Consider the following 56,349-nt stretch of genomic DNA (forward strand, 5'->3'; position numbering starts at 1 on the left):
CCAGCTCTACGCCGTGTACTCAGCCGCCGCGTCGGCGATCCCCCTCGGCGACGGGTGTTAGGCACCCGACGACTGCGCGATACGGAGCGACTGCCGCGCCCCTCGTCGTATCCGGGTCACGCGGCCGGGAGGCCGACGGCGTGGGCGAGTTGGGCGGCGGCGTGGGCGAAGAAGGTGTCGCGGTCCTCGACGACGCGGTTGAACTGCCCGAACAGCTCGAACGAGACCAGGCCGATCAGCTGGGCCCAGGCGGCGACCAGAGCGGCCGTGACCTCCGGTGGCAGGCCCTCGGCGAAGTCCGCGGTCATCCGGGCCGCTTCGGGGCGCAGGGTGGCGGGCAGCGGCGGCAGGGCCAGGCCGTGGCCGGCGTGGGCGGCGCGGACGATGCCGATGAAGGTGTTGCCGACGCGGGAGGCGGGGGCGACGGTGTCCACCGGAGCGCTGTATCCGGGGACCGGGGAGCCGTAGATGAGGGCGTACTCGTGCGGGTGCTCCAGCGCCCAGACGCGGACCGCCCGGGCGACCGCGATCCACCGCTCGCGGGACGGGGAGCCGGCGGCGACGGCCTCGGCGTCGGCCTCCTCCGCCGCCGCACCGATGCTGTCGTACGCGTCGACGATCAGCGCGGTGAGCAGGTCGTCCCGGCTCGGGAAGTAGCGGTAGAGGGCCGAGGAGACCATGCCCAGCTCGCGGGCGACGGCGCGCAGCGACAGCTTGGCCGCGCCCTCGGCCGCGAGCATGCGGCGCGCCTCGTCCTTGATGGCTGCGGTGACCTCGGTACGGGCCCGCTCCCGGGCCCCGCGCACGGTACTCATGGCGCCAGTCTGCCATGCGGGTAGAGCAGTGCACAAAAAGCAGATCAGCGATTCGAATCGAGAGCACTGCTCTTGAAATGGTGCAGCGATCCGTGCACACTGATCTCAAGCGAGAGCACCGCTCTCACAATCGCCTCGGAGGCAGTCATGACCGCGCCCGCCACCCCGTACTACGTCCAGGCCGGCACGTTCGCCACCCGCTTCAACGCCTTCTTCGGGAAGCTGGCGCGCCTCGGGATCAGCCTCGCCGGTACCGCCGAACTGTCGGTGCGCGGCCGCACCTCGGGCAAGCTGCAGCGGATCCCGGTCAACCCGCACTCCTTCCGCGGCGAGCAGTACCTCGTCTCGGCACGCGGCCACTCCCAGTGGGTCCGCAACATGCGGGTGGCGGGCGGCGGTGAACTGCGCGTCGGGCGCAAGGTGCGCACCTTCACGGCCACCGAGCTCAGCGACCCGGCCGAGAAGGCCGCGGTGCTGCGCACCTACCTGGAGCGGTGGGGCTGGGAGGTCAACCGGTTCTTCCAGGGCGTCACCGCCACGTCCTCCGACGCCGAGCTCCAGGCGGCCTCGGCCGACCACCCGGTCTTCCGCATCACCGTCTCCGGCTGAACGCCACCGAGGACCGTAAGCCGTGAACCGTGAACCGTTGAACCGCGCAGGAGAACAACGCAAGCGGCGGCCCCGCCCGGAACTCCGGGCAGGACCGCCACTCCCCTGAACCTGCTCTGCCGCAGACCGCAGCTACGGCCTCAGACCTCGCCCGGGCCGCCCGCCGCCGCCTTCGCGCCCGCCCGCGCCTGCCTGTCGTCCAGGAGGTGCAGTGCCTTGCGGGCCAGCGGGTACGTGTTCACCAGCTCGGCCAGGGTCGTCGCCCCCCGCGTGATCCGCGCGAACGACCGCCACGCCGGGCGGAAGCCGGTGAGCGCCGCGTGCAACAGACCGGGCCGGGCCTCGAAGAGGGTCAGCATCCGCTTGCCGACGCTCATCTCGACGCCGAGGCCCGCCTTGATCGCGAAGGCGTAGTTGAGCGCCTGGCGCCGCGCGTCGACCGCGTCCTGCGCCTCGGACAGCTTCACGGCCCACTCGCCGGCCAGCCGGCCCGAGCGCAGCGCGAAGGAGATGCCCTCGCGGGTCCACGGCTCCAGCAGTCCGGCCGCGTCGCCCGCCACCAGCACCCGGCCCCGCGACAGCGGCGAGTCCGGCTTGCGGCAGCGCGTCAGGTGGCCGGAGGAGACGGCGGGCTCGAAGCCGGCCAGCCCCAGCCGGGCGATGAAGTCCTCCAGGTACTGCTTGGTCGCCGCGCCCTCGCCCTTGGCCGAGATGACCCCGACCGTCAGGGTGTCGTCCTTGGGGAAGACCCAGCCGTAACTGCCGGGCAGCGGGCCCCAGTCGATGAGCACGCGCCCCTTCCAGTCCTCGGCCACCGTCGGCGGGACCGGGATCTCCGCCTCCAGGCCGAGGTCCACCTGGTCCATCTCGACCCCGACGTGGGCGCCGATCCGGCTCGCGCTGCCGTCCGCGCCGACGACCGCCCGCGCCAGCACGGTCTCGCCGTCGGCCAGCACCACGGCGACCGTGCGCCGGTCCGGCACCGCCGCCCCGTGCTGCTCGACCCGGGCGACCGCCGTGCCCGTGCGCACCGTCGCGCCCGCCTTCTCCGCCTCCGCGACCAGCCCGGCGTCGAACTCGGGCCGGTTGATGAGCCCGAACAGCATGTGCTTCGAGCGGCGGGTGCGGGTCAGCTTCCCGTTCAGCGTGAAGGTGACCGCGTGGATGCGGTCCTTCAGCGGGAGCGTGAAGCCGGGCGGCAGCGCGTCGCGCGACGGGCCGATGATGCCGCCGCCGCACGTCTTGTACCGGGGCAGCTCCGCCTTCTCCAGCAGCAGGACCCGCGCCCCGGCCACCGCGGCGGCATGCGCCGCCGAGGCCCCGGCCGGGCCGGCCCCGACCACGACCACGTCCCACACCTCGCCGGTCCCCCCGGCCACTTCGTCCCCCGCCCCGGCGGCCCGCCCTGCTGCGTCGGCTCCGTCGACGGTGCTTTCGTCGCTGCTCACGATGTGCTGCTGCTCCTGATCATGCGTTGCTCCGATGCCGGGGAAATCCTACGGCGCGCCTGCGGCCCGTCCTGCTGTGCGAGGATCGGACTGACCTGCGCCCCATCCCGACATAAGCCCACCACGCGGATGCGGGAGGCGTACACAGACGACAACGTCGCACCCAAGAGGAGCGTGCCCATGTCCCAGAATCCGATCGCCGAGACCATCGCCTCGCTGATGCCCCGCGCCAAGCAGGAGCTGACCGAGCTGGTGGCCTTCCAGTCGGTGGCGGACTGGGCGCAGTTCCCCAAGAGCGAGAGCGAGGGCGCGGCGACCTGGGTGGCGGACGCGCTGCGCGCCGAGGGCTTCCAGGACGTGGCCCTGCTCGACACCCCGGACGGGACCCAGTCGGTGTACGGCTTCCTGCCCGGCCCGGAGGGCGCGCCGACCGTGCTGCTGTACGCGCACTACGACGTGCAGCCGCCGCTGGACGACGCCGCCTGGATCTCCCCGGCCTTCGAGCTGACCGAGCGCGACGGCCGCTGGTACGGGCGCGGCGCCGCGGACTGCAAGGGCGGGTTCATCATGCACCTGCTGGCGCTGCGCGCGCTGAAGGCCAACGGCGGGGTGCCGGTGAGCGTGAAGGTGATCGTCGAGGGCTCGGAGGAGCAGGGCACCGGCGGTCTCCAGCAGTACGCCGAGGCGCACCCGGAGCTGCTGGCCGCCGACACGATCGTCATCGGCGACGCGGGCAACTTCCGCCTCGGCCTGCCGACGGTGACGGCCACCCTGCGCGGCATGTGCCTGCTGAAGGTGAAGATCGACACGCTGGGCGGCAACCTGCACTCGGGCATGTTCGGCGGTGTCGCCCCGGACGCGCTGGCGGCCCTGATCCGGCTGCTGGACTCGCTGCGCGCGGCGGACGGCTCGACCACGGTGGACGGGCTCGCGGCGGACGCGGTGTGGGAGGGCCTGCAGTACCCGGAGGAGGACTTCCGGTCCGACGCGAAGGTGCTGGACGGCGTGGAGCTGATCGGCGAGGGCACGATCGCGGACCGGCTGTGGGCCCGCCCGGCCGTCACGGTCCTCGGCATCGACTGCCCGCCGGTGGTGGGCGCGACCCCGTCGGTGCACGCGAGCGCGTCCGCGCTGATCAGCCTGCGGGTGCCGCCGGGCGTGGACACGGCCGAGGCGATCAAGCTGCTGGAGGCGCACCTGGTGGCGCACACGCCGTGGAAGGCTCGCCTGGACGTGGAGGTCGTCGGCCAGGGCCAGCCGTTCCGGGCGGACACCACCAGCCCGGCGTACGCCTCGATGGCGGCCGCCCTGGAGCTCGCGTACCCCGGCCAGGAGATGCAGGTCAGCGGCATGGGCGGATCGATTCCGCTGTGCAACACGCTGACCTCGCTGTACCCGCAGGCGGAGATGCTGCTGATCGGTCTGAGCGAGCCGGAGGCGCAGATCCACGCGGTGAACGAGAGCGTCTCCCCGGAGGAGCTGGAGCGCCTGTCGGTGGCCGAGGCCCACTTCCTCGTCAACTACGCGGCGTCCAAGGGCGCCTGAGGCGGCAGGGCCCAGCGAGCCCCGCACGCCGCGCCGCCCGTGACGACGGGCGGCGCGGCGTCGGCGGCTACGGCGTGGGCCGTCCGCCCTCCAGGTACAGCGGGCGCCCGCGTTCGCGCGCCCGCAGCGCCCACCGCAGCCTCTCGTAGCGCACGGGCGGCAGCAGCTCGGCGGCCTCCGCCTCGGTGGCGAACCGCCAGGCCCGCAGCTCCGGTCCCGGCAGCCGGAGCCGGGCCGCCGCCCCGGCGGACAGCCGGCCCCCGTCGAAGAGCAGCCGCAGGCCTCCGTACGCGGGGCGCGCGGGCGGCTCCCAGTCCACGACGAGCAGCCCGGGTACGCGGCCGAGGTCGATGCCGAGTTCCTCCGCGACCTCCCGCACGCCGGCGCGGGCGGGCGCCTCCCCCGCTTCGACGACGCCGCCCGGGAACTCCCAGCCCGGCTTGTACGTCGGATCCACCAGGAGCACCCGGTCCTCGTCGTCGAAGAGCAGCACCCCCGCCGCCACCGTCTCCCGGGTCGGCTCCGGGGTCTGCACGATGTCGCAGATCCCGGCGGCCTCGGTGCGCACGGCCTCGGCTATCAGCTCCGCCGTCTGCCGCACGCTGAGAGCGCCGTTGTCGATGACGTGGGCGTCGGCCGTCAGCCAGCCGAGGGCCTGCCGGTAGGCGGGGATGTGGTCGTACGCCCACTGCCGGACGCGGAGGTCCACCTCCTCGGGGCTGCCCGGCTCCCGGCGGGTCGCGATGCGGTGGCGCAGGATCGTTTCCGCCGGGGCGAGCAGCACATGGCGCACCGGGATCCGGCGCGCCGCCAACCCGCCGAAGATCTCGTCCCGGTACTCCTGGCGCAGCAGCGTCATCGGTACCACCAGCACCCCGCCCAGCTCCGCGAGCATCGCCGCGGCCGTGTCCACGACCAGGCGCCGCCAGCTCGGCAGGTCCTGGTAGTCGCTCACCTCCGCGAGGCGCTTGCGCGGCAGGAGCCGGCGCAGTGCGTCGCCGACGAGCTCCGGGTCGTACAGGGTGCTGTCCGGGAGGATCCTGGTCAGTTCCCGGGCCGTGCTGGTCTTCCCGGCGCTGAATGTGCCGTTGATCCAGACAATCACGTCTACCCCTCTCCCCACGGCTCGTCAAAAGCCCCCAGTGGCTTGCCCGCATCACCCTGCCATGGAAACCCGCGTACGGCCCGCGTGCTTATCCTCAAGACCGCAGCCGTGCCCGCCCGTCGTGTCCCGGAGGTTTCCGTCCCGTGCCGCAGACCCGCCGCCCGTCGTCCGATCCCCGCTACGGCACCCGGCCGACCATGAAGGACGTCGCGACCCGCGCGGGGGTCGGACTGAAGACGGTGTCACGGGTGGTCAACGGCGAGGCGGGGGTCACCCCCGACACGGTCCGGCGGGTCCAGGAGGCCATCGAGGCGCTCGGCTTCCGCCGCAACGACAGCGCGCGGGTGCTCCGCAAGGGCCGTACCGCCACCGTCGGGCTGATCCTGGAGGACCTCGCCGACCCGTTCTACGGGCCGCTGAACCGGGCCGTGGAGGAGGTGGCCCGCGCGCACGGGGCGCTGCTGATCAACGGGTCCAGCGCCGAGGACCCGGACCGGGAGCGGGAGTTGGCCCTGGCTCTGTGCGCACGGCGGGTGGACGGGCTGGTCGTGATCCCGGCGGGCGACGACCACCGCTACCTGGAGCCGGAGATGAAGGCCGGGGTGGCCACGGTGTTCGTGGACCGCCCGGCAGGCCGGATCGAGGCGGACGTGGTGCTGTCGGACAACCGCGGCGGTGCCCGCGAGGGCGTCGCGCACCTGATCGCGGGCGGCCACCGGCGGATCGGGTTCATCGGCGACCAGCCCCGCATCCACACGGCGACGGAGCGGCTGGGCGGCTACCGCGCGGCCATGGCGGACGCGGGCCTTGAGGTGGCGGAGTCCTGGGTGTCGCTGGGGCCGACGACGCCGGAGCGGGTCACGGCCGCGGCCCGCGCCATGCTCGCGGGCCCGGAGCCGGTCACCGCGCTGTTCGCCGGCAACAACCGGGTGACGGTGACCGTGGTGCGGGTCCTGGCCGGGCACCCGCGGCCGGTGGCGCTGGTCGGCTTCGACGACTTCGAGCTGGCCGACCTGCTGCGGCCCGGCGTCACCGTGGTCGCCCAGGACCCGGCGGCCCTGGGCCGGGTCGCCACGGACCGCCTGTTCCAGCGCCTCGGCGGATCGGCCCTCCCGCCGACCCGCATCGAACTGCCGACGCGCCTGATCCCCCGCGGCTCGGGCGAACTCCCCCCGCCGGCCTGACCGCTCACCGGATGAGCCCCCGCAGGACGGGCACGGCCCCGCCCCCCGCGGTGAGCCCGGCGAGCACGGCCAGAGCGGGGTGCACCCCGCCTGCGCGGCTCAACCCGCCGACGACGAGGCCGATGATCAGGGCACCGATCAGCACCACGGCGGTGTGCAGGGACAGGAACGGCTGCTCGGTGCCGTGCGGGTTCCGGTGTGTGGTCATGCGGCGATTGCACCGGAGGGCCCGGCCGGTTCCCGCACCGGCCGAACGGATCCGCCGTCCGGCGATCACCGTCGAACCACGGCCGCGGACCGCCCCACTGTTCGGTGGCGTTCCGTCAAGTCCGGGACCGTTCGGCCGGTCTGTGCATAGCCTGGCTGCGTGGACGCACCGCACGCCGTCGGGTTCGACGAGGAACTGGCCCGCTTCGCCGCCGACTTGCGCCGGCTCCGGATCGAGCGCGGCAACCCCTCGTACCGGGAGCTGGAGGCGCGGGCGGCGAAGTCCCGGATCGGGGGCCGGCTGCCCGTCGCCACGCAGAGCGACGCCTTCCGTGGCAAGCGGCTGCCCGGACTGGACACGCTGATGACGCTGGTGCGGACGCTGTACGCGTACGACGAGGACGGCCGGCCCATCGCCGTCCCGTCGCACGCCGCGCCCGAGTTGGGCCCGTGGCGGCTGCGCTGGCGCGCCCTGGCGTCCCTCCAGCCGACCGCCCCGGACCGGGCCCGCAGGCCCCCGCCGGCTCCAGAGCCGCCTGCGGTTGCACAGGAGGCCACAGGCCGCATCCCGGTGGCCGCAACGGTCGGGGACGGGAACGGCTTCGCCCTGGCCCACCGGTTCAGCACGCCGGAGCGCCACCCGTGGGGGGTTGCGTTCTCTCCCGTCGGCAGGATCCTGGCCGTCGGCACAGACGGCGTGGTGCAGCTCTGGGACCCTGTACGGGGCCGGGCCCTGGGTGAGATCAAGACCGGGCAGCCCGGCATGTGCATGGCGTTCTCGCCGCACGGTGGTGCACTGGCGATCGGCAGGAACGACGGCTCGGCGCAGCTGTGGGACGTGCACACGCTGGCTCCCGTGGGCCCGCTCCTGGAGGGGCACGAGGAACCCGTCAAAGCGCTTGCCTTCTCCCCCGACGGACGCGTCTTGGCCACCGCTTCCGACGACGAGACCGTCCGCCGATGGGACACGGCGTCGGGAAAACCTGCGGGCCCACCCCTGGTCGGGCACTTCGGCGAGGTAGGGGCCCTTGCGTTCTTCCCCGGCAGCCGCCTGTTGGCCGCGCTCAAGGGGAGGCACGGGGTACAGCTGTGGGACCTGCTGGCGGGCAAGGCCATCGGAAAGCCCCTCACCGGCTATCTCGGCGAGCTCATCGGCATGGCGTTCTCACCGGACGGACAGCTGCTGGCCACCGCCGGCGACAGCGGAACGCAGCTCTGGGACACCGCCACCGGCAGTGCCCTCGGCTGGCTGTTGCACGGCCCCGATGCCCTGACGTGGGGGGCCGTCTTCTCACCCGACGGCCGGATGCTGGCCACCGCCTGCGACGACGGGACGGTGCGGCTGTGGGACCGGAACCGGGGTGTTCCCGTTGGCCCTCCTCTGACCGGATACGAACGACCGCTCCACCACGTCGCGTTCTCTCCCGACGGCCGTTGCCTCGCCGCATGCGGTGAGGCCTACGAGGTGGTGGTCTACCACCACGTCCCGGACGGGGATGCGCGCCGCCTGGAGTCGCTGGCGGTCCGGGCGGTGACCGCCGCCTTGCGGGAAGGCCACGCCGTCGCCCTGCCGGCGATGTCCTCGTACAGCGGGATCCCGCTCCGCCGGCTCGCCTTTTCGCCGAATGGCGAACGACTGCTGGTCCGCACCGCGGACCGGCGGATCCTGACCTGGTATCCCGCGACGCGGGTGGCGCTGCCCGAGGGACTGGTGCTCCCGGACAGGGGTCCCTGGGGACTGGACTTCCCCCAGGACCGCGAGCCGGCGGAACTGTGGACCCAGGGCATGCCCTCGCACGACCCGCTGCGCCACCCGGTCTCACTGCATCCGCACCTGGCGTTCACGCCCGACGGCCGATACGTCGCCTGGATCGACGCGGACGGCCACCTGCGCATGTGGGACGTGGCCGAGGACGCGGCAGTGGCGATCCGCTCGCCCGAAGGGGTGTCGGACGTGTCCGCGGTCGCCTACTCCCCCGACGGTCGCATGCTGGCCGCTGCCGGGCACGCACGGACGGTGCTGTGGGACCCGATGACCGGCGAGCCGACCGCTCTCGTGCTGGAGCCGCACGGGGACGACATCCGCGCCCTGGCTTTTTCGCCGGACGGCCGCCTGTTGGCCACCGGCGACGCCGACGGCACCATCCGGGTCTGGGACACGGCCACCGGCGTTCCGGCGGTGGGCGCGGGGTTCCGCGGCCACACCGGTCAGGTGCAGGACCTCGCGTTCTCGCCCGACGGCCGGGTGCTCGCCAGCGCGAGCTCCGACGGCACCGTGCAACTGTGGAACCCCGCCGTGCAGCTGCCCGTGGCCGAGCTCCCGCTGACCGGCCACACCGGCGAGGTGCGCGGCATCGCCTTCTCCCCCGACGGGAGCCTGCTGGCGTCCGCGGGGGACGACGGTACCGTCCGGTTCTGGATGCTGCCGGGCGTCGGTGGGAGACAGGCCCGGCCCCGGTGATCGCAGTCCGGGGCCGGGCGGTATCGGGGCCGCTCGGTCAGGCCGTGGCGGTCAGGCCGTGGCGGTCAGGGTGGCCGAGCGGCGCGGGATGGCGAAGGCGTCGAGTTCGGCGCGGGTCAGGCCGGTCAGGGCGGTGACCTCCTCGGTGCCGACGGCGCCGCAGTCGAGGCCGCGTACCAGGTAGCCGGCGAGCGCCTTCGCGGTGGCGGGCTCGTCCATCACGTCGCCCTCGATCTTCGCGACGTACGCCTTGAGGCGGGCCGCGGCGGCCTCAAGGCCCTCGCGGTAGAAGGTGAAGACGGCCGCGTAGCGGGTCGGCAGGTGGCCCGGGTGCATGTCCCAGCCCTGGTAGTAGGCGCGGGCCAGGGCGCGGCGGGTCAGGCCGTAGTGCAGCTTCCAGGCTTCGTGGACCTTCTCGGTGGTGCCGATGGGCAGGACGTTCGTCGAGCCGTCGGAGACGCGTACGCCGGTGCCGGCGGCGGCAACCTGCATGATCGCCTTGGCGTGGTCGGCGGCCGGGTGGTCGCTGGCCTGGTAGGCGGCGGAGACGCCGACGCAGGCGCTGTAGTCGAAGGTGCCGTAGTGCAGGCCGGTGGCGCGGCCCTTGCTGGCCTCGATCATGCGGGCCACGGTGGCGGTGCCGTCGGAGGCGAGGATCGACTGGCTGGTCTCGATCTGGATCTCGAAGCCGATCCGGCCCGGGCGCAGGCCGCGGGTGGTCTCGAAGGCCTCCAGCAGCTTGACGAAGGCGCTGACCTGCTCGGCGTAGGTGACCTTGGGGAGGGTGAGGACGAGGCCCTCGGGCAGGCCGCCGTGCTCCAGGAGCCCGGACAGGAAGATGTCGGTGGTGCGGATGCCGCGGTCTCGGACGTTGGACTCCATGCACTTCATGCGGATGCCCATGTACGGGGCGTTGGTGCCGTTGGAGAAGGCTTCGGAGACGAGGCGGGCGGCGCGGGCGGCGGCCTGGTCCTCCTCCTCGTCGGAGCGGACGCCGAAGCCGTCCTCGAAGTCGATGCGGAGGTCCTCGATGGGCTCGCGCTGCAGCTTGGCGCGGACGCGGTCGTAGACGGGGACGGCGAGTTCGTCGCTGATGCCCAGCACCTTGGCGAAGGTGGCGGCGTCCGGGGCGTGCTCGTCGAGGGCGGCGAGGGCCTGGTCGCCCCAGGAGCGGATGGTCTCGGCGGTGAAGACGTCGCCGGGGACGTAGACGGTGTGGATGGGCTGGCGGGTGCCGGGGTCACCCGGGTAGTGGCGCGCGAGCTCCGCGTCCACCGGGGCGAGGGAGGCGCTGATGCCCTCGCTGACCGCGCCTGCGAGGCTCGTCGCCACCTTCTCCTGCTGACCCATCGTGCACTCTCCTCTTTTCCGCTTCACGGAAGCTTGGCTCCGCATGGCAGAATTTAGTCACGGGGTTCCGCTCCGTCAATGGTCCCTCCGGCCTGCCGGGCATACGACTCGGGGCCGTGCGGTGAGAATCACCACACGGCCCCGTGACGGAGTAGTTGCGCAGGTCAGCCCTTGCGCGCCTTGATCTCCTCGGTCAGCTGCGGGACGACCTCGAAGAGGTCGCCGACCACGCCGTAGTCGACCAGCTCGAAGATCGGGGCCTCGGCGTCCTTGTTGATGGCCACGATGGTCTTCGAGGTCTGCATGCCGGCCCGGTGCTGGATCGCGCCGGAGATGCCGGAGGCGATGTACAGCTGCGGGGAGACCGACTTGCCGGTCTGGCCGACCTGGTTGGAGTGCGGGTACCAGCCGGCGTCGACGGCGGCGCGCGAGGCGCCGACGGCCGCACCGAGGGAGTCGGCCAGGGCCTCGATGAGGCCGAAGTTCTCGGCGCCGTTGACGCCGCGGCCGCCGGAGACCACGATCGCGGCCTCGGTCAGCTCGGGACGGCCGGTCGACTCGCGCGGGGTGCGCGAGGTGACCTTGGTGCCGGTGGCCAGGGCGCCGAAGGTGACGGCGAGCGCCTCGACGGTGCCGGCGGCCGGGGCGGCCTCGACCGGGGCCGAGTTCGGCTTGACGGTGATGACCGGGGTGCCCTTGGACACGCGGGACTTGGTGGTGAAGGACGCGGCGAACGCGGACTGCGTCGCGACCGGACCCTCGTCACCGGCCTCCAGGTCCACGGCGTCGGTGATGATGCCGGAGCCGATGCGGACGGCGAGGCGGGCGGCGATCTCCTTGCCCTCGGCGGAGGACGGGACCAGCACGGCGGCCGGGGACACAGCCTCGTACGCGGCCTGGAGCGCGTCCACCTTCGGTACGACGAGGTACTCGGCGAACTCGGGGGCGTCGGCGGTGAGGACCTTGACCGCACCGTGCTCGGCGAGCGCGGCGGCGGTGTTCTCGGCACCGGCGCCGAGGGCGACGGCGACGGGCTCGCCGATGCGGCGGGCCAGGGTCAGCAGCTCGAGGGTGGGCTTGCGGACGGCGCCGTCCACGTGGTCGACGTAGACGAGGACTTCAGCCATGGAATGCTCCTGCGGAATGCGAAGTAGTCAGGGGGGTCGAGAGGGTGCTGGCTGAAGCTCTTAGATGAACTTCTGGCCGGCCAGGAACTCGGCCAGCTGCTTGCCGCCCTCGCCCTCGTCCTTGACGATCGTGCCGGCGGTGCGGGCCGGACGCTGCGCCGCGGAGTCCACCGCGGTCCAGGCGCCTTCGAGGCCGACCTCTTCCGCCTCGACCTCGAGGTCGGACAGGTCCCAGGACTCCACCGGCTTCTTCTTGGCGGCCATGATGCCCTTGAAGGACGGGTAGCGGGCCTCGCCGGACTGGTCGGTCACGGAGACGACCGCCGGGAGGGAGGCCTCGAGCTGCTCGCTCGCGGAGTCGCCGTCGCGGCGGCCGGTGACGGTGCCGTCCTCGACCTTGACCTCGGAGAGCAGGGTGACCTGCGGGACGCCCAGGCGCTCGGCCAGGATCGCCGGGAGGACACCCATGGTGCCGTCGGTCGAGGCCATGCCGGTGATGACCAGGTCGTAGCCGGCCTTCTCGAGGGCCTTGGCCAGCACCAGCGAGGTGCCCATGACGTCGGTGCCGTGCAGGTCGTCGTCCTCGACGTGGATGGCCTTGTCGGCACCCATGGACAGCGCCTTGCGCAGGGCGTCCTTGGCGTCCTCGGGGCCCACCGTCAGGACGGTGATCTCGGCGTCGTCGGCGTCTTCGGCGATCTGCAGCGCCTGCTCGACGGCGTACTCGTCGAGCTCCGACAGCAGACCGTCGACGTCGTCGCGGTCGACCGTCAGGTCATCGGCGAAGTGCCGGTCGCCGGTGGCGTCGGGCACGTACTTCACACAGACAACGATCCTCAGGCTCACGCCGGCTCTCCTACCGCATCGTCTTGTTACTGATACCGCCTTGTGCAGGCAGCATAGGCGCCTTTTTCGGGCTGATCCCGGTCGGGGCGGCCCGCGCTCCGAAGGGAATGTTACTCGTCAGTACACCGTGGGTCCGCTCCGGAGGCAAGGCCGGTGAACTGTGATCTGTCCAACGCCACCCGAACCCGCCCCAGCAGGGACGATTCAGTCGCGCAGCGCGTTGAAGCGCCCCTGGTGGTACAGCAGCGGGCGGCCCTCGCCGGCCGGGTCCCCGACGACCGCCTCCGCAATGATCACCCGGTGCGCGCCGGCCGGGACCCGCGCCACCACGCGGCACACCAGCCAGGCCAGCACGCCGTCCAGCAGCGGCACCTCGTGCGGACCCGGAGCCCAGCCGGTGGCCGGGCCGAAGCGGTCGGCGCCGCTGCGGGCGAACAGGCCGGCCAGCTCCTGCTGGTGCTCGCCGAGTATGTGGACGCCGAGGTGGTCGCTGTCGCGTATCGCGGGCCAGCTGGAGGAGCCGGTCGAGATGGTGAAGGACAGCAGCGGCGGGTCGGCGGAGACCGAGTTGAGCGAGGTGGCGGTGAACCCGACCGGCCGGCCGCCGGCCTCGGCGGTGATCACGGCGACGCCCGCGGCATGCTGCCGGAAGACGGAGCGGAGCAGCTCGGGCGAGCCGGGCAGGGCGGAGCCGAAGGGTGCGGTGTGGGCGGACTGGGCCGGGGTGGCGGTCGGGGCCGTCATGGAAGGGCTTCCTTCTGCCGCGGACGCGGCGGGCGAGGGCGCGGGGGGATCGGGTCGGGGGCCGGGGGCGTTCAGCGGACCCGACAGCGCGCACTCGCATGGCGGACCAGGTCCACGTGGACGCGTCCGTACAGCAGGAGTTCGTACCGCATGCCGCCAGCCTGGCGATCTCTCGTGTACACAGTCAAGCGACGGCGGTCAGATGCGAGGCGCGTCACGCTGTGTACGGGCGCGCGTACCGGCGCCGGCGCCGGCGGGCGTACCGCGCCGGCGGTCATACGGCGGCGCCCAGCGCGGCGATCACGTCGGCCTTGCGCGGCATCCCGGCCGCGCGGCGCACAATCCGGCCGGCCGCGTCCAGGACGAGCACGGTCGGGGTCTTCTCGATGCCGAGCGTGCGGACGAGGTCCAGGTTGCGCTCGGCGTCGATCTCGATGTGGGCGACCCCGTCGACCATGTCCGCCACCTCGGCGAGGATGCGGCGGGTGGCCCGGCAGGGCTGGCAGAAGGCGCTGGAGAACTGCACCAGGCTGGCCCGCTCCCCGGGCTGCGCGCCCAGCTGGGCCGCGCCCAGCGGTCCGCGGCCGTCCTCGTCCCCGTGCACGCGCTCTCCCGTAACCGCCACCGCTGCCGTCCCCGTCACCGTCACCGTCACCGTCAACCCCGCCGCCCCCGCCCGCCGTCACTGCCGGACGTCCCGTCCCGCATCATTGAAGTACGTTCGTACGCCGATCCGAGCGCCCGGGGCGCACGCCGCATTCCCGGCGTGACGAGAATCTCCCCGGGCGGCAGCATCTGGGCTGGCCAGCAGCCCTCGGATGCGGCACGATCCCCAAGGGCCGCGTACCTACGCTGCCGTAACTTCCGGCCGGGAGAACCTCCCCAGGCAGAAAGCGGGGTCTCCCCACCATGGCTGAGCTCGTCTACCCCCCGGTGATCGGTGCCGCGCACACCCTCTTCCGGGCCTTGGACATCCGTATCGACATGAAGGGCACCGAGCACATCCCGCGCAAGGGCGGGGCGGTACTGGTGTCGAACCACATCGGCTACCTCGACTTCATCTTCGCCGGGCTGACGGCGCGGCCGCAGAAGCGGCTGGTGCGCTTCATGGCGAAGGAGTCGGTGTTCCGGCACAAGGTGTCCGGCCCGCTGATGCGCGCGATGAAGCACATCCCGGTGGACCGCAAGCAGGGCGAGACGGCGTACCAGCACGCCCTGGACTCGCTGCGCTCCGGCGAGATCATCGGCGTGTTCCCGGAGGCGACGATCTCCCAGTCGTTCACCCTGAAGAGCTTCAAGTCGGGTGCGGCGCGCATGGCGCAGGAGGCCGGGGTCCCGCTGATCCCGGTGGCCCTGTGGGGCACGCAGCGGCTGTGGACCAAGGGCCGCCCGAAGGACCTCAAGCGCAGCCACATCCCGGTGACGCTGCGGGTCGGCGAGCCGATCGAGGCGCCGAAGGACCAGTACGCCGGTGCGATCACGCGGCGGCTGCGCGAGCGCGTCCAGGAGCTGCTGGACGCGGCGCAGCGCGCCTACCCGGCCCAGCCGAAGGACGCCACGGACTCGTGGTGGCTGCCGGCGCACATGGGGGGCAGCGCCCCGACGGCGGCGCAGGTCAAGGAAGCGGGCTGATCCCGCACCACCGGGACGAGTGAATCTGCGGCCCGCGCGGTCCGCCGACGGCGGACCGCGCGGGCCTTCGCATGCGGGCGCCCCCGCTGCGCGGAGCCATCCCCCGCCCCGCCCCTTCCCGAAGAACCGGGGGCTCCGCCCCCGGCCCCCGCGCCTCAAACGCCGACGGGGCTGAATTTTGCCGCTGCGCGGCAAATCCAGCCCGCGCCGCGTTTGAGCGCACCGGGCGCGGAGCGCCCGGAATCGGGTCCTCAGCGGGCGGGGCCGGCCGGCCGCGGATGCTCGGCGGCTGCGGCGGCCTCGGCCCGCTTGCGGCGGCGGTGCGCGGCGACCCGTTCACGGGTGGCGCACGTGGGCGAGCAGTAGCGGCGGGGGCTGCCGGGGCCGCCGGCGAGGAAGAGCCGTCCGCAGCCGGCGGCGGCGCAGGCGCCCCAGGCGATGCGGCCCTGCTCGGTGAGCAGTTGGGCGAGGGCCAGGGCGCCGGAGGCCAGGAACCACTCGCCCCAGCCGGCCTCGTCGCCCCGGTCGACGTGCAGGTGCCAGGGGTGGCCGTCGTGGCGGGTCAGTCGGGGACGGGTGGCGTACTGCGCGAAGAGCGCGTTGAGGGCCTGCGCGGCGCGGTCCTCGTCGGTCTCGGCGAGGACCTCCGCCATCCGCCGCGCGGCAGCGCGCAGCCGGTCCGCGTCCGCTTCCGTGAAGGCCTCGGGCGCGAGGTCGGCCGGGTGCTCCCCGTGCCGGACGAGCAGCGCCGCGAGATCGGCGCGCGGGAGGCCGGGAGCGGCGCGGACCGCCTCGGCGAGCTCGATCAGCCGCCGGGCCGCAGAGAACCCCTGGGCGGAGCCGGTCATCCCGGAAACCTTTCGCCGTACGCCCCCACGGCGTAACTTCTTGTACCACTATCACGTTACACGATCGGGGGGTGGATCCGGGATGCCCGTATTCGGGCGGTACCTGGCAGCGGCGGTCGCGGCGCGGACAGCCTCGGAGGGGATGGGCCTCGCGGTGATGCTGCTGGCCCTGGAGCGGACCGGGAGCGCGGCGCACGGCGCCTACGTGCTGACCGCATGGCTGGCTCCGCACGTCCTGGCGGCCCCGCTCGCCGGGGCGGCCGCGTCCCGGGCCCGTCGGCCCCGGCTCTTCCACGTGGGGGCGCTGGTCGGGTTCACGGCCGCGGCGGCGGCGCTGGCCCTGCTGCTGGGCCGGGCCCCGGCTGCGGTGGTGCTCGCGGTGGCGCTGCTCGGCGGCAGCTGCGGGCCGATGGTGACGGGCGGGATGTCCAGCCTCGTGGCCGGGCTGGTCCCGGCGGGGCCCCAGCGGGACCGGGCGTACGCGTGGGACGCGGCGACCTACAACGCCGCGTCCGTGGTGGCCCCGGCGGCGGTGGGCCTGGTCGCTGCACTCGGTTCGGCCGCGCCCGCGATGGCGGGGCTGGCCGCGGCCTGCGCGCTCGCAGCGGTCCTGGCGGCGACGCTCCCGTACGGGCGCCCCGTCGGAGCGCCGATGGAGGCCGCGCCCCGGACGGGGCTGAAGGCGGGGCTCGCGGCCGGCCTGGCGGCCCTGTGGCGGATCCGGGAGCTGCGGGCGATCACCGCGGCCACGGGCCTGGCCTTCGCCGGGCTGGGCTCGCTCAGCGCCACTTCGGTCCTGCTGGCAGCCCGGCTCGGCAGCCCGGGCGCCGGGGGTGTGCTGATGACGGCCTTCGCGGCAGGAGCCCTGACGGGCTCGCTGACGCTCGGGCGGATCACGGGAACGGACCCGGGCCGGCTGGCGCGCCGGGCGATGGCGGGGACCGGGGCGGCCCTCGCCGCGGCGGCCTTCTCCCCCTCGGTCGCGGTCGCGGCGGCCCTGTTCGCCATTGCCGGGGTGTGCGACGGGCCCCTCCTGACGGCGACGCTCCGGATCCGTGCGCAGTTCGCCCCGGAGGAGGTGCGGACCCAGGTGTTCACCCTGGGCGCGGGTCTCAAGGTGACCGCGGCGTCCGCCGGCGCCGCGGTCGTCGGCTTCGCGGCCGGGGCGCCGCCACAGGCGCTGCTGTCCGGGCTCGCCGCACTGATCCTGGCCTCGGCCCTGCTGCATGCACGGCTGGCACCGCACGGCACGAGCGCAGCGGCCGCCGCGGCTACAGCTCTACCGGCAGGTTCTGCCACAGCCGGGACCGGTCGGCGGACTCCCGGAGCACCTTGAGCACGACCGGGTGGGGGGTGGCGTACAGCTCGGGGTAGTCGATCTCGCCGAGCTCGGGCCGTACGGGGAAGGCGAGCCGTTCGGCGTCCAGGGAGAACCGGGCGTCCACGCCGGACTTGTTGCCGCGCGGGTCCTGGCGGTACCACCGGCTGCTGCAGGGCATCCGGAGGGCGACCAGGCCGTGGACGGCGGGCCGGGAGCCGTCGTCCTCGGTGAGCCGCTGGTAGCACAGGCCGGCGGGTATGTCCTTGGCCCGGAGCAGGGCCACCAGGGCGTGGGCCTTGGCGTGGCAGATGCCGTTGCGGGTGCTGAGCACCTCGGAGGCGCGCCAGACGACTCGCGGGTCGCCGGAGTCGGCCGAGTGCGGAATGGTGTCACGGACGAAATCGAACACTGCCTCGGCGTATGAGTATGCAGTGCCGGTGGCGAACCAGAAGGTGTCGGCGATCTCCTGAACCACGGGGTGGCCGTGGTCGATCACTTCGTCAGCAGCCAGATAGTCGTGGATGTCGAGTTTCTGCTGGATCAGCTCCATGACTCCGAGGATAGGCACACCAAGGACCGCAAATCAATGAATTTGCGGTCCTTGGTATAAATATTCAGAAGATTCGAAGGGCCGGCCGGCTGTCGGCTAGCGGGACATCTCTTCCTTCAGTGCCTGGAGGAAGCCGTCGACGTCCTCCTCCGCGGTGTCGTAGCCGCACATCCAGCGCACGTGGCCGGCGGCCTCGTCCCAGAAGTAGAAGCGGTAGCGCTGCTGCAGCCGCCGCGACACCTCGTGCGGCAGCTTCGCGAACACCGCGTTGGCCTGCACCGGGTAGAGGATCTCCACCCCGTCGGTCTCGCGGACGCCCGCCGCCAGCCGCTGCGCCATCTCGTTGGCGTGCCGGGCGTTGCGCAGCCACAGGTCCTTGGCGAGCAGCGCCTCGAGCTGCACGGACACGAACCGCATCTTGGACGCGAGCTGCATCGACATCTTGCGGATGTGCTTCATCTGCCGCACCGCGTCCGGGTTGACCACGACCACGGCCTCGCCGAACATCATGCCGTTCTTGGTGCCGCCGTAGGACAGCACGTCGACGCCCACCGCATTGGTGAACGTGCGCATCGGCACGTCGAGGGAGGCCGCGGCGTTGGCTATGCGGGCCCCGTCGAGGTGGACCTTCATGCCGAGCGCGTGCGCGTGCTCGCAGATCGCCCGGATCTCGTCCGGGGTGTAGACCGTGCCCAGCTCGGTGTTCTGGGTGATCGACACGACCTGCGGCATCGCCCGGTGCTCGTCCTCGAAGCCCCAGGCCTCCTGGTCGATGAGCTCGGGGGTGAGCTTGCCGTCGGGAGTGGGGACGGCCAGCAGCTTCAGGCCCGCCATCCGCTCGGGCGCGCCGCCCTCGTCCACGTTGATGTGGGCGGTCTTGGCGCAGATCACCGCACCCCAGCGGTCGGTCATGGCCTGGAGGGCCGTGACGTTCGCGCCGGTGCCGTTGAAGACCGGGAAGGCCTCCGCGTAGGGACCGAAGTGGCTGCGGATGATCTTCTGCAGGTGCTCGGTGTACTCGTCCTCGCCGTAGGCGACCTGGTGGCCGCCGTTGGCCAGGGCAATGGCCTCCAGGATCTCCGGATGGACCCCTGCATAGTTGTCGCTCGCGAAACCGCGTACCGCCGGATCGTGGTGGCGGCGGGCATCGGTCTTCACGGTTGCGGAGTGAGCCACAGACGCTGTCCGTTCACATCGGTGGCGGGCTGCTCCCACACGCCGGCGATGGCCTCGGCCAGCTCCTTGACGTCGGTGAAGCCCGCGAACTTCGCATTGGGGCGCTCGGCGCGCATCGCGTCGTGCACCAGTGCCTTGATCACCAGGATCGCAGCCGCGGCGCCCGGGCCCTCCTCGCCGCCCGCCTTGCGGAAGGAATCGGCCATGGCCAGCGTCCACGCCTCGGCCGCCGCCTTGCCGGCGTTGTACGCGGCGTTGTTGGCGACGGGCTTGTGCGCGCCGGACTGGCTGACCAGGACGTAGCGGCCCCGGTCGCTGCGCAGCAGCGCGTCGTGGAAGGCCATCGAGGTGTGCTGGACGGTGCGGATCAGGAGCTTCTCCAGGAAGTCCCAGTCCGCGAGGTCGGTCTCGGTGAAGGAGGTGCTGCCGCGCCAGCCGCCGACGAGGTGGACGACTCCGTCCACGCGGCCGAACTCCTTCTCGGTGCGGTCGGCCCAGGCCTTGGTGGCCTCCAGGTCGAGCAGGTCCACCGTGTCGCCCGTGACGGTGGCACCGCCGTGGGCGTAGCGGGCCGCGTCCACGGCCTCGGCGAGCCGCGCCGGGTCGGCGTCGGACGCGACGACCACCGCGCCGGCCTCGGCGAGGCGCAGCAGCGCCGCCCGGCCGGCAGGACCGCCGGCACCGGCGACCGCCACGACGGCGCCCTTCAGCGGGCCGTTCGCGTTGTTCCCCGTGTTCATCTGTGCAGCCTCCTGTGGGCGAGTGCTCACGCGGCGGCCCGCTCGGCCGACTCGGCGTTCAGTGCGGTGATGCCTTTCGCGGAGGCGATCACGCCCTTGAGCTTCTTCGCGAGCGCCTCATAGAACATGCTGAGCGGAAACTCGTCCGGAAGCACGTCGTCCACGAGCTTGCGCGGCGGCTGCGTCAGGTCGAGGGCGTCGGGGCCCTTGGCCCACTTGGAACCGGGGTGCGGGGCGAGGTAGGTGGAGACGAGCTCGTACGCCTTGAACCAGTGCACGAGCTTCGGGCGGTCGATGCCGGCCCGGTAGAGGTCCTCGATCTCGCCGCAGAGCTGGTTGGTGACCTGCGGGGCGCGCATCCAGTCGATCTTCAGCTTGTTGTCCGTCCAGCGCACGACGTCGTGCTTGTGGAGGTACGCGAAGAGCAGCTGGCCGCCGAGGCCGTCGTAGTTGCGGTTGCGGTCGCCCGAGACCGGGAAGCGGAACATCCGGTCGAAGAGGACGGCGTACTGCACGTCGCGGCCGTGCTCGTTGCCCTCGGACTCGAGCTTCACGGCCTCCTTGAAGGCGGTGAGGTCGCAGCGCAGCTCCTCCAGGCCGTACATCCAGAACGGCTGGCGCTGCTTGATCATGAAGGGGTCGAACGGCAGGTCGCCGTGGCTGTGGGTGCGGTCGTGGACCATGTCCCACAGGACGAAGGCCTTCTCGCAGCGCTCCTGGTCCTCGACCATGCGCGCGATGTCCTCGGGCAGCTCGATGCCCAGGATGTCGACGGCGGCCTCGGTGACCTTGCGGTAGCGGGCGGCCTCGCGGTCGCAGAAGATGCCGCCCCAGGTGAAGCGCTCGGGGGCCTCGCGGACGGCGATGGTCTCCGGGAACAGCACGGCGGAGTGGGTGTCGTAGCCCGGGGTGAAGTCCTCGAAGGTGATGCCCAGGAACAGCGGGTTGTCGTACCGGGTGCGCTCCAGCTCGGAGAGCCAGTCGGGCCACACCATCTTCAGGACGACGGCCTCGAAGTTGCGGTCCGGGTTGCCGTTCTGCGTGTACATGGGGAAGACGACCAGGTGCTGGAGGCCGTCGGCGCGCTGGGAGGCGGGCTGGAAGGCCAGCAGGGAGTCCAGGAAGTCCGGGACGCCGAAGCCCTCGGCGACCCACTTGCGCAGGTCGGCGACGAGCGCCTTGTGGTACGCGGCGGCGTGCGGCAGCAGCGGCGACAGCGTCTCGACGGCGCTGACCGCGCGCTCGACGGCAGCCTCGACGTCGGCGCGGGCGGGGGCGTCCGCGGCCTCGAAGTCGATCGAACCGTCCTTGGCCTGCCAGGGGCGGATCTCCTCCACGGCGGCCTTGAGCTCGGGCCACGCAGGGTGGTCCACCACCCGCGCGCCGGCGGCTATCACCGCGCCGCCAGTTGCCGGCACAAGAGTTTCCGTCATGTCACTTCCTCCACAGGAGAACCTCACGTCAGCACAGCGTATGCACGGGACGCTCTCCTGCTCAAGAGGTCGATCAGGAAATTATTCGGTGGTACCCCTATCGTTACCGCAATTCTTCCCGCCACCCGCCGTCCGGGCGACGGCTTCGCCCTTCCGTCAAGGTCGGGGAGGCGCGCCCACGCGCGGGTGACGTGGCACGGGCCGGGGCGGCCCGCCGACGACCCCCGGCGGGTGTACGGCCCTGGCGGGAACCGGTCGTCAGCGCAGTCCGGAGCTCTGCACGGGCGGTCCCAACGCGGGCGGGGGCCACTAGCATGCGCCTCACCGCGCGCGGCCGGACCTGGGACGGAGCGACCGCGCCGGGAGCCGCCGTCGACGGAAGCGAGAGAACCTTGACTTTCCTCACCATCGGTCACCGCGGGGTCATGGGTGTCGAGCCGGAGAACACCCTGCGGTCGTTCGTCCGCGCGGAGCGTGCCGGCATGGACGCCATCGCGCTGGGTGTGCAGCTGAGCAAGGACGGCGTCCTCGTCGTCCTGCACGACGCCGAGGTGGACCGGACCACCGACGGCACGGGCGCCGTCGCCGATCTGACCCTGGCCGAGCTGCGCGAGCTCGACGCCGGGCAGGGCGAACGGGTGCCGGTCTTCGAGGAGGTCCTGGACGCCGTCCGGGTCCCGCTCCAGGTGTCGGTACGGGACCGGGCCGCCGCCGCGGCGCTCGCGGAGCTGGTGGTGCGCCGCGACGCGGTCGCGCGCGTGGAGGTGGCCTCGTTCCGGGACGCGGTGCTGGCCGAAGCGGCCCGGCTGGTGCCGGGCGCCCGGACCGTCCTGCACTCGGACCTCGCCGGGGACGAGGCCGAGGACGTCGTGGACCGGGCCTTGGCCGCGGGGGCGCAGAGCCTCGCCCTGAACCTGCGGCGGCTCACCCTGGAGACGGTGGGGTCGGCGCACCGGGCCGGGCTGCGCGTGACCGGCTGGACGGTGAACTCGCTGGAGCACCTGCGCCTCGCGCGGGCGCTCGAACTGGACGGCGCGGCCACCGACTTCCCGGAGATCCGCAGCACGGGCCGGTTCACGGCCTGACGGGCGGGGCCGGCGCGGCCCCGTCCGCTAGAGCGACTTGACCAGCAGCTCGAAGGCCAGGTCGTCGCGGAGCGGGACGCCGAAGCGCTGGTCGCCGTACGGGAAGGGGCTGAACTCGCCGGTGCGCAGGTAGCCGCGGCGCACGTAGTAGGCGATGAGCTCCTCCCGTACGTTCACCACCGTCATCCGCATCTCCTTGGCGCCCCACGCCTCGCGGGCGCGGCGCTCCGCCTCGGCGAGGATCTCCTTGCCGAGGCCGGCGCCCTGGAGCCCGGGGCGGACCGCGAACATCCCGAAGTAGGCGTGGTCGCCGCGGTGTTCGAGCTGGCAGCAGGCGACGAGCTCACCGGAGCGCTCGACGACGAGCAGGACGCTGTCGGGGGTGTTGATGACGGCCCGGACCCCGTCCGGGTCGGTGCGCTGCCCCTCCAGGTAGTCCGCCTCGGTCGTCCACCCGGCCCGGCTGGCGTCCCCCCGGTACGCCGACTCGACGAGCGTCACGAGCTCCGGGACGTCCGCCTCCACGGCGGTGCGGAACTCCAGTGCGCCGGTCTGGGCTGTCGACATGGACGTGGCTCCGTTCTGCTCTGTGCCGTGCTGCGCTGCTGAGTGGCATATGACGTGCCTGGTGCTGCACGGACAGCCTAACCCCGTGCGGCGTGCGGGCCTGCGGGCGCGGGCATCTGTTCCGTGACGCCGACGAACCGGGGGGTTCCGCCGTGCACGGTCCCGCGCTGTCCTCTTCCGCCTCCCTCCCCGCCTGGCTGCTGGTGCTGTTGTGCGCGGTGAGCGGCGCGTACTGCCTGGGCCGCGTGCGCAGAGCGGGCCGAGCGGCGGACGGTGCGGCGGCGGGCGAGGGGCTGATGGGCCTGGGGATGGCGGCGATGGCCGCGCCGTCGGGGATCGGGCCGTGGGGGCCGCAGATCCTGCTGGGAGTCTTCTGCGGGGCGGCGGTGCACGCACTGTGGCTGCTGCGCGGCGGGCTGCACCACGCGCACCACCTGGTCGGCTCGTTGGCGATGGCCTACATGGCCCTTGCCGGGGTCGGGGCGGGGGCCGGCGCCGGCGGCCACGGGCACGGCGGGGCGCCGCCGCTCGTCACCGGCGCCCTGCTCCTCTACTACGCCGGGTACGTCCTGCTCGGCGGGGCCCGCCTGGTGCCGGTCGCGGGCACGGCGCCGCTCCCGGTCCCGGCGGGCCCGGCCGAGCTCGCCCGGGCGTGCCGACTGGCCATGGGAATGGGGATGTTGGCGATGCTGCTCACCCTGTGAAGGGGGCGGAAACGTGTCCTGCGTCACCAATCTCCGGGGACCGTACCCGCAGGGGTCCGCCGCTCATAGGCTGGCGGCCATGATGGTCCCCGCCGCTCTCCTCCTGCTCGGCGCCATGACCGCGGTGCTCGCCCCGCGCCTGCTGGCCAGGGCCCGGTGGCCCGAGCGGGAACCCGTCGTCGCCCTGTGGGTGTGGCAGTGCGTGGTGGGCGCGGTGCTCCTGTCCTTCGCGCTGTCGATGCTGCTGAGCGCGGCCGCCGCCTGGCTGGCGGTACGGGGCCGGCTCTTCGCCGCCGCCCCGCACGGGGTGGTCGACGCCTACGCCCTGGGCCCGACGGGCGGCCCCTGGGCCGCGGGAACCGCCCTGGCCCTGGCCGGCGGCGGGCTGTGGACCGGGCTCCGGCTGACCCGGGAGGTGCTGCGGGCCCGGGCGGGGCGGCTGGCGCGGGGCGCCGAGCTGCGGGTGCGGGCCCCGCTGCTGCCCGGGGAGGACCCGGCCGGCGGAGCGCGGCTCGTCGTCCTGGAGGGGCCGCGGCCCGACGCGTGGTGGCTGCCCGGCCCCGCGCCGCAGCTGGTGGTGACCACGGCCGCGCTCGGGCGGCTGAAGGGCAGTCAGCTCGATGCCGTGCTGGCGCACGAGCAGGGGCATGCGGCCGCACGCCACGACTGGCTGCTGCACTGCTCGCGGGCGCTGGCCGGCGGGTTCCCGCAGGTGCCGGTGTTCGCCGCCTTCGAGGCGGAGATGCACCGGCTCGTCGAACTGGCCGCCGACGACGTGGCCTCGCGCCGGTTCGGGCGGCTCACCGTCGCGCTCGCGCTCGTCGGCCTGAACGAGGACCGCGGGGTCTTCGGCCCCTCGCCCGCCCCGGAGCCCCATGTTCCGGAGCGGGTGCGCCGGTTGCTGTCGGCGCCGCCGCGGCTGTCGGCCGGCCGCAGGCTGCGACTGACCGCCCTGGCCACGCTGCTCCCCGCCGTCCCGCTGGCCGTGGCGCTCGTGCCGGGCCTGGCCGCGCTCGCCTGAGTGCCCGCGCACACCGGCGGCGCGACGCGGCCGCGCCCCCACGCATCGCCCCCGCTCGGCCCCGGCGGTGCAAGGATCTCCGCCATGCACCGCAGGCACCTCCTCCGGGCCGGGATCGGCTGTGCGCTGCTCGCGGTCGTGGTGACCGCCCTGGTCGTCGTCCGCTGGGCGCCCCTCCTCGCGTACGACGGCACGGTCGCGCGGGGTCTGCACGCGGACGCCGTGGCCCATCCGGCGGTCACCTCGGTGGCGCGGGTCCTCACCGACTGGGTCTGGGACCCCTGGACGATGCGCGCCCTGGCCGCCCTCGCCTGCCTGTGGCTGTGGTGGCGCGGGGACCGGCGGCGCGCCCTGCTGATCGCGGGGGCTGCGGCGGCCGCCGTACTGCTGTCGCAGGGGATGAAGGCACTGGTGGGACGGCACCGCCCGTTCTGGCCGGATCCGATCGTGTCGGCGGACTACGCGGCCTACCCGTCCGGCCACGCCCTGACGGCGGCGGTGGTCTGCCCGCTGCTGCTGTGGCTGCTGCCCCCGTCGGTCCCGAAACAGTGGCGGCTGGCCGCGTGGACCCTGGCTCTGGCCTCGGTGTTCGGGGTGGGCCTGACCCGGATCTTCCTGGGCGTCCACTGGCTGTCGGACGTGGTGGGCGGCTGGCTGCTGGGCGCCACCCTGGCCGCTCTCGCCGTCACCCTCGCAGAGCCCCGGAATCGACCGAAAGACACCCGCTGACCCAGGGCGTGGAAGGCCCGCTCTGCGCGATCCCCCGCGTCGCGCAGAGCAGGCGCCCGTGCGCTGAGTATATTGGCTGGCAGCCAGTCAACGCAGGAGTCAAGCATGTCCCCGCGCAGCGCCTCGGTCAATGAAGAATTGCGCAGACGTTCCCGCGAGCGGCTGCTCCAGGCCACCGTCGAACTCGTGGCCGAGCGCGGCTACGAGGCCACGACGCTCGGCGACATCGCCGACCGTGCGGGCGCCGCCCGCGGCCTGGTCTCGTACTACTTCCCGGGCAAGCGGCAACTGCTCCAGTCGGCCGTGCACCGGCTGATGCACCTCACCCTGGAAGCGGCCCTCGAACGCGAGCCGCGCACCGACGACGGCCGCGAGCGGCTCGCCCGGGCCATCGACGCCATCCTCGGCCTGGCCCTGGACCAGCCGCTGCTGATGCGGACCCACATGGCCGGCATCCTCCAGGCCGAGGGCTTCGTCCAGTGCCCGGAACAGCAGCGCCTGGCGGCGCTGCTGCGCGACACCGTGACCCGCTACGGCTCGGCGGACCCCGACGCCGACTACCCCCTCCTGCGCGCCCTCCTGATGGGGGCGGTGGTGGCGGTCCTCCTGCCGGGCGCCCCTATGCCTGCAGCCCGCCTGCGCGCGGAGCTCTTCCAGCGCTACGCCCTCGACTGGACGCTGGGCACACCCCCCTCGGCCACCCCGCCCGAGGGAAGGTTCCCTTCAGCCGAATGCGCCCCACGGGGCTGACGCCCGCGCGCCCCGGTGCCATCCTGGAAATCCCTGCGGGAGGAGTTCCGCCGTGCTTCGTGTCGCCGTCGTCGGTTCGGGCCCCAGCGGGGTCTACGCCGCCCAGACCCTGGTCCAGCAGCGCGAGGTGCCCGGCGTCCACGTCGACGTACTGGACCGCCTGCCGGCCCCGTACGGCCTGGTGCGCTACGGGGTGGCCCCCGACCACGAAAAGATCAAGTCGCTCCAGAACAACCTGCGCACGGTCCTGGAGGACACGAGGATCCGCTTCCTCGGCAACCTCGAGGTGGGCGGCCCGAACCTGTCCACCACCCGCCTGCTCGACCTGTACCACGCGGTGGTCTACTGCGTGGGCGCCGCACGCGACCGCACCCTGGGCATCCCGGGCGAGGACCTCGCGGGCGTCCACTCGGCGACCGCCTTCGTGGCCTGGTACAGCGGCCACCCGGACGCCGCCGCAGAAACCTTCGACCTCCCGAACACCACCTCGGCGGTCGTCATCGGCGCAGGTAACGTCGCCGTCGACGTGACCCGCATGCTGGCCCGCGGAGAACCCGAGCTCGCCCCCACCGACATGCCCCACCCGGCCCTGGGCGCCCTCGCCGACAGCGGCGTCCGCTCGGTCTCGATGGTCGCCCGCCGCGGCCCCTCACAGGCCAAGTTCACCACCAAGGAACTCCGCGAACTCGGCACCCTCCCCCACGTCGCCACCCACGTGGACCCCGCCGAACTCACCCTCGACCCGGCCTTCACCGACGACTCCGCCCTCCCCGCCGTAGCCCGCCGCAACCTGGACGTCCTACGCACCTGGGCCTCGGCAGCACCCACCACGGACCGCACCATCACGCTCCGCTTCTACCTCCGCCCGGTGGAACTGCTCGGCGGCCCGGACGGCCACGTCACGGCCGTCCGCTTCGAACGGACCGCCCCCGACCACCACGGCGGCGTCGTCGGCACCGGCGTCCACGAGGACATCGAAGCCCAGCTGGTCCTCCGCTCGGTCGGCTACCAGGGCGTCCCCCTGCCCGGCCTCCCCTTCGACCCCGCCACCGCCACCGTCCCCCACGCCGCAGGCCGCGTCCTGCGCGACGGCCGCGCCTCGGTCGGCGAATACGTTGCGGGCTGGATCAAACGCGGCCCCACCGGCGTGATCGGCACCAACCGCCCCTGCGCAAAGGAAACCGCCTCCTCCCTCCTCCAGGACGCCCCCGCCCTGGCCCGCCGCAACCTCCCGGACGACCCCCTCGACGCCCTGCGCTCCGCAGGCCTCCACCCGGTCGAATGGCCGGGCTGGCTGGCCATCGAGACCGCAGAGGCCGCCCTCGGCCGCTCCCTGGGCCGCCGCTCGGTCAAGATCCCCGACTGGCCGGGCCTGCTGACCGCATCGGGCGCCACCGACCACACCCCCTGAACACCAGCCCCAAACAAACAACAACCCGCCAACCCACAGGCACCACGTAGCGATCAGCCGCGCGCGAAGCCACGGCAGGACCTCCGCATCGGGCAACAGGGCATCCGGCGCCGGGACCACGGCCCGCCGCCCCTCCACGATGCCCGCCGGGGAACCCCTCCCCCCGGCCCGTCCCTCCGGGGCTTCCCGGCAGTCTGTTGGCATTCCGGGGCGTGCCGGGCGGTCAAGGGTGGCCGAAGGCCATCGCGAAGCGACGCGACGAAGGAGCGCCCTTGACGGCCCGGCGCGCCCCGGAAGGACAATGGGCTGCCGGGAAACCCCGGCAACCCAGCGCTCCGGGCCGGCGGCAACGGGCGAAGGGACCCGAAGGCAAACCACAACGCCCAACCGACAACCGCAGTCACAGCCACAGCCACAGCCACAGCCACAACCCACCAGCCCCTACGAAACCTCCCCCACCAACTCCTCCAACTCCACCCGCAGCGCCTCCACCAGCGCACCCAGATCCGGCACGGCGCCCGCGTCGGCGACCAGACCGTAGTGAACGGTGTCCTTGTACGTGGAGACGGCCACCGCCAGCGCATGCCCGCGGGCCAGCGGAGCCAGCGGGTAGACCTCCCGTACCCGGCTGCCACCGAGCGTAAAGGTGAAGCCCGGCAGGGGGACGCTGGTGACCAGGATGTCGAAGAGCAGCCGGGCCGACTGGGCCACGAGCGGGCCGCCCAGGCGGTGCCCGAGCGGGTGGACGTGGTCGGCGAGCAGGGCGACCGCGCCGGCCCCCCGCGCAGGCCCCACCTCCTTGTTGCGGTCCATGCCGGTCCGCACCCGCTCCAGCCTCCGCAACGGGTCGGGCTCCTCGATCGGGAGCCGCAGCAGATAGCCGGAGAGCCGGTTGCCGTACTTCGCGCCGGCGCCGGGCCTGCGGCGGGATACCGGTATCAGCGCCCGCGGGCCGGGCCCCTCGGGCACGGCGTCACCGCGGCCCGCCAGCCACCGCCGCAGGGCCCCCGCAACAAGGGTGATCAGCACGTCATTGACGGTCCCCCCGGCGACCTTGCGGATCCGGTTGACGTCGTCCAGATCCAGAGCGAGGCCGGCGACCGCCCGCGTCCCGGTCCCGCCGGCGACCGCGGTCAGGGCGGCCGGGACGGCGAGCGGGAGACCCGACCGCGCCATGGCGGCACCGATCTCGAGCGCCTGTCCGACACCCTGGAGCCGGGCGGCCAGCACCCCGGGAAGACTGCGCAGTCCGGAGCCGGCGGTCGGCGGCTCGGGCAGCGGCCGCGCGGGACCGCGTACGGGCGGCCCCTCATCGAACAGCGAGGCCGCCAGCGCGAGGGCGGCGAGCCCGTCGGCGAGGGCGTGGTGGAACTTGAACAGCACCGCGAACGATCGCGGGTCGGGGCCCGCCAGGACGTGCGCCTCCCAGGGCGGCCGATCCCGGGCCAGGGGACGCGCCATCAGCGGGCCGGCGGCGGCCTGCGGGTCGGACGTACGGACGAGGAACACGTGCCGCGCCGCATCGAAATCCTCGTCGGCCGCCCAGGCGGCCGCGCCGACGGGCACCAGCACATCGTGGATCCGACGCCGGAGCCCGGGCACCTGGGCACACCGCGCGGCGAGCAGCCGAACGGCCACGGAGGCGGCGTCGGCAGAGGCATCGAAGGCGAATGCCTCAACAGCAGAAGCATCAAAAGCAGAGGCGGCAAAAGAAGAGGCGTCAAAAACCACCAGCGCCCCGAGGTGCATGGGATGGTCAGCGGTTTCGATCCGCCAGAAGGCGAGGTCGAGCGGGGAGAGATGCTCTGTGGCCACGTAGTGCCTCTCGCGTGCAGTGGCAGAGGCTGAAGTCAACCCCTTTCACCCTCCTACGATCAAGTAGCCACACTTTTCGCGCACCGGCTGATCGACGACGGTCAGCCGGAAAGGCGTCGGGCAAGCCGCCAAGCCGAGACGGCCAACCGGGTGCAGACTGGCCGGAACGACTGGAACGAATCAGAGCCAACCTGGACGTTACGACGAAGTCCGGAGGTGTCGACATGCCAGAGGTGTTGCTCCTCGCGGGAACACGCAAAGGCCTGTTCATCGCACGCAGAAGCACGGGCACAACGCCAAGCACAACCACCACCCCAACCCCAACCACAACCACAACAACCACCCCAACCCCAACCCCAACCCCAAACAGCACCCCCTGGACATTCGACGGCCCGCACTTCAACGCCCAAGCCGTCTACGCAGTGGCGATCGACCGCCGCAGTCCGGCCCCCCGGCTGCTCGTCGGCGGCGACAGCTCGCACTGGGGCCCGTCGGTCTTCACCTCCGACGACCTGGGCGCGACCTGGCAGGAGCCCGCCGAGCCCGCGGTGCGCTTCCCCAAGGACACCGGTGCCTCGCTGGAGCGGGTCTGGCAGCTGCATCCGGCCGGCCCCGAGGCGCCCGACGTGGTCTACGCGGGGACGGAGCCGGCCGCGCTGTTCCGTTCGACGGACCGTGGCGTGTCCTTCGAGCTGGTCCGCCCCCTGTGGGAGCACCCGACCCGGAGCGCCTGGGTGCCCGGCGGCGGCGGTGAGGGCCTGCACACGGTGCTGACCGACCCGTCGGACCCCGATGCGGTGACCGTGGCGGTGTCCACCGCCGGGGTCTTCCGCACCCAGGACGGCGGGGCGAGCTGGACCCCGGCCAACCGGGGCGTCTCGGCGGTGTTCCTGCCGGACCCGCAGCCGGAATTCGGCCAGTGCGTGCACAAGGTCGCCCGGGATGCCGGAAACCGCGACCGGCTGTACCTGCAGAACCACTGGGGCGTGTACCGCAGCGACGACGCGGGCGGGCAGTGGACCGACATCGGCGGCGGGCTGCCGTCCGACTTCGGCTTCGCCGTCGCCGCACACCCGCACCGCCCGGACACCGCGTACGTCTTCCCCCTGAACGCCGACTCCGACCGGGTCCCGGCGGAGCACCGGTGCCGCATCTTCCGCACCCGGGACGCGGGAGCCACCTGGGAGCCGCTCACCCACGGGCTGCCGACGGCCGACCACTACGGGACGGTGCTGCGCGACGCCCTCTGCACGGACGACGCCGACCCGGCGGGCGTCTACTTCGGCAACCGCAACGGCGAGCTGTACGCCAGCCGGGACGACGGGGACACCTGGGAACTCCTGGCGGAGCACCTGCCGGACATCCTGTGCGTGCGGGCGGCGGTGCTCAACGGCGGCACCGGCTGAGGCAGGCGGTACTCGACGAGGCGGTCCGGACTGTCAGTGTGGGCCAGTAGAGTGACTCCCCGTGGCAGCACGACCGTTGAACGAAATCGTCGAGCCGGGCTGGGCCCGGGCTCTGGAGCCGGTGGCGGCGCAGATCGCCGCGATGGGCGACTTCCTGCGCGCCGAGATCGCGGCGGGCAGGACGTACCTACCCGCCGGGACCAACGTCCTGCGGGCGTTCCAGCAGCCCTTCGACGAGGTGAAGGTACTGATCGTCGGGCAGGACCCGTACCCCACCCCGGGGCACGCAATGGGCCTGTCCTTCTCGGTCGCCCCAGACGTTCGGCCCGTACCGCCGAGCCTGGACAACATCTTCCGCGAGCTGTACGCCGACCTCGGCGTGCCGCGTCCGGCCAACGGGGACTTGACTCCGTGGGCCCGCCAGGGCGTGCTGCTGCTGAACCGCTCCCTCACCACCGCCCCGCGCAAACCGAACGCGCACCGCGGCAAGGGCTGGGAGGCGGTCACCGAGCAGGCGATCCGGGCGCTCGCGGCGCGCGGCAAGCCGCTGGTGTCGATCCTGTGGGGCCGTGACGCCCGCAACCTGCGGCCGCTGCTCGGGCAGCTGCCGGCCGTGGAGTCGGTCCACCCCTCCCCCATGTCCGCCGACAACGGGTTCTTCGGCTCCAGGCCGTTCAGCAGGACGAACGACCTCCTGGCGCGCCAAGGAGCCCAGCCGGTGGACTGGCACCTTCCGGCCGCCAGTTGACCAGCCGCGGTCAACCCGTCGACGACCGGTTGACCAGCACCCCACCCAAGCAGTTGAACGGTATACGACATTCACCGGATAAATACGGACAGATGCCGCCCGAGTGGCCCCTGACCGAACACCAGGTTCCGATGAGCCAGTAGCATGCGGCGCCATGAGCTCCCCCACTGGGCCCGCACATGGCCTGCCCGTACGAATGCCGCGACCCCGTCAGACCGGACGCCACCGCCGGCCCGAGCCCGCGGTGGCCCCCGAGGGAGCGCCCGCGCTGGTGCTCGCCGTACCCGGCACCCCCTCGGCCGCCTCGCGGGGTCTCGCGGAAGAGATCATCAGCATCGGCCGCTCCGAGCTGCCCGGCCTGGAAGCCCGTATCGGCTTCCTCGAGGGCAGCGACGAGGAGGGCGCCGAGTTCCCGGCCCTGTCCACCACGCTGAGCACCGTCGCAGCCGAGCGTGTCGCGCGCGCCGAGTTCGCCCGCGCCGCCGGCCACGAGGTGCCCGAGCCGACCGGCCCGGACGCCGTGGTCGTGCCGCTGCTGGCCGGCCCGGACGCCGACCTGCTGCGCCGGATCCGCCAGGCCGTCATGGACTCCTCGGCCGCCGTCGAGCTGGCCGAGGTGCTCGGCCCGCACCCGCTGCTGGCCGAGGGCCTGCACGTGCGCCTGTCGGAAGCGGGCCTGGCCCGCGCCGACCGCGCCCGACTCTTCACCGTGACCACCGCCGCCGACGGCATCATCGTGGCCACCACCGGCGGCGAGGAGGCCGTCCAGGTCGCGGGGGTCACCGGCATGCTGCTGGCCGCCCGCCTCGCGGTGCCGGTCAAGGCCGCCGCCCTGGACCAGGAGGGCTCGGTGGCCGGGGTCGCCGAGCAGCTGCGCGCCGAGGGCTCCACGCAGCTCGCGCTCGCCCCGTACCTGATCGGCCCGGAAGCGGCCGAGGGCCTGCTGGACACCGCCGCCAAGGAGGCCGACTGCGCGGTCGCCGAGGTGCTGGGCGCCTACTCGGCGCTCGGCAAGCTCGTCGTCACGCAGTACGCCGCGGCTCTCGGCATCAACCAGGGCACCCCGGCCCGCTGAGCCCGGGCCGCACCACGCCGGCCGCACCAGGGCCCGCACCCCATCGCCGGGGTGCGGGCCCTCGCGCATGCTCGGACCACGCCCCCGGCACCCAACCGGACCGTCACCCTCACCCCACCGGCACCGTCACCCTCACCCCACCGGGACCGTCACGCCCACCCGAAGACCACACAGGTGGCCGCCGGCACCGCCACCGAGCCGGCCAGGTGCGGCCTCCCGGTCAGCGCGTCCACGTCGAACCAGCTGACGTCCCCGGAGCGCTCGTTCGCCGCGTACAGCCGGCGCCCCGCCGGGTCGACGGCCAGGTCCCGCGGCCAGCTCCCGCCGCACGGCACGGCGGCCGTGAACCGGGGCCGCTCGGGCCCGTCGCCGAGCGAGAAGACGGCGATGACGTCGGTGCCGCGCACGGCGGCCCACACGAAGCGCCCGTCCGGCGAGGCCACGACGGCCGAGGGGTAGGCCCGTATCCCCTGGACGCCGCCGCCCCCGGAACCCGCCTGCGAGGCGATCGGAACCTCCGCACCCACCTCCACCCGCCCCGTACCCGGATGCCAGCGGCAGACGGTCAGCTGCGGCTCCAGCTCGTGCACGACGTACAGCACCTCACCGTCCGGGTGGAAGGCGAGGTGCCGCGGCCCCGTCCCGGCGCGCAGCGCGGTCTCCCCGTGCAGGCGCAGCGACCCGGTGGCGGAGTCCGCCGCGCACACCCGTACCGAGTCGGTGCCGAGGTCGACGCTCAGCACCCAGCGGCCGCTCGGGTCGGGCAGCACCTGGTGGGCGTGCGGGCGCTCCTGGCGGCCCGGGTCGGGTCCGCTGCCGCGGTGCGCGAGGACCGCGGCGGGCGGCCCGCACAGACGGCCGTCGGCGGCGAGCGGAAGGCTGCTGACACTGCCGGAGGTGTAGTTGGCGGTCAGCAGCCGGCGCCCGGCCACGCTGAGGTGCGTCGGCCCGGAGCCGCCCACGCGGACGGCGGGGCCTAGGGCGGTGAGGCCGTGCGGGGTGGGCCGGAAGGCGCCGGCCCCACCCTCCTCGGTCTCGCTCACGGCGTACAGCACACCGGTGTCCCGGTCGAGGGCGAGGTACGAGGGGTCGGCGAGCGCGTCGGTGACCGAGAGCAGGGTGAGGGCCCCGGTCACGGGGTCCACGGCCGCGGTGGTGATACCGCGCCCGCCGGCCGAGGTGAACGAGCCGATGTACACGACACCTGCACCCGCACCGGCACCCACCCCCCTCGCCCCGCCCCCATCCTCGGCAGAATCTCCCCCTCCACCCGTACCGCCCACGCCACCCATGAGGCCCCCTCTCCACCGCTCTCCGAGCACCCCTCCGGCCATCCGGCCATCCGGCCATCCGGCCATCCGGCCATCCGGAGCCGACGGTAACAGAAGGTCTAGACCAGCCCGGCCGCCTCGACCGCATCGACCCTCTAGACCAGATCTCGGCCCTCGGCCCGTTCCCGCGCGCCCGCATGGTGCACGTACGTCGTGGGGCTCGGCCGGTCGTCGTACGTGCGGTGGAAGACCGGCGTCGCAGCACCCGAGATCGGCGGCACGATCCACGACCAGTCCGCGCCGACCTCGCGCCCCTTGCCCTCCTCGCGCGCCATGTGGGTCAGGAAGCGGCGGGACTCGCTGTGGTGGTCGGCGATCGTCACGCCGGCCCGGTCGAAGGAGTGCAGCACGGCCCGGTTGAGCTCGACCAGCGCGCGGTCCTTCCACAGCGAGCGGTCGCTCGAGGTCTCGAGGCCGAGGCGCCGGGCCACGGCGGGCAGCAGGTTGTACCGGTCGGTGTCCGCGAGGTTGCGGGCGCCGATCTCGGTCCCCATGTACCAGCCGTTGAAGGGCGCGGCGGGGTAGTGGATGCCGCCGATCTCCAGGCACATGTTGGAGATGGCCGGAACCGCGTGCCAGCGCAGCCCCCAGTCCGCCCAGCCGGGGTCGTCGGGATGCTCGATCGGCACCTCCAGCACGGCGTCCGCAGGGGTGTCGAACCAGCGGGGCTTGTCGTCCACCCCTTGGACCACCAGCGGGAGCAGGTCGAAGGGCGTTCCGGCGCCGCCGCTCCAGCCGAGGGAGAGCAGTGCACGTGTGAGCGGGGCGTTGCGGGCGTCCCCGACGGTGATCGACGGGTGGTCGCCGTAGCCGGCGTAGCGGACGAGCTGCTCGCTCCAGATCAGCGGGCCCGGGCGGTCCGGGGTGTCCGGCGCGAAGACGGTGATCGTGGGTCTGACCCTGCCGCCGTTGGTCGCCTCGCGCAGGTGCTGGAAGCACTCGTCGGCGATCTCGTCGGCGTCGGTCAGTTCACGCCGGTCGCGCACCCGCAGCGAGTTCCAGTAGAGGCGGCCTATGCAGCGGTTGCTGTTGCGCCAGGCGACTCGGGCTCCGTGGGCCAGCTCCTGCGGGGTGTGCCGATAGGTGCCGGTCTCCGCGATCTCGGCCCGCACGGCGGCGAGTCGGGCCTGCGGATCGCCTGCCTGCGGAACCTCCCGATGGAAGAGTCGGATGAACTCCTCCGCCGCCTGCCACACTTGGTCGGTGGTCGAGCGCTCTTGAAGTATTTCCATCCCGGGCGGTTACCCCCTGTCCGGACAGATCCACCCTGTACGTGCCGGATGAATGTGCGGTGAACAATCACCCGTTGTACATGCCGCAGGTCAGTCGCGTGAGGGGGCGAGAACCCGGAGCACTCCACCGAGTGATCTTCGAGCCATCGCCCTGCGGGCCCGTCCGACGCGGCGTACGATCCGCGGCGTAGGGCACATCAGGGGCACGGCCGGCTCATGAACAGCGCCTGCTCCCCCGCCGAGGCGGTGCCGTCGTACAGGGCGGTGTCGAGGCCGCAGAGGGCGAACCCCATGGACCGGTAGGCGTGCACGGCGGGGGCGTTGACCGTGCTGACCTCCAACCACAGGTGGGCGGCGCCTCGTTCGCGGGCGAAGCCGGCGGCGTGCTCCATGAGGGTCCGGCCGATGCCGCGGCCGCGGTGGGCCGGGGAGACCTCGATGTCGTCGATGGCGACGCGGCGGTTCCACGGGGCGTAGGTCACCGCGGCGAACCCGCACACCGCCTCCCCGTCGAGGGCGACGAAGACCCGCTCGTCGCCCTCCGCCGCCCCGCCCACCGCGTCGGGGGTATCGGCAGCATCGCCCTCGTCCTCGTTCTCGACCTCGTCCCCGTCCTCTGCCTCGTCTCCGGGGAACACCTTGCGCACGGGCGGGTCGACCGGCACCTCGCGCACCGAGAAGCCGGTCTCCCCGCCGACCACCTCGAACACGGTGTGCGTGGTGAACGAGCCGTCGAGCCGCGCGATGGCCTCCGCGTCCTCCGGCCGGGCCGTGCGGTACGTGATGTCCATGGCGCCGACCTTACGACCGGCCCGATTCCCGGGGCGCGGCTTTCAGTCAGACGGTCAGACCGTCATACGGTCATACGGTCATACGGTCAGGCGGTGATGACGAGCGGGGACCGCGGGTCGGTGCGCAGCGGGGCGTGCAGCGCCACGAGGGCGTGTTCGAGGCCGTGCAGGTGCGCCAGCGCCGGCACGCCCTCGGGCGCGGCACCGGCAGCAGCGGCAGCGGCACCGGCAGCGGCGGGCCTCGGACAGGCAGCCGCGACGGAGTCGGCACTCACCTGGGCCACAGGGGCCGTGAGGGCCTCCACGGCCGCCTCGACGCGCCAGCACGCGGCGGCGAGGCGGGCGTCGTGGGAGGCCTGCGGGTCGGCGGCGACGGCCACCAGCCCGCGCACTTCCCGGGCGCAGTCGTCCAGCAGGACGAGGACCTGCCGGGCCCGGGCCTTGCGGGCGCGCAGCGGGCTCAGCGGGTGGACGAGCGGTGCGAGGGCGGTCCGGGCGCGGCCGAGCAGCAGTTCGAGCTCGGCGGCGTGCGGGGCGGGGTCGGCCTCGGGGTCTCCGGCGAGGCGGTCGAGTGCGGCCGCCGTGGCGGCGCGTACGCAGTGCAGGGCGCGCTGGATCCAGGCGTCGTTGGCGGCGTGCGTGCTCACCGGGAGGACGAGGATCACGGCGAGGCCGGCGCCGAGTGCGCCGATGGCGGTCTCCTGGAAGCGCAGGAGCAGCAGGCCGGGGTGCAGGACGCCGAGGAGCCCGTACAGCAGGCCCGCCATGACCGTGACGAAGAACATCATCCAGGAGTAGGACGGCGCCGCGGTGTAGAAGATCCCGAAGACGCATACGGCGACGAGCGCGGCGGTGGGGGCGGGTGCGCCGTGCAGCGGTACGGCGATCAGCAGGCCGGCGGCGATGCCGATGACGGTGCCGAGGACGCGGCGGAAGCCGCGGACGAGGGTCTCGCCGCGGGAGGCGGTGTTGACGAAGATCCACCAGGCGGTGCCCACGGCCCAGTACCAGCGGTCCTCGGAGAGGGCCTGGCCGATGGCGAGCGCGAACCCGCAGGCGACGGTGGCCTGGAAGGCCTGCCGCGTGGTCGGCCGGGCCAGCCCGGTTCCGGGCAGTGCGGGCGGGGCGGCGGGCGGCGGGGTGCGCCGCTCGATCGGCCACAGCAGGAACCGCGCGGCGCCGGAGGCGAGCAGCGCCAGTCCGACGGCGGCGTACAGCTCGGGCAGCTGCTCCGGGACGGCGTGCAGGAACTGGGTGACGAAGAACATCATGAAGCCGAAGATGCCGAGGGCGTGCCCGCGCGGCCCCCAGCGGCGGGCGTAGACGCCGGCGAACACGACGGCGAGGAAGGCGGCGTCGCGGGCGTGCGGCATGTCGTGCAGGGTGGTGGCCAGCGCCAGGACGGGGAAGCCGGCGACGGGCAGCAGCGCGGTCGTGGCGCGCTGGGCGCCGACCGTGGGGTCGAGCACGGTGAACAGGGCGAGCAGGGCCGCCAGGCCCCCCGTGATCGACGCGGTGAGGGAGAGGCCGCACAGTTCGGCCACCGCCACGGCGAGGGCGACGCCGATCACGGCCCGCAGCGAGTTGCGCAGTCTCAGGCGCCCCGGATCCGGAGCCACGAACATCCTCTTCACGGCGGTGTGCCGCCCCCCTCAAGGTGGTGCGCGCCGGCCCGGCGTCCGCCCGGGGGTGGTGGGCGGCAGGCGGGCACAGCGAAGGCACCGCGCTCCGGGACGGCCTCGTTGCCGCCCGGCACCGCGCGGCGCCGTAAGTACATGGATACACCACAGATAACCATTCGGGGGCCCACTGGCTCAACACGGCCCCTGACCACTGGGCCAATGGCTCACTCCGCACCGCGAATCTCCGGCCAGGCCCGGACCAACGGACCAGCCCGTACAGCGGGGCCCGAAAGGAGGCGGGGCCCCGCCGTCGGCGACGCCGTCAGGGCCGGACGTTCCATCCCGCGATCACCGGGAGGCCGTGCTCGGTGGACAGCACGCTGACCGTGCCGGTGCGCAGGAGGAAGAGCCGGCCCTCTTCGGGCGGCAGCCGGAGGTAGCGGGCCGTGAGCACGCGCAGGAAGTGGCCGTGGGCGACGACGACGGCGCTGCCGCCGTCCCCGGAGAGGGCCGGCGCCAGCCGGACCAGGGCGCGGTCGGCCCGGGCGCCGACCTGGGCGGCGTCCTCCCCGGGATGGTCGCCGTCGCCGGGCGGGACGCCGTCGGTCCACAGCGACCAGGAGGGGCGGGTCCGGCGGATCTCGGCGGTGGTCACGCCTTCGTAGCCGCCGTAGTCCCACTCGCAGAGGTCGGGGTCGGTGATGCCGCCGTGGAGCCCGGCGAGCTGCGCGGTGGCGACCGCGCGGCGCATCGGGCTGGTCAGCACCAGGGCGGGCGTGGGTGCGAGGTCCCGGAAGAACGGGGCGAGCGAGATGGCCTGCTCGACCCCGGCGGGCGCGAGCGGGACGTCGGTGCGGCCGGTGTGCCGCCCGGTGGCGCTCCACGCCGTCTCGCCGTGCCTCACCAGCAGCAGGTCGCTCACCCTCCGGACCATAGCCCTCCGCCCCCTCCACCACCGCGGGCCACGCCCACGGGCCCGCGAACGCAACGGGGCACTCGGCACGTCGCCGCGGTGGAGGTCCCCCGGTTCGCCAAACGATGCGGAAACGGTGCGACTGGCGGTGGCGAGGCCCGGGTCGCGACGCTCGGATCATGGGTGAGCTCAGGAGCGGGGGCGCGGGCGCGGAGCGGGTGGCCGCCGGGTTCGAGCCGGTCGAGAAGTGGCCCGCCGCCAGCCCCCAGGCGGGCCAGGCGTGGATTGCCGCCGGATTCGCGGCGGGTGAGGAGCGGTCCGTGGAGGCCGTGTACCGGCGGTGGCGGCCCCTCGTCCATGCGCTTGCCCAGCGTGCTCTGGGCGATGAGCGGGAGGCCGAGGACGTCACGCAGCACGTCTTCCTGGCCGCCTGGCGGGGCCGGAGCCGCTACCGGCCGGGGCCGGGCGGGTTCGGGGCCTGGCTGACCGGGATCACCCGCCACAAGGTGGCCGACGCGCTCCGGGCGCGGGCCCGGCGCGCACTGGCGGCCGACGCCGCCGCCCGCATCGCGGCGCAGGCGGGCGGGTGCCCCGGGCCGGCACCGCTGCCGGAGGCGGAGCAGGCCGTGGACCGGGTGCTGCTCCTGTCCGAGCTGGCCCGGCTGCCGTCGGCGCAGCAGCAAGTGCTGCACCTGGCGTTCTACGCCGATCTGACGCAGGCGGAGATCGCGGACCGCACCGGGCTTCCGCTGGGCACCGTCAAGAGCCATATGCGAAGGGCCCTGGGCCGGCTCCGCCGGACCCTGCCGGAGCAGGTGCCCGCGGGTCGATGACCGCGAGGGCCTGGCCCAGCCCGTGCAGCCGTTCGGTGCGCGGCAGCGGCGTGCCGCTGGCCCAGCCGGGTCCGGCCAGCAGCAGCGCCGAGTGGCCGCGGGCGCCGCGCAGGCCCCACTCGATGCCCGCGACCGACCTGGCCAGGGCGCGGTCGGCGGTCGTACGGGACTGCGCCCACAGGACGACGGCGCGCGGACCGGTACGTCGTACGGCCTCGTGCAGGGCCTCGGCGGGCAGGGCCGCTCCGAACATCCGGGCGGCCACGCCCCGTTCGCCGAGCGCAGCGGTCAACGCCTCGATGGGCAGGCTGTGCTGCTCGCCGGGCACGCACGCCAGCAGCACCGGCGGGGTGTGCGGGGGCTCGGGCCGGGGCCGGATCCGGTGCAGGGCGGCGGAGACGTGCCAGGACAGCAGGTGCTCGACCTCCACGTACCGCTCCCCGGCGGTGGCCCATTTGCGGCCCACCGCGTGCAGGGTCGGCGCGATGACCTCCTCCCAGGCGGGGACCAGGCCGTGGTCGGCCAGGGCGGCCTCCAGCAGGTCCGACACGGCCGGTGCGTCGAGGCGTACGGCGGCTCGGGACAGGCCGCGGCATTCCGGGCGGACCGCGCCCAGCGGCAGTCCGCTGCCGGGCCCGCCCGAGCGGTCGGCGGGGGCCGCCGGCGGCTCCGTACGCGCCGCGGCCGGTCCGGGGGCGCCGCCGCGTGCCGTACGGGCCGCCTCGGCCGGGGGGACGCCCTGCGCCGTGAGCCGGCACATCAGCTCCAGGCGGGCGATGTCCTGCGGGGTCCAGCGGCGGTGCCGGCCGTCCTCGCGGTGGGCCGGACCGATGGCGTACCGCCGCTCCCAGGAACGGACGGTGGTCGGGGACACCCCGAGCCGGCGGGCGACGGCGCCGGTGCTCAACGCGGCGGCGGGCAGCCCCTGCGGAGCCGGCGCCTTCGAGGGGTCCGGAGACGCTGAAGGGGGCACGCCGTGCACGCTGTCCACCCGCTCACGATACGGCCCGGCCGGTGGCCCGGGGGTCAGTCCGTGCCGCGTGCGCGGCGGAAGCGGGCGAGGGCGGTGGGGAGGTCCACCACGGGGTCCGGATAGCTGTAGCGGGCCCGGTCCAAGGTGGCCAGGCGCCAGGGTTCGTGCAGGTGGGGGCCGTCGAGGCCGGCGAGCTCGGGGACCCAGCGGTGCACGTAGCGGCCGTCCGGATCGAAGCGGAGGCCCTGCCGCACCGGGTTCAGGATCCGGTTGGGCCGGGTGTCGGTGCCGGTGCCGGCCACCCACTGCCAGTTGAGCTGGTTGTTGGCGAGGTCACCGTCGACCAGGAGGTCGAGGAAGTGGCGGGCTCCGATCCGCCAGTCCACGTACAGGGTCTTGGTCAGGAAGCTCGCGGCGAGCAGCCGGCCCCGATTGTGCATCCAGCCCTCGTGCCGCAGCTGGCGCATGGCCGCGTCGACCACCGGGTAGCCGGTGCGGCCCTGCTTCCAGGCCTCGGTGTCCTCCTCCGCGGCCGGGCCGGTGCGCCAGTGGTCCCCGCGGCCCCGGTAGTCGTGGGCCGCGCTGTCGGGGCGGGCGGCGAGCACCTGGTGGTGGAAGTCGCGCCAGCACAGCTGGCGTACGAAGGCCTCGGCGCCGGGCCCTTCGACGGCGCGGGCCCGGTGGACGGCCTCGGTGGGCGAGAGCGTGCCGAAGTGCAGGTGGGGGGAGAGCCGGGAGGTGGCGTCGCCGGCCAGGTCGTCGTGGGCGTCGGCGTAGCGGGACAGGCCGGCGCGCAGCCAGCGCGCCAGGAGGGTACGGGCCTCGCGCTCGCCGCCGGGCGCGAGGCCCGGGGAGACACCCGTGACGGCCCCGCTCCGGGGCAGCGGTTCCGAACCGAGGCCCTCGGGCACGCGCACGGAGCGCGGGGCGGGCAGGACGGGCCGCGGCGCCAGCTCGGCCCAGCGGCGGAAGTACGGGGTGAAGACGGCGAAGTGGTCGGAGCCGGCCGGGTGGACGACGCCCGGGGCGGCGACGGTGGCCACCCCGTCGTGCACGTAGAGCCGGCGGCCCTCCGCTTCGAGGGCGGCGCGCAGCCGCTCCTCGCGGGCGTGGGCGAAGCCGCTGACGCCGGCGGCCATGTGGACCTCGTCGGCGTCGCACTCCCCGGCCAGTCGGCAGACCTCGGCGGCGGTGTCGCCGGAGCGCAGGATCAGGCGGCCGCCGCGCTCGCGCAGGGCGGTGTCGAGGTCGGCGAGGCAGTCGGCGAGGAAGGCCAGCCGGTTGGGTGCGGCGAAGCCGGCGGCGTCGACCGCGCGGTCGCGGACGAAGAGCGGGACCACCCGGTCGCAGGAGGACAGCGCGGCGCGCAGCGGGGGGTGGTCGTGCAAGCGCAGGTCGGAGGTGTAGAGGACCACCGCGACGTTCATGGGTCTCGCTCCGGTCAGGGTGAGGGGTCCGGGTCGGGTCGGGCAGGCAATGGGCGGGCCAGAGTGCGGACGGGCCGGGGGCTGGTCGGGTCAAGGGCTGAGGGGCAGGTGGCGGGCGGGCCAGGGGCTTGGCGTGTCAAGGGCTGGGGCGCAGGAGGGCGGGCCGGTCAAGGCCGTCCTGGCTCGTGGGGCCGGCCGCTCTCGTCCGGTACTTCGGCCGGTGCAGGCTCCGCGGATGCACCGGTCGCGTCGCCGGTCCGCTCCTGCAGCCGGCACGCGGCGCGGGCGATGTTGCGGGCCATGCCGCCGAAGACCACGGCGTGGAAGGGCGAGACGCTCCACCAGTAGAGGTGCCCGAGCAGCCCGTGCGGGTGGAACAGGGCCCGCTGCCGGTAGCGGGCGCGGGGCGCCGGCCCGTCGCCGGCAGCCGCCGGTGCGGGCTCCGCATACATCTCCAGCCACGCGAGCCCCGGCAGTCGCATCTCGGCGCGCAGTCGCAGCAACCGGCCCGCCTCGATCTCCTCCACCCGCCAGAAGTCGAGGGAGTCCCCCACCCGCAGCCGGGCCGCGTCGCGCCGCCCGCGGCGGATACCGACCCCGCCGACGAGCCGGTCCAGCCAGCCCCGTACGGCCCAGGCCAGGGGGAAGGAGTACCAGCCGTTCTCGCCGCCGATGCCCTCCACCACCTGCCACAGGGCGGCGGGCGAGGCGTCCACGGTGCGCTCCCGCCGGTCGGTGTAGAGGCTGCCGCCCGCCCAGTCGGGGTCGGTGGGCAGCGGGTCGCTCGGTGCGCCGGGCACGGCGGCGGAGGACCAGCGCGTGGTGACCTGCGCCTCGCGCACCCGTTGCAGGGCGAGCGCCAGTGCCTCGTCGAGGCCGATCGGGGCGCCCGGCGGGTCGGGAACGTGGCGGGCGATGTCGTGCTCGGCGCACACCACCTCGTGGCGCAGCGATTCGGCGAGCGGCCGGGCCAGGGCCCGCGGGACGGGGGTGACCAAGCCGATCCAGTGGCTGGACAGCCCCGGGGTCAGCATCGGGACGCGCAGGATGAACCGCGGGGGCAGCCCGGCAATGGCCGCGTAGCGGCGCATCATCTCCTCGTACGTGACCACGTCGGGGCCGCCGATGTCGAAGGCCCGGCTGACCTCGGGCGGCATGGCGGCGCTGCCCACCAGGTAGCGCAGCACGTCGCGGACGGCCACGGGCTGGACCCGGGTGCCGACCCAGCTGGGGGTGACCATGACGGGCAGCCGCTCGGTCAGGTAGCGCAGCATCTCGAAGGAGGCCGAGCCGGAGCCGATGATGACGGCGGCGCGCAGGACGGTGGTCGGGACGCCGGAGGCGAGCAGGATCCGGCCGACCTCGGCGCGCGAACGCAGGTGCGGGGACAGCTCGCGCAGCGGGATCCCGGCCGGGGTGAGGCCGCCGAGGTAGACGATGCGGCGGACGCCGGCCGCCCGGGCCTGCTCGGCGAAGACGCGGGCAGCGGCCCGGTCGCGTTCCTCGAACCCCTGGCCGCCGCCGAGGGCGTGGACGAGGTAGTAGGCGACGTCGATGCCCTCCAGGGCCGCGGCCACGTCCGCGGCATCGCCGACGTCTCCGCGGACCGTCTCGGTCCGCCCGGCCCACGGGTGGTCGCGCAGCTTCTCCGGCGAACGGGCCAGGCACCGGACGCGATGGCCGGCGGCGAGGAGTTCGGGCACCAGTCGGCCACCGATGTAGCCGGTGGCCCCGGTGACCAGGCAGTGCAGACCGGTCATGGTTCGCGCTCCGCTCTTCGTGCTCCCCGGTGGGGGAGGCTCCTCGACAGGGATTCGGCCGGACGGCCGGTCCCGGATGCACCGGGGCCGCCCGCGCGCATGCCGACGCGGCGCCCCTGAACTGGGCCATTGGTACAGTCGCGGCATGGCGGTGGACGAGCTCGACACCCGGATTCTGCGCCTGCTGATCGAGCAGCCGCGCACCAGCATCCGCGAGTACGCCCGGATCCTGGGGGTGGCGCGCGGCACCCTGCAGGCCCGCCTCGACCGGCTGGAGCGCACCGGTGTGATCACCGGGACGGGGCCGGTGATCTCCCCCGCGGCGCTCGGCCACCCGGTCCTGGCCTTCGTGCACATCGAGGTGACGCAGGGCCATCTGGACGAGGTCGGCGATGCGCTGGCGGCCGTGCCCGAGATCATCGAGGCGTTCTCGATCACCGGCGGCGGTGACCTGCTGACCCGGGTGGCGGCCCGGGACAACGAGCACCTGGAGGACGTGATCCAGCGGCTGATCCGGCTCCCGGGCGTGGTCCGCACCCGGACCGAGGTGGCGCTGCGCGAGCGGGTGGCGCACCGGCTGCTGCCCCTGGTGGAGTCCGTGGGACGGGCGGCGCGCGCCTCCTGACGAGCGCGTCCTGGCAAGATGGCCGGGCGAGCACGTACATCAGGACGGGCAGGACCGGCAGAACGGGCGCAGCGGATGATCTCCGTCATATTCGATCTCGACGGCACCCTCGTGGACAGCGAGCCGAACTACTACGAGTCCGGGCGGCGCACCCTGGAGCGCCACGGGGTGCCCGATTTCACGTGGGAGCAGCACTCCCGGTTCATCGGCATCGGCACCCTGGAGACGCTGGAGATCCTCAAGGACCGGTACGGCATCCCGGCGCCGGTCGAACAGCTGCTGGCCGAGCAGAACGCGGCGTACCTGGAGCTGGCCCGCGGCGGCACCGAAGCGTTTCCGCAGATGCGGAAGTTCGTGGAGCGGCTGCATGCGGAGGGGGTGCCGATGGCGGTGGCGTCGGGGTCCTCGCGCGAGGCGATCGACGCGGTGCTGGCCGGGACGGGGCTGGACGCGCTGCTGACCACGGCCGTCTCCGCCGAGGAGGTCGCACACGGAAAGCCGGCCCCGGACGTCTTCCTGGAGGCGGCGCGCCGGCTCGGCGTGCGGCCGGCGGACTGCGTGGTCGTCGAGGACGCGGCGCCGGGGGTGCGGGCCGCGCATGCGGCGGGTATGGCGTGTGTGGCCGTGCCGTACGGGGAGGAGGCGGCCGGCGATCCCGGGTTCGCGACGGCGGAGCTCGTCTTCCCCTCCGGCCAGCCGGAGTTCAGCGCTGAGGCGGTGTACGCCTGGCTGTCCGCCCGCCGCACCGCCTGAGGCGGGGCGCACTGACCGGACGCCGGACCGCCGGACACCACACCGCCGGGCTGCCGGGCCGCCGGGCCGCCGCAGCCCTCCAACCGGCCTGCCAGGCCGAAGTGTTACGGCGCGCGGAGCTCTGGCGGGCCGGGCGGTGCGCTGCGACCATGCGTGGCGTGACCGCCACCCTGCTGCCCACGGACACCGAGCGCGGACCGCGCCGGTGGCCCCTCCTCGGGAACCTGCCGGCCTTCGCCCGCGATCCCCTCGCCTTCTTCGAGTCGTTGCGCGACGACTACGGCGACTGGGTGCCCTGGGCGCTCGGGCCGCAGCGCAACGTGCTGATCTCCCGGCCCGAGCATGCCGGCGAGCTGCTCGGCTCCGTTGAAAAAACGTTCAAGCCGATGGAGTTGGGCTGGGCGTTCCACCAACTGCTCGGCGACGGCGTCGTGGTCTCCACCGGGGAGGACTGGCGCCGCAAGCGGGCCTTGGTCCAGCCGGCCGTCCGGCCCCGTCAGGTGCGTGCGTACGCCGCCACGATGGTGGAGTGCGCCGACGCGCTGGCCCGCGGCTGGGCCGAGGGCGGCCGGATCGACGTGCACCGGGAGATGGCCGGGCTCACGCAGCGGATCGCGGTGCGCACCCTCTTCGGCAGCGACGCCGCCGGCCGCGAGGCCCCGATCAGTGCGGCGATGGCCACGGCGCAGCGGGAGCTGGGCGCCGAGTTCCGCGGCGTGACGCTGTTCCTGCCGCCCTGGGTGCAGACTCCGGGCCGCCGCCGGATGCGCCGGGCCGTGGCGGTCCTCGACCGGGAGATCGCGTACGTCGTACGGGAGCACGAGGCGGCCTCGCAGGACGGTGGCCCCGAGCGGGACGACCTGCTGAGCCGGCTGCTGGCGGCCCGCGACGAGCAGGGCGCCCCGCTGTCGCAGAAGGAGCTGCGGGACGAGTCGATCACCCTGTACATCGGCGGCCACGAGACCACGTCGACCACGCTGACCTGGGCCTGGCAGCTGCTGTCGGGTGCGCCCGAGGCGCGGGCCCGGCTGACGGAGGAGCTGGACCGGGTGCTGGGCGGCCGACTGCCGACGTACGAGGACTACGAGCGGCTGACCTGGACCCGGCAGGTGGTCAAGGAGGCGCTGCGAGTGTATCCGCCGGTCTGGCTGATCTCGGCGGTCGCCGGGGAGGGCGCATCGATCGGCGGGCGGGCGGTGCCGGCGGGGACGACCGTGTGGACCAGCCCCTGGTCGATGCACCGGGACAAGCGGTGGTTCCCCGATCCGGAGGCGTTCCGCCCGGAGCGCTGGTCCGCCGACGGCGCTGCCGCGCATGCGGCCTCCGAGCAGGCCTGGATCCCGTTCGGCGGGGGCCCGCGGGCCTGCCTGGGGGCGCGGTTCGCCCTGGTGGAGGCGGCGCTGGTGCTGGCGGTGCTGGCCCAGAGGTTCCACGTGGACTCCGGCCCCACACCGGTGCCGGTCTTCCCCGGGCTGACGCTCCAGCCGGCGGGGCCGGTTCCGGCGGTGCTGCGGCGGCCCTGACGGGGCGCCCCTCGAAAAGGGAACGGGGAAGATCCCGCCACCCCCACGAGTTAGTAGAACCGTGAACGAACTCATACGGGGGACGCGGCCCACCGGCACCAGCGCGAACGCCACTGCCGGCGCGATCGACGTGGTGGTCGTGGGCGCCGGGCAGGCGGGGCTGTCGAGCGCCTACCACCTGGCGCGGGCGGGGATCGGCCACGTGGTCCTGGACCATGCCCCGCTCCCGGGCGGCGCATGGCAGTACCGCTGGCCGTCCCTGACGTACGGCAAGGTCCACGGGATGCACGCGCTGCCCGGCATGGAGCTCACGGGCGCGGACCCGCTGCGGCCCTCGTCGGCGGTGATCGGGGAGTACTTCGCGGCGTACGAGCGCCGGTTCGGCCTGGACGTGCGCCGCCCCGTGGACGTCACCGCCGTACGGGAGGGCACCGACGGGCGGCTGCGCGTGGAGTCCTCGGCCGGCGTCTGGTCCGCCCGGGCCCTGATCAACGCCACCGGTACCTGGGACCGGCCCTTCTGGCCGCGCTACCCGGGGCAGGAGACCTTCCGGGGGCGCCAGCTGCACACCGCGGACTACCCGGGGCCGCAGGCGTTCGCCGGCGCCCGGGTGGTCGTGGTGGGCGGCGGCACCTCGGCGGTGCAGCACCTGCTGGAGATCGCCGAGGTGGCCGCGCAGACCACCTGGGTGACCCGGAGGCCCCCGGTGTTCCGCGACGGGCCGTTCGGGGAGGCCGAGGGCCGCGCGGCCGTGGCCCGGGTCGACGAGCGGGTGCGCCGCGGGCTGCCCCCGCAGAGCGTGGTCAGCGTCACCGGGCTGGCCCTGAACGAGGCGGTCCGGGCCGGGATCGCCTCGGGCGTACTGGACCGCATGCCCGTGTTCGACCGGATCACGCCGACGGGCGTGGCCTGGGACGACGGGCGGCACGTGGAGGCCGATGTGATCCTGTGGGCGACCGGCTTCCGGGCGGCCATCGACCACCTGGCCCCGCTGCGGCTGCGCGAGCCGGGCGGCGGCATCCGGGTCGAGGGCACGCGCGCGGTCCGCGACGAGCGGGTCCACCTGGTCGGCTACGGCCCCTCGGCCTCCACCATCGGCGCCAACCGGGCCGGCGGCGCCGCGGTCCGCGAGATCCGCCGCCTGCTCGCACCCCGGAACCCCGCCGACGCCCCCGATGCTTCCCCCCTCGGCGCCTCCGCCCTCGAACCGGCCGGGGCTGCCGCGGCGCTCTAGTCGGCGCCGTCGGGACGGGACCCGGCGCGGGCCTGCGCGGCTCCCGAAGTGGCGGCGGCGCGGATGCGGTTGAACTCCGCGACGTGCTTCTTGTGCTCCTCGTACGTCACCGAGAAGCGGGTGTCCCCCGGCTTCACGGTGACGAAGAACAGCCAGTCGCCGGGCGTCGGCGCGACGGCGGCCGCCAGGGCGTCCGCGCCGGGGTTGTCGATCGGGGCGGGCGGGAGCCCCTGCCGCCGGTAGGTGTTGAAGGGGCTGTCGATGCGCGTGTCGCTCAGCGTGGTGTTCAGCGTGCGGCGGTCCAGCGCGTAGTTGAGCGTGGAGTCCATCTGGAGCGGCATCGCCTTCGCCAGCCGGTTGTGCACCACGCGGGCGACCTTGCCCATGTCGGCGCGGGAGTCGGCCTCCGCCTCGATGATGCTGGCCAGGGTGGCCGTCTGGTACGGGGTCATGCCGTGTGCCTTGCCGCCGTCGGCGACCGCCCGGGCGGCGAGGTGGCGATTGGCCGTCCCCACCATGGAGGCGAGGAGCGAGCCGGCCGTGGTCTTCGAGGTCACCGGGTACGTCGCCGGGAACAGGAACCCCTCCGGATTTCCCTTCGCCTCGGCGGGCAGGGCCAGTTCCGTCGCGGCGGCCGCGACCTGGGCGGACCCGGCCGGGAGCTTCAGCTCGCGGTCGATGGCGGCGTAGACCTGCGGGGCCCGCCAGCCTTCGGGGATGGTCAGCCGGCCCAGGACCTCGGGGGCTTCCGGCTCAGCGCCGCGCAGCAGCGGTACGAGCACGGCCACGCCGGTCGCGAGCAGCATGCAGAAGAAGATCGCCAGACGGCCCCGGCGGGTCAGGCGGGATCGATGTCGTGGCAGCCGGTACTCAGGGCGCATACGGGCACGCTAAACGGCACAGCGCCATATTCCGGGGCATCACGCCCCCGCACCGGTCAGACGATCACACGTTCCACACGTTCGGCCCGCTCGGCGCGTGCGGCACCTTCCGCCCTCTCGGCCCGCTCCACCTGCTCCACCTGCTCCACCTGCTCCACCTGCTCCACCTGCTCCACCTGCTCCGCACGCTCGCCGCCCGCGGTCTCGCGGTCCCGGCGGACCAGGGCCGCGTACCGGCCGCCGGCCTCCAGCAGTTCGTCGTGCGTGCCGCGTTCGGCGATGCGCCCCTTGTCCAGGACGACGATCTGGTCGGCGTCGCGAACGGTGGAGAGCCGGTGCGCGATGGTGATGGTGGTGCGGCCTGCGGAGAGGTTGTCGATGGCCTGCTGCACGGCGTGCTCCGTGCGGGTGTCGAGGGCGCTCGTGGCCTCGTCGAGGATCAGCACCGGCGGGTCGCGCAGGATGGTCCGGGCAATGGCCAGGCGCTGCTTCTCGCCGCCGGAGAAGCGGTAGCCGCGCTCGCCGACCAGGGTGTCGTACCCGTCGGGCAGGGACGCGATGTGGTCGTGGATCTGCGCCGCGCGGGCCGCCTCGGTGATCTCCTCGTCGGTGGCGTCCGGTTTGGCGAAGCGCAGGTTGTCGGCGACCGAGGCGTGGAAGAGGTAGGTCTCCTGGGAGACCACGCCTATGGAGCGGGCCAGCGAGTCGAAGTCGAGGTCGCGCACGTCCACCCCGTCGAGGGCGACCCGTCCGCCGGTGACGTCGTAGAGCCGGGGCACCAGGTAGCTGAGGGTGCTCTTTCCGGAGCCGGTCGGGCCGACCACGGCGAGGGAGCCGCCGGCCGGGACGGCGATGTCGATCCCCGTGAGGGTGGGGCCGTGCTTGGCGTCGTACGCGAAGTGCACGTCCTCCAGCCGGATCTCGCCCTTGGCGCGCTCCAGGCGGACGGCGTCCTCGCGCTCGGTGATGTCCACCGGCAGGTCGAGGTACTCGAAGATGCGGGCGAACAGGGCCAGCGAGGTCTGGATCTGCACACCTGTCGACAGCAGGCTCACGGCGGGCCGGAACAGGCCCTGCTGGAGCGTGACGAAGGCGACGAGGGTGCCGACGGAGAGGGACGGGGCGCCGGACTGCAGGGCTATGCCCGCGGCCCAGTAGATGAGCGCGGGCATGGCGGCCATGACGATGCCGATGGTGGACATCCGCCAGCGCCCGGCCATGCTGGAGCGCACTTCGAGGGAGACGAGCTTCTCGGACTCCTCGGCGAAGGACCGGGTGAGCGAGTCGGCGCGGCCCATCGTGCGGCCGAGCAGGATGCCGCTGACGGACAGGGACTCGGTGACGGTCGCGGCCATGGCGGCCATCTGCTTCTGCCGCTGCATGGTGATCTTCTTGCGCTCGCGGCCCACGCGCCGACTGATCCACACGAACAGGGGCAGCAGGAGCAGCGAGACGAGGGTCAGCCGCCAGTCGAGCGCGAGCATGGCGACCACGGAGGCGACCACGGCCGTCAGGTTGGAGACGAGCGAGGTGGCGGTCGAGGTGACGGTGGCCTGCATGCCGCCGATGTCGTTGGCTATCCGGGACTGCACCTCGCCCGTGCGGGTGCGGGTGAAGAAGGCCAGCGGCATCCGCTGGAGCTGGGCGTAGACGGCGGTGCGCAGGTCGTGCATGACGCGCTGGCCGACGGTGGTGGAGATCAGGGTCTGGAGCACGCCGAAGACACTGGTGACGACGGCGGTGAGGATCATGCCGAGGGCGAGCAGGCTGAGCAGCCCGGTGCGGCCCTCGGGGATGGCGACGTCCAGGATCTCCTTCAGCAGGAACGGCGAGGCGACGCCGACCAGCGAGGACGCACAGACGAGCAGCCCCACGACGGCGAGCCGGCCGCGGTAGGGGCGGAAGAGGCCCACGATCCGGCGCAGTTCGCGCGGGCGCTCCGCGGGGGCGGGGCTGCTGGGGTCGAGGGCTTCTTTCGATGGGGTCCAATTCGGTTCTTCGGGGCGCATGGGCCTCCTTCTGACGAGACTTGCATGAGCATAGCTCATTGTTACCTATGCTCACAATGAGTCTGGTCCTGGTACCGTTCACCAGTATGAGCACCGCTTCCGAAACCGACAGCTCGGCCGACTGCCCGACCGCCGGCGCTCCCGACAGCTCCCCCGAGAGCTCTGCGGACAGCACGGACGGCGTGCTCGCCGAGCAGTTGCTGCGGCTGACCCGCCGGCTCCACCGGATCCAGAAGCGCCACCTGGAGCCGCTCGGGATCACCCCGGCCCAGAGCAGGCTGCTGCGGCTGGTCTCGCACTACGACGGCGGGCAGCCGCCCCGCATGGCGGACCTCGCCGCGCGCCTGGAAGTGGTGCCCCGTGCCGTGACGACGCTGGTGGACGGCCTGGAGGCCGCCGACTGCGTGCGCCGCGCGCCCGACCCGGCGAACCGCCGCGTCATACGGATCGAGCTCACGGACACGGGGCGCGCCACGCTGCGCCGGCTGCGCAACGCGCGGACCGACGCCGCAGAGGAGATCCTGGCTCCGTTGACCGCCGGGCAGCGGGACCAGCTCGGCGGCCTGCTGGACGCTTTGATGGACGCCCCCGCGGGGCGCCGCTGCTGACGGGAGCAAGGGGTCGCGATGCCGCTGCTGGAACCGAAGCCCGGGGCCCTGCGCCCGCACAGCGTCCGCGGCCCCTCCCCCGACCGGGTGCCCGAGTGGCGCGCCGGCGGCACCCCCGAGCCGCTGCGCAGCGAGCTGATCGAGCTGCTGGGCGCCCAGAAGGTGCTGTGGAAGCTGTCCGACCTGGTCCGCTACGCCTCCGACGCCTCGCCGTACCGCTTCGTGCCGCAGGTCGTGGTGGTGGCCGAGGACATCGACGACGTGTCCGCGGTCCTGTCGTACGCCCACGGGCGCGGGCGGGAGGTGGTCTTCCGGGCGGCCGGGACCTCGCTCAACGGCCAGGCCCAGGGCGAGGACATCCTGGTCGACGTACGCCGCCACTGGGCCGGCATCGAGGTGCTGGAGGGCGGCCGCCGGGCCCGGATCCGGCCCGGCACGACCGTGGCCCGGGCCAATGCCGCCCTCGTCCGCCACGGCCGCGTCCTCGGGCCCGACCCGGCCAGCGCGATCGCCTGCACCCTCGGCGGGGTCGTCGCCAACAACGCGTCCGGCATGACGGCGGGGACCATGAGGAACGCGTACCGCACGCTGTCGTCCCTGACCTTCGTGCTGCCGGGCGGCACGGTCGTGGACACCGCCGACCCGCTGGCCGACGAGGAGCTGGCCCGCGCCGAGCCGGCGCTGTGCCGCGGGCTGATGGAGATCAAACGGGAGATCGAGGCCGATCCGGAGCTGGTGGCCCGGATCCGGGCCAAGTACGAGATCAAGAACACCACCGGCTACCGCCTCGACGCGTACCTGGACGGCACCACGCCGGTCGAGATCCTGCGCGGTCTGATGGTCGGCTCCGAGGGCACGCTCGGCTTCCTCGCCGAGCTCGTCTTCGACACCCTCGCGCTGGACCGCGAGCGCACCACCGCCCTGCTGTTCTTCCCCTCCCTGCCCGCCGCGGCGGCCGCGGTCCCGCTCTTCACCGCGGCCGGCGCCCTCGCCGTCGAGGTGATGGACGGCAACACCCTGCGCGCCTCGGTGCGCGTCGCGGGGGTCCCCGCCGACTGGGCGGGCCTGCCGAAGGACACCACGGCCCTGCTGGTGGAGTTCCGCGCCCCGGACGAGGCGGGGCGCGCGGAGCACGAGCGGCGCGCCGCCGAGGTCCTCGCCGGGCTGGACCTGGTGGCCCCGGTCCCGTCGGTCACCAACGCCTTCACCCGGGACCCGGGGACGATCGACGGCTACTGGAAGGCCCGCAAGGCCTTCGTCACGGCCGTCGGCGGGGCCCGCGCCCAGGGCACCACCCTGATCACCGAGGACTTCGCGGTGCCGCCCTCCCGGCTGGCCGAGGCCTGCGAGGCCCTGCTCGCGCTGCAGGCGGAGCACGGATTCGACGCGGCCGTCGCCGGGCACGCGGCCCACGGCAACCTGCACTTCCTGCTCGCCTTCGACGCCTCACGGCCCGCCGACGTCGAGCGGTACGCGGCGTTCATGGACGCCTTCTGCCGGCTCACGGTCGAGCGCTTCGACGGCTCGCTGAAGGCCGAGCACTCCACGGGCCGCAACATGGCCCCCTACCTGGAGCTGGAGTGGGGGCCCCGGGCCACCGAGCTGATGTGGCGCACCAAGGCGGTCGTCGACCCGGACGGGCTGCTCGCCCCGCGGATCCTCCTCGACCGCGACCCGCAGGCCCACCTGCGCGGCCTGAAGACCATCCCCCGGGTCGAGGCGGTGGCCGATCCCTGCATCGAGTGCGGGTTCTGCGAACCGACCTGCCCCAGCAAGGACCTGACGACGACACCGCGCCAGCGGATCGTGCTGCGCCGGGAGGTGATGCGCCAGCAGCCGGGCTCGCAGGTGCTGGACGGCCTGCTGGAGTCGTACGGGTACGACGCCGTCGACACCTGCGCGGGCGACTCCACCTGCATGCTCGCCTGCCCCGTCGGCATCGACACGGGCGCGCTGGTACGGGACTTCCGCCACCGCCGGCACGGCCCGCGCGAGGAGCGGGCGGCCGAGCTCGCCGCCCGCCGGTTCGCGGCCGTCGAGGGCGCGGCCCGGCTGGCGGTGGCCGCCGCCGACCGGGTCACCGGCCTGGTCGGGGACCGGCTGCCGGCCGCGGTGGCGGGGGCCGTGCGGCGCGCCGTACGGCCCGACCTGGTGCCGCAGTGGCTGCCCCAGCTCCCCGGCGCCGCGGCCCGCAGGGCCCCTGCGACCCGGCGGGTGGGTGCGGCGGCCGTCTACTATCCGGCCTGTGTCAACCGGATCTTCGGCGGACCGGACGACCCGTCCGACGTGTCCTTGCAGGAGGCCGTGGTGGCCGTTTCCGAGCGGGCCGGAAAGCCGGTGTGGATTCCGGGTGACACCGCCGGGACCTGCTGCGCGACGATCTGGCACTCCAAGGGCTACGAGGCCGGCAACCGGGTGATGGCCAACCGGATCGTGGAGGCCGCCTGGGGCTGGACGGCGGGAGGGCGGCTGCCGCTCGTCGTCGACGCCTCGTCCTGCACGCTGGGCCTCGCGCGGGAGGTGGTCCCGTACCTGACCGACGACAACCGCGCCCTGCACGCGGAGCTGCGGGTCGTCGACTCGGTCGTGTGGGCGGCGCAGGAGCTGCTGCCGCACCTCACGATCCGGCGCACCGTGGGCTCGGCGGTGCTCCATCCCACCTGCTCGATGCGCCATTTGGGTGTGGAGGCGCAGCTGCTGGCGGTGGCCGGGGCGTGCGCACGGGAGGTGGTGGTGCCCGAGGACCTGGGCTGCTGCGCCTTCGCGGGCGACCGGGGCATGCTGCACCCGGAGTTGACCGCCTCGGCGACGGCGCGGGAGGCGGCGGAGGTGACCTCACGGGCGTTCGACGCGCACCTGTCGGCGAACCGCATGTGCGAAGTGGGGATGGACCGGGCCACCGGCCGCAGCTACCGCTCGGTGCTGCTGGAGCTGGAGCGGGCCACGCGCCCCTGACCGGGTGTCATGCGGCGGGAGCCACGGGACATCCTGCCGCGTGAGGCCTTGGCCAACGCAAAATCGATTGCCCGACTCCGGTCCGGAAGGCGAACCTTGCACGGTTTGGACCTCTCGACCAGTCATGGGGCGTCATGCAGATCAGCGATCTCCCGTATCCGGATCCCGGTGTACCCGACGCCCGCTCCGGCCCCCGCTTCCTGGTGTGGCTCGGACGGGGCCAACTCGGCGGACAGGTCAAGAGCCTGTGCTGGGGCCTGCTCCACTTCTGCGGCATCGCGGGCCTGCCGTACGCGGTGGGGCTCGGCGTCGACGCGGTCGTGGATCGCGACGGCGCCCGGCTGCTGCTCGTCGGGGCGCTGCTGGCCCTGGTCGGCGTCGCGATCGCGGTCGGCGACGCCATGCTCCACCGCACCGCCGTCACCAACTGGATCACGGCCGCCGCGCGGGTGCAGCAGCTGCTCGCGCGCAAGACCGCCGAACTCGGCGCGGCCCTGACCCGCCGGGTCGCGGCGGGCGAGGTCGTCGCCGTCTCCACCGGCGACGTGGAGAAGATCGGCTGGTTCGTGGAGGCGGTCTCCCGCTTCCTCGCCGCCGCCTTCTCCGTCGTCGCCATCTGTGTCGGCCTGCTCTTCTACGCACCCGCCATCGGAACCGTCGTCGCCCTCGGCATCCCGGTGCTCGCCCTGTCCGTCCTGCCGCTGCTGCCGCGCGCCACCCGGCGCGCCGACGTCCAGCGGGAGAAGGCCGGCAAGGCCACCGAACTGGCCTCCGACACCGTGGCGGGACTGCGGGTGCTGCGCGGCATCGGCGGCGAGGAGCTGTTCCTCGGCCGCTACCGCGAGGCCTCGCAGGAAGTCCGCAGGGCCGCCGTGCGCAGTGCCCGGATGTGGGCGTTGATCTCGGCGATCCAGGTGCTGCTGCCGGGCGTGCTGCTGATCGCGGTGGTCTGGTACGGCTCCGTGCTCGTCCTGGACGACCGGCTGGCAGTCGGCCAACTCGTCGCGGCCTTCAGCGCGGTGGCCACGATGCTCTACCCGCTGCGGCACTTCGAGGAGATCGCGATGGCGTACTCCTTCTCCCGGCCCTCCGCCGAGCGGGCCGCCCGGGTGCTGTCGTTGACCCGTGGCGACGCCCCCGAGCGGCCCTCCTCCGCGGCCGTACGGGCCCCGGAGCCCGGCGGCGACCTGTACGACCCCGTGACCGGGCTCCTGGCCCCGGCGGGCCGGCTCACCGCCGTGGTGTGCGGGGACCCGGACCTCGCGGGCCGGCTCGCCGAACGCCTCGGCGGACACCCGCCGGAGGGCGGCGAGGACGCCAAGGACGCCAAGGACGTCAAGGGCGCCGCGGGCGAGTTCGGTGACGGCAGCGGCCCCGCCGTTCCCGAACGGGTCTCGGTCCTGCTGGGCGGGGTCGCCCTGGACGAACTGCCGCTGGACACCGCCCGCACGCTGGTCCTCGTGCAGGACAAGGACCCGGTGCTGCTGTCGGGCACCCTGCGCCGGCTGTTCGCCGTACCGGCGTCCGGGGCGGTCGAGCCCGCCGCGGCGCTGGCCGCCGCCCAGTGCGGGGACGTGCTGGACGCGCTGCTCCAGGCGGCCCCGGACGGGGTGGCCGACCCCATGGACGCCCACCTCACCGAGCGCGGACGGTCGCTGTCCGGCGGGCAGCGCCAGCGCCTCGCCCTGGCCCGCTCCCTGGTCACCGACCCCGAGGTGCTCGTCCTGGACGAGCCGACCTCGGCCGTCGACTCGCACACCGAGGCGCGCATCGCGGACGGCGTGCGCGCCCTGCGCAAGGGGCGCACCACCGTGGTGCTCGCCTCCTCACCGCTGCTGCTGGACCGCGCCGACCACGTCGTGTTCCTCCACGAGGGCACGGTCGCCGCGACCGGCACCCATCGCGAGCTGCTGCACGACGACCGGCGCTACCGGGCGGTCGTCACCCGCGAGACCGAGGAGGAGCAGCGGATCGCCCGCCTGGCACCGGCACGGCTCCCCGAAGCACTCACAGAGATCGAGGAATCCGCATGATCGGCGTGGCGCCGCCGCAATACGACCCCGCGGCCCCCGAATCGGCCGCCACCCTGCCCGTGGGCTCGCCGGCGACCGTACGGGGCTATGTGCGCGGCCTGCTGCGACGGCACCGGCGGGCCTTCGCGACCCTGGTGACGGTCAACGCGGCCGCGGTGGTCGCCTCCATGGTGGGCCCGTACCTGCTGGGCCGGGTCGTGGACCGGCTCGCGGCCGGAACCCGGGAGCTCCACCTGGTGCAGGTGGCGGTGCTGTTCGGGCTGGCCCTGATCGTGCAGACGGTCTTCGTGCGGCTGGTCCGGCTGCGCGGGGCGATGCTCGGCGAGGAGATGCTGGCCGACCTGCGCGAAGACTTCCTGGTGCGGTCGGTGGGCCTGCCGCCGGGCGTCCTGGA

The 56,349-nt window shown here is 73.8% G+C and carries 51 protein-coding genes (2 of these 51 running past the window's edge); 25 read left to right on the forward strand and 26 right to left on the reverse strand.

Annotation, left to right across the window (positions count from 1 at the left end; all coding sequences use genetic code 11):
• Positions 1-61, forward strand: partial view of a hypothetical protein gene (locus AB0F11_RS04780; RefSeq protein ID WP_362168443.1) — the 3' end only. The gene continues 308 nt to the left of window position 1, outside the view; 61 of the gene's 369 nt are visible here — the last part of the coding sequence; its start codon lies beyond the left edge, outside the window; it ends in the stop codon at positions 59-61.
• A 55-nt stretch (positions 62-116) separates the two neighbouring features.
• On the opposite strand, the gene AB0F11_RS04785 is transcribed toward AB0F11_RS04780, so the two are convergent.
• Positions 117-815 (reverse strand): TetR/AcrR family transcriptional regulator, encoded by a 699-nt coding sequence (locus AB0F11_RS04785; protein WP_362168446.1) that lies wholly within the window; start codon positions 813-815, stop codon positions 117-119.
• A 147-nt stretch (positions 816-962) separates the two neighbouring features.
• Between AB0F11_RS04785 and AB0F11_RS04790 the strand changes: the two genes are divergently transcribed.
• A complete protein-coding gene (locus tag AB0F11_RS04790) occupies positions 963-1,424 on the forward strand; it encodes a nitroreductase/quinone reductase family protein (RefSeq protein ID WP_362168449.1) in 462 nt (153 codons plus the stop codon).
• A 140-nt stretch (positions 1,425-1,564) separates the two neighbouring features.
• Here AB0F11_RS04790 and AB0F11_RS04795 read toward each other — a convergent pair whose 3' ends face one another.
• A complete protein-coding gene (locus AB0F11_RS04795) occupies positions 1,565-2,782 on the reverse strand; it encodes a geranylgeranyl reductase family protein (RefSeq protein ID WP_362168611.1) in 1,218 nt (405 codons plus the stop codon).
• A gap of 270 nt (positions 2,783-3,052) precedes the next feature.
• Here AB0F11_RS04795 and AB0F11_RS04800 point away from each other — a divergent pair, with 270 nt between their 5' ends.
• On the forward strand, positions 3,053-4,417 hold the full coding sequence (locus AB0F11_RS04800) for a dipeptidase (RefSeq protein ID WP_362168452.1): 1,365 nt from the start codon (positions 3,053-3,055) through the stop codon (positions 4,415-4,417).
• 67 nt (positions 4,418-4,484) lie between these two features.
• Here the strand turns inward: AB0F11_RS04800 and AB0F11_RS04805 are convergent, their stop codons facing one another.
• On the reverse strand, positions 4,485-5,522 hold the full coding sequence (locus tag AB0F11_RS04805; RefSeq protein WP_362168453.1) for an NUDIX domain-containing protein: 1,038 nt from the start codon (positions 5,520-5,522) through the stop codon (positions 4,485-4,487).
• A 197-nt stretch (positions 5,523-5,719) separates the two neighbouring features.
• Between AB0F11_RS04805 and AB0F11_RS04810 the strand changes: the two genes are divergently transcribed.
• The gene (locus AB0F11_RS04810; RefSeq protein ID WP_362168612.1) at positions 5,720-6,706 is read left to right on the forward strand and encodes a LacI family DNA-binding transcriptional regulator; all 987 of its coding nucleotides are present in this window, start codon (positions 5,720-5,722) and stop codon (positions 6,704-6,706) included.
• Positions 6,707-6,710: 4 nt separating this feature from the next.
• On the opposite strand, the gene AB0F11_RS04815 is transcribed toward AB0F11_RS04810, so the two are convergent.
• Positions 6,711-6,914 (reverse strand): hypothetical protein, encoded by a 204-nt coding sequence (locus AB0F11_RS04815; RefSeq protein ID WP_362168456.1) that lies wholly within the window; start codon positions 6,912-6,914, stop codon positions 6,711-6,713.
• A 159-nt stretch (positions 6,915-7,073) separates the two neighbouring features.
• Between AB0F11_RS04815 and AB0F11_RS04820 the strand changes: the two genes are divergently transcribed.
• Entirely contained in the window at positions 7,074-9,374 is a 2,301-nt protein-coding gene (locus tag AB0F11_RS04820; RefSeq protein ID WP_362168458.1) for a WD40 repeat domain-containing protein, read from the forward strand.
• Between the two features lie 51 nt (positions 9,375-9,425).
• On the opposite strand, the gene AB0F11_RS04825 is transcribed toward AB0F11_RS04820, so the two are convergent.
• The 5 genes from AB0F11_RS04825 to AB0F11_RS04845 form a co-directional block, all read right to left on the reverse strand.
• On the reverse strand, positions 9,426-10,724 hold the full coding sequence (locus tag AB0F11_RS04825) for an aldolase (protein WP_362168460.1): 1,299 nt from the start codon (positions 10,722-10,724) through the stop codon (positions 9,426-9,428).
• A gap of 164 nt (positions 10,725-10,888) precedes the next feature.
• Positions 10,889-11,851, reverse strand: coding sequence for an electron transfer flavoprotein subunit alpha/FixB family protein (locus AB0F11_RS04830; protein ID WP_361907510.1), 963 nt, complete (start codon positions 11,849-11,851; stop codon positions 10,889-10,891).
• A 60-nt stretch (positions 11,852-11,911) separates the two neighbouring features.
• The gene (locus AB0F11_RS04835; protein WP_362168462.1) at positions 11,912-12,697 is read right to left on the reverse strand and encodes an electron transfer flavoprotein subunit beta/FixA family protein; all 786 of its coding nucleotides are present in this window, start codon (positions 12,695-12,697) and stop codon (positions 11,912-11,914) included.
• Positions 12,698-12,901: 204 nt separating this feature from the next.
• Complete coding sequence (locus AB0F11_RS04840) at positions 12,902-13,441, reverse strand: flavin reductase family protein (RefSeq protein ID WP_362168464.1); 540 nt, start codon at positions 13,439-13,441, stop codon at positions 12,902-12,904.
• A 274-nt stretch (positions 13,442-13,715) separates the two neighbouring features.
• On the reverse strand, positions 13,716-14,066 hold the full coding sequence (locus AB0F11_RS04845) for a thioredoxin family protein (protein WP_362168467.1): 351 nt from the start codon (positions 14,064-14,066) through the stop codon (positions 13,716-13,718).
• A 284-nt stretch (positions 14,067-14,350) separates the two neighbouring features.
• On the opposite strand from AB0F11_RS04845, the gene AB0F11_RS04850 reads away from it, so the two are divergent.
• Positions 14,351-15,073, forward strand: coding sequence for a lysophospholipid acyltransferase family protein (locus AB0F11_RS04850; RefSeq protein WP_362168470.1), 723 nt, complete (start codon positions 14,351-14,353; stop codon positions 15,071-15,073).
• 251 nt (positions 15,074-15,324) lie between these two features.
• Here AB0F11_RS04850 and AB0F11_RS04855 read toward each other — a convergent pair whose 3' ends face one another.
• Positions 15,325-15,921, reverse strand: a complete 597-nt coding sequence (locus tag AB0F11_RS04855; RefSeq protein ID WP_362168472.1) for a CGNR zinc finger domain-containing protein — start codon at positions 15,919-15,921, stop codon at positions 15,325-15,327.
• 82 nt (positions 15,922-16,003) lie between these two features.
• Between AB0F11_RS04855 and AB0F11_RS04860 the strand changes: the two genes are divergently transcribed.
• Positions 16,004-17,257, forward strand: a complete 1,254-nt coding sequence (locus tag AB0F11_RS04860) for an MFS transporter (protein WP_362168475.1) — start codon at positions 16,004-16,006, stop codon at positions 17,255-17,257.
• On the opposite strand, the gene AB0F11_RS04865 is transcribed toward AB0F11_RS04860, so the two are convergent.
• From AB0F11_RS04865 to AB0F11_RS04880, 4 genes are all read right to left on the reverse strand, one after another.
• Positions 17,193-17,792 (reverse strand): transglutaminase family protein, encoded by a 600-nt coding sequence (locus AB0F11_RS04865; protein WP_362168477.1) that lies wholly within the window; start codon positions 17,790-17,792, stop codon positions 17,193-17,195. The two genes, AB0F11_RS04860 and AB0F11_RS04865, sit on opposite strands and share 65 nt — an antisense overlap.
• 96 nt (positions 17,793-17,888) lie before the next feature.
• A complete protein-coding gene (locus AB0F11_RS04870) occupies positions 17,889-18,950 on the reverse strand; it encodes a low specificity L-threonine aldolase (protein ID WP_362168480.1) in 1,062 nt (353 codons plus the stop codon).
• Positions 18,947-19,708: an SDR family NAD(P)-dependent oxidoreductase gene (locus tag AB0F11_RS04875; RefSeq protein ID WP_362168482.1), complete on the reverse strand. Its 762-nt coding sequence runs from the start codon at positions 19,706-19,708 to the stop codon at positions 18,947-18,949. Before AB0F11_RS04875 ends, AB0F11_RS04870 begins: the two co-directional genes overlap by 4 nt.
• A 26-nt stretch (positions 19,709-19,734) precedes the next feature.
• The gene (locus tag AB0F11_RS04880) at positions 19,735-21,141 is read right to left on the reverse strand and encodes a DUF6421 family protein (protein ID WP_362168484.1); all 1,407 of its coding nucleotides are present in this window, start codon (positions 21,139-21,141) and stop codon (positions 19,735-19,737) included.
• A 392-nt stretch (positions 21,142-21,533) separates the two neighbouring features.
• On the opposite strand from AB0F11_RS04880, the gene AB0F11_RS04885 reads away from it, so the two are divergent.
• Positions 21,534-22,226, forward strand: coding sequence for a glycerophosphodiester phosphodiesterase family protein (locus AB0F11_RS04885; protein WP_362168487.1), 693 nt, complete (start codon positions 21,534-21,536; stop codon positions 22,224-22,226).
• A gap of 27 nt (positions 22,227-22,253) precedes the next feature.
• Here AB0F11_RS04885 and AB0F11_RS04890 read toward each other — a convergent pair whose 3' ends face one another.
• Positions 22,254-22,793, reverse strand: a complete 540-nt coding sequence (locus AB0F11_RS04890) for a GNAT family N-acetyltransferase (RefSeq protein ID WP_362168490.1) — start codon at positions 22,791-22,793, stop codon at positions 22,254-22,256.
• 152 nt (positions 22,794-22,945) lie between these two features.
• Between AB0F11_RS04890 and AB0F11_RS04895 the strand changes: the two genes are divergently transcribed.
• The 5 genes from AB0F11_RS04895 (at position 22,946) to AB0F11_RS04915 (ending at position 27,408) form a co-directional block, all read left to right on the forward strand.
• Entirely contained in the window at positions 22,946-23,497 is a 552-nt protein-coding gene (locus AB0F11_RS04895; protein WP_362168492.1) for a DUF5134 domain-containing protein, read from the forward strand.
• A 79-nt stretch (positions 23,498-23,576) separates the two neighbouring features.
• Entirely contained in the window at positions 23,577-24,518 is a 942-nt protein-coding gene (locus tag AB0F11_RS04900) for a M56 family metallopeptidase (RefSeq protein WP_362168495.1), read from the forward strand.
• 84 nt (positions 24,519-24,602) lie between these two features.
• Positions 24,603-25,247, forward strand: coding sequence for a phosphatase PAP2 family protein (locus AB0F11_RS04905; protein ID WP_362168498.1), 645 nt, complete (start codon positions 24,603-24,605; stop codon positions 25,245-25,247).
• A gap of 105 nt (positions 25,248-25,352) precedes the next feature.
• Positions 25,353-25,997, forward strand: a complete 645-nt coding sequence (locus tag AB0F11_RS04910) for a helix-turn-helix domain-containing protein (protein WP_362168500.1) — start codon at positions 25,353-25,355, stop codon at positions 25,995-25,997.
• 52 nt (positions 25,998-26,049) lie between these two features.
• Entirely contained in the window at positions 26,050-27,408 is a 1,359-nt protein-coding gene (locus tag AB0F11_RS04915; protein ID WP_362168502.1) for an FAD-dependent oxidoreductase, read from the forward strand.
• A gap of 441 nt (positions 27,409-27,849) precedes the next feature.
• Here AB0F11_RS04915 and AB0F11_RS04920 read toward each other — a convergent pair whose 3' ends face one another.
• Positions 27,850-29,223 (reverse strand): wax ester/triacylglycerol synthase family O-acyltransferase, encoded by a 1,374-nt coding sequence (locus tag AB0F11_RS04920; RefSeq protein WP_362168505.1) that lies wholly within the window; start codon positions 29,221-29,223, stop codon positions 27,850-27,852.
• Between the two features lie 224 nt (positions 29,224-29,447).
• On the opposite strand from AB0F11_RS04920, the gene AB0F11_RS04925 reads away from it, so the two are divergent.
• The 3 genes from AB0F11_RS04925 to AB0F11_RS04935 all read left to right on the forward strand — a co-directional run bounded on the left by AB0F11_RS04925 (position 29,448) and on the right by AB0F11_RS04935 (position 32,452).
• Positions 29,448-30,629, forward strand: coding sequence for an exo-alpha-sialidase (locus AB0F11_RS04925; protein WP_362168507.1), 1,182 nt, complete (start codon positions 29,448-29,450; stop codon positions 30,627-30,629).
• 61 nt (positions 30,630-30,690) lie between these two features.
• A complete protein-coding gene (locus tag AB0F11_RS04930; protein WP_362168509.1) occupies positions 30,691-31,377 on the forward strand; it encodes a uracil-DNA glycosylase in 687 nt (228 codons plus the stop codon).
• A 154-nt stretch (positions 31,378-31,531) separates the two neighbouring features.
• Positions 31,532-32,452, forward strand: a complete 921-nt coding sequence (locus AB0F11_RS04935) for a hypothetical protein (protein ID WP_362168511.1) — start codon at positions 31,532-31,534, stop codon at positions 32,450-32,452.
• A 149-nt stretch (positions 32,453-32,601) separates the two neighbouring features.
• Here AB0F11_RS04935 and AB0F11_RS04940 read toward each other — a convergent pair whose 3' ends face one another.
• The 5 genes from AB0F11_RS04940 to AB0F11_RS04960 all read right to left on the reverse strand — a co-directional run bounded on the left by AB0F11_RS04940 (position 32,602) and on the right by AB0F11_RS04960 (position 38,350).
• Complete coding sequence (locus tag AB0F11_RS04940; protein WP_362168514.1) at positions 32,602-33,651, reverse strand: lactonase family protein; 1,050 nt, start codon at positions 33,649-33,651, stop codon at positions 32,602-32,604.
• A gap of 227 nt (positions 33,652-33,878) precedes the next feature.
• On the reverse strand, positions 33,879-35,015 hold the full coding sequence (locus tag AB0F11_RS04945; protein ID WP_362168516.1) for a nitric oxide synthase oxygenase: 1,137 nt from the start codon (positions 35,013-35,015) through the stop codon (positions 33,879-33,881).
• A 197-nt stretch (positions 35,016-35,212) separates the two neighbouring features.
• Complete coding sequence (locus tag AB0F11_RS04950; RefSeq protein ID WP_362168519.1) at positions 35,213-35,806, reverse strand: GNAT family N-acetyltransferase; 594 nt, start codon at positions 35,804-35,806, stop codon at positions 35,213-35,215.
• A gap of 86 nt (positions 35,807-35,892) precedes the next feature.
• Complete coding sequence (locus tag AB0F11_RS04955) at positions 35,893-37,431, reverse strand: FUSC family protein (RefSeq protein ID WP_362168614.1); 1,539 nt, start codon at positions 37,429-37,431, stop codon at positions 35,893-35,895.
• A gap of 319 nt (positions 37,432-37,750) precedes the next feature.
• Positions 37,751-38,350, reverse strand: a complete 600-nt coding sequence (locus AB0F11_RS04960; protein WP_362168522.1) for a histidine phosphatase family protein — start codon at positions 38,348-38,350, stop codon at positions 37,751-37,753.
• A 170-nt stretch (positions 38,351-38,520) separates the two neighbouring features.
• On the opposite strand from AB0F11_RS04960, the gene AB0F11_RS04965 reads away from it, so the two are divergent.
• Positions 38,521-39,174 (forward strand): sigma-70 family RNA polymerase sigma factor, encoded by a 654-nt coding sequence (locus AB0F11_RS04965; RefSeq protein WP_362168524.1) that lies wholly within the window; start codon positions 38,521-38,523, stop codon positions 39,172-39,174.
• Here AB0F11_RS04965 and AB0F11_RS04970 read toward each other — a convergent pair.
• From AB0F11_RS04970 to AB0F11_RS04980, 3 genes are all read right to left on the reverse strand, one after another.
• Entirely contained in the window at positions 39,101-40,096 is a 996-nt protein-coding gene (locus tag AB0F11_RS04970; RefSeq protein WP_362168616.1) for a MerR family transcriptional regulator, read from the reverse strand. The genes AB0F11_RS04965 and AB0F11_RS04970 overlap by 74 nt on opposite strands.
• Positions 40,097-40,200: 104 nt before the next feature.
• The gene (locus tag AB0F11_RS04975; protein WP_362168526.1) at positions 40,201-41,574 is read right to left on the reverse strand and encodes a deoxyribodipyrimidine photo-lyase; all 1,374 of its coding nucleotides are present in this window, start codon (positions 41,572-41,574) and stop codon (positions 40,201-40,203) included.
• 167 nt (positions 41,575-41,741) lie between these two features.
• On the reverse strand, positions 41,742-43,334 hold the full coding sequence (locus AB0F11_RS04980) for an SDR family oxidoreductase (RefSeq protein WP_362168528.1): 1,593 nt from the start codon (positions 43,332-43,334) through the stop codon (positions 41,742-41,744).
• A gap of 145 nt (positions 43,335-43,479) precedes the next feature.
• Here AB0F11_RS04980 and AB0F11_RS04985 point away from each other — a divergent pair, with 145 nt between their 5' ends.
• From AB0F11_RS04985 to AB0F11_RS05000, 4 genes are all read left to right on the forward strand, one after another.
• On the forward strand, positions 43,480-43,959 hold the full coding sequence (locus tag AB0F11_RS04985; RefSeq protein WP_362168530.1) for an Lrp/AsnC family transcriptional regulator: 480 nt from the start codon (positions 43,480-43,482) through the stop codon (positions 43,957-43,959).
• A gap of 75 nt (positions 43,960-44,034) precedes the next feature.
• Positions 44,035-44,712 carry an HAD family phosphatase gene (locus AB0F11_RS04990; protein ID WP_362168532.1) on the forward strand — a complete coding sequence of 226 codons (678 nt, stop codon included), beginning with the start codon at positions 44,035-44,037 and terminating at the stop codon, positions 44,710-44,712.
• 158 nt (positions 44,713-44,870) lie between these two features.
• Complete coding sequence (locus AB0F11_RS04995; protein WP_362168534.1) at positions 44,871-46,235, forward strand: cytochrome P450; 1,365 nt, start codon at positions 44,871-44,873, stop codon at positions 46,233-46,235.
• A 124-nt stretch (positions 46,236-46,359) separates the two neighbouring features.
• Positions 46,360-47,469: an FAD-dependent oxidoreductase gene (locus AB0F11_RS05000; RefSeq protein WP_362168618.1), complete on the forward strand. Its 1,110-nt coding sequence runs from the start codon at positions 46,360-46,362 to the stop codon at positions 47,467-47,469.
• Here AB0F11_RS05000 and mltG read toward each other — a convergent pair.
• Positions 47,466-48,275, reverse strand: coding sequence for an endolytic transglycosylase MltG (gene mltG, locus AB0F11_RS05005; RefSeq protein ID WP_362168537.1), 810 nt, complete (start codon positions 48,273-48,275; stop codon positions 47,466-47,468). The genes AB0F11_RS05000 and mltG overlap by 4 nt on opposite strands.
• A 131-nt stretch (positions 48,276-48,406) precedes the next feature.
• Positions 48,407-50,359, reverse strand: coding sequence for an ABC transporter ATP-binding protein (locus AB0F11_RS05010; RefSeq protein ID WP_362168539.1), 1,953 nt, complete (start codon positions 50,357-50,359; stop codon positions 48,407-48,409).
• Between the two features lie 86 nt (positions 50,360-50,445).
• Here AB0F11_RS05010 and AB0F11_RS05015 point away from each other — a divergent pair, with 86 nt between their 5' ends.
• From AB0F11_RS05015 to AB0F11_RS05030, 4 genes are all read left to right on the forward strand, one after another.
• Positions 50,446-50,967: a MarR family transcriptional regulator gene (locus AB0F11_RS05015; RefSeq protein WP_362168541.1), complete on the forward strand. Its 522-nt coding sequence runs from the start codon at positions 50,446-50,448 to the stop codon at positions 50,965-50,967.
• Positions 50,968-50,985: 18 nt separating this feature from the next.
• A complete protein-coding gene (locus AB0F11_RS05020) occupies positions 50,986-53,922 on the forward strand; it encodes an FAD-binding and (Fe-S)-binding domain-containing protein (protein ID WP_362168544.1) in 2,937 nt (978 codons plus the stop codon).
• A 134-nt stretch (positions 53,923-54,056) separates the two neighbouring features.
• Positions 54,057-55,955, forward strand: coding sequence for an ABC transporter ATP-binding protein (locus AB0F11_RS05025; RefSeq protein WP_362168546.1), 1,899 nt, complete (start codon positions 54,057-54,059; stop codon positions 55,953-55,955).
• Positions 55,952-56,349: the start of an ABC transporter ATP-binding protein gene (locus tag AB0F11_RS05030; RefSeq protein ID WP_362168548.1), read on the forward strand. It continues 1,384 nt past the right edge of the window; only the first 398 of its 1,782 coding nucleotides appear in the window; its start codon is at positions 55,952-55,954; its stop codon lies beyond the right edge, outside the window. Before AB0F11_RS05025 ends, AB0F11_RS05030 begins: the two co-directional genes overlap by 4 nt.

Origin of the sequence: Streptomyces sp. NPDC032472 (assembly GCF_040636955.1) — a bacterium.
In the GTDB taxonomy this organism is placed as follows: Bacteria; Actinomycetota; Actinomycetes; order Streptomycetales; family Streptomycetaceae; genus Streptomyces.

Bases quoted from the DNA above. Each gene is read 5' to 3' on its own strand.
- AB0F11_RS04785 (WP_362168446.1), bottom strand. From the start codon at position 815: ATGAGTACCGTGCGCGGGGCCCGGGAGCGGGCCCGTACCGAGGTCACC.
- AB0F11_RS04790 (WP_362168449.1), top strand. From the start codon at position 963: ATGACCGCGCCCGCCACCCCGTACTACGTCCAGGCCGGCACGTTCGCC.
- AB0F11_RS04800 (WP_362168452.1), top strand. From the start codon at position 3,053: ATGTCCCAGAATCCGATCGCCGAGACCATCGCCTCGCTGATGCCCCGC.
- AB0F11_RS04810 (WP_362168612.1), top strand. From the start codon at position 5,720: ATGAAGGACGTCGCGACCCGCGCGGGGGTCGGACTGAAGACGGTGTCA.
- AB0F11_RS04815 (WP_362168456.1), bottom strand. From the start codon at position 6,914: ATGACCACACACCGGAACCCGCACGGCACCGAGCAGCCGTTCCTGTCC.
- AB0F11_RS04825 (WP_362168460.1), bottom strand. From the start codon at position 10,724: ATGGGTCAGCAGGAGAAGGTGGCGACGAGCCTCGCAGGCGCGGTCAGC.
- AB0F11_RS04830 (WP_361907510.1), bottom strand. From the start codon at position 11,851: ATGGCTGAAGTCCTCGTCTACGTCGACCACGTGGACGGCGCCGTCCGC.
- AB0F11_RS04840 (WP_362168464.1), bottom strand. From the start codon at position 13,441: ATGACGGCCCCGACCGCCACCCCGGCCCAGTCCGCCCACACCGCACCC.
- AB0F11_RS04850 (WP_362168470.1), top strand. From the start codon at position 14,351: ATGGCTGAGCTCGTCTACCCCCCGGTGATCGGTGCCGCGCACACCCTC.
- AB0F11_RS04855 (WP_362168472.1), bottom strand. From the start codon at position 15,921: ATGACCGGCTCCGCCCAGGGGTTCTCTGCGGCCCGGCGGCTGATCGAG.
- AB0F11_RS04860 (WP_362168475.1), top strand. From the start codon at position 16,004: ATGCCCGTATTCGGGCGGTACCTGGCAGCGGCGGTCGCGGCGCGGACA.
- AB0F11_RS04865 (WP_362168477.1), bottom strand. From the start codon at position 17,792: ATGGAGCTGATCCAGCAGAAACTCGACATCCACGACTATCTGGCTGCT.
- AB0F11_RS04875 (WP_362168482.1), bottom strand. From the start codon at position 19,708: ATGAACACGGGGAACAACGCGAACGGCCCGCTGAAGGGCGCCGTCGTG.
- AB0F11_RS04880 (WP_362168484.1), bottom strand. From the start codon at position 21,141: ATGACGGAAACTCTTGTGCCGGCAACTGGCGGCGCGGTGATAGCCGCC.
- AB0F11_RS04890 (WP_362168490.1), bottom strand. From the start codon at position 22,793: ATGTCGACAGCCCAGACCGGCGCACTGGAGTTCCGCACCGCCGTGGAG.
- AB0F11_RS04900 (WP_362168495.1), top strand. From the start codon at position 23,577: ATGATGGTCCCCGCCGCTCTCCTCCTGCTCGGCGCCATGACCGCGGTG.
- AB0F11_RS04905 (WP_362168498.1), top strand. From the start codon at position 24,603: ATGCACCGCAGGCACCTCCTCCGGGCCGGGATCGGCTGTGCGCTGCTC.
- AB0F11_RS04910 (WP_362168500.1), top strand. From the start codon at position 25,353: ATGTCCCCGCGCAGCGCCTCGGTCAATGAAGAATTGCGCAGACGTTCC.
- AB0F11_RS04925 (WP_362168507.1), top strand. From the start codon at position 29,448: ATGCCAGAGGTGTTGCTCCTCGCGGGAACACGCAAAGGCCTGTTCATC.
- AB0F11_RS04935 (WP_362168511.1), top strand. From the start codon at position 31,532: ATGAGCTCCCCCACTGGGCCCGCACATGGCCTGCCCGTACGAATGCCG.
- AB0F11_RS04945 (WP_362168516.1), bottom strand. From the start codon at position 35,015: ATGGAAATACTTCAAGAGCGCTCGACCACCGACCAAGTGTGGCAGGCG.
- AB0F11_RS04950 (WP_362168519.1), bottom strand. From the start codon at position 35,806: ATGGACATCACGTACCGCACGGCCCGGCCGGAGGACGCGGAGGCCATC.
- AB0F11_RS04955 (WP_362168614.1), bottom strand. From the start codon at position 37,431: ATGTTCGTGGCTCCGGATCCGGGGCGCCTGAGACTGCGCAACTCGCTG.
- AB0F11_RS04965 (WP_362168524.1), top strand. From the start codon at position 38,521: ATGGGTGAGCTCAGGAGCGGGGGCGCGGGCGCGGAGCGGGTGGCCGCC.
- AB0F11_RS04975 (WP_362168526.1), bottom strand. From the start codon at position 41,574: ATGAACGTCGCGGTGGTCCTCTACACCTCCGACCTGCGCTTGCACGAC.
- AB0F11_RS04980 (WP_362168528.1), bottom strand. From the start codon at position 43,334: ATGACCGGTCTGCACTGCCTGGTCACCGGGGCCACCGGCTACATCGGT.
- AB0F11_RS04985 (WP_362168530.1), top strand. From the start codon at position 43,480: ATGGCGGTGGACGAGCTCGACACCCGGATTCTGCGCCTGCTGATCGAG.
- AB0F11_RS04990 (WP_362168532.1), top strand. From the start codon at position 44,035: ATGATCTCCGTCATATTCGATCTCGACGGCACCCTCGTGGACAGCGAG.
- mltG (WP_362168537.1), bottom strand. From the start codon at position 48,275: ATGCTGCTCGCGACCGGCGTGGCCGTGCTCGTACCGCTGCTGCGCGGC.
- AB0F11_RS05010 (WP_362168539.1), bottom strand. From the start codon at position 50,359: ATGCGCCCCGAAGAACCGAATTGGACCCCATCGAAAGAAGCCCTCGAC.
- AB0F11_RS05015 (WP_362168541.1), top strand. From the start codon at position 50,446: ATGAGCACCGCTTCCGAAACCGACAGCTCGGCCGACTGCCCGACCGCC.
- AB0F11_RS05020 (WP_362168544.1), top strand. From the start codon at position 50,986: ATGCCGCTGCTGGAACCGAAGCCCGGGGCCCTGCGCCCGCACAGCGTC.
- AB0F11_RS05025 (WP_362168546.1), top strand. From the start codon at position 54,057: ATGCAGATCAGCGATCTCCCGTATCCGGATCCCGGTGTACCCGACGCC.